The sequence below is a fragment of the Alloscardovia omnicolens DSM 21503 genome (assembly GCF_000420505.1).
GTDB lineage: Bacteria > Actinomycetota > Actinomycetes > Actinomycetales > Bifidobacteriaceae > Alloscardovia > Alloscardovia omnicolens.
In genome coordinates, this window is sequence record NZ_ATVB01000006.1 from 1 (window position 1) to 57671 (window position 57671).

A 57671-nucleotide genomic window follows, 5' to 3' on the forward strand; every position below is an offset into this window, starting at 1 on the left:
AAAATAGCATTACGAAAATCAGCTTGAATAAAACTGGAATGTAAACTGTTCGAGGTATCAAAATTACCCACCACTCCAAAGAAACGTTCAGCTGGTTGCCATTTAAAATTGGCTATACGTGATTGAAGAGAAGGGGAGTAGTCCTGATTGAGTAGGGACTCAATAATAAATGCTTCATCGCGTGTATCCCAAATACTTCGTGTAGCTGCAACTCGTCCGTAAATACGTGCTGCAGAAAAGGCTGCTTCGCGCGAAAAATACATAGCTGCTCGCACATATGCTGCTTCCTGGCCTGCAGGAGCAAATAATTCAATATGATCTTCGATAATATCTACAACAATGCGAATAGCATCAATCACGTTTTCTAAAGTAATCTCGAAGGTAGTTTCGAGCGGAGCTAAGTTAAATAAATTATCGGCAGAAATATGTTCGTGATGAGTTTTATCTAAAGCATGGGTGCGCGTGTATTCTACGTAATCAGTAACAGCAGTGAGCAGAATAATGCGTAAATATTCTGCTTCTTTTGCTCCTAGATTTCTGTACCAATCTGTCTGAGCATAACATACGTCAAGGCAGCTAATAACAATAAACTCAACGGCTTCGCGCGTTTGTGCATCGAGAGTATCGAACTGAGGTGAACCAGTCATAAAGATATGCTCCATTCTGCCTTGTTGTGGTAAGCGTGCGCTATAAGAACGCACGCTTACCATTCTATAAGAAAAAACACAGTGTTATTAATGCTTACGAGCAGAACTGATAAAACCGATGCCCAAGGTAACAACAATAGCAATCACAGCTTTAATAATATCGAAAGTAACAAAGCCGAGAGAAGCGGTCATCAAAGCTGTCCACGACATGCCGGTAACCACGGACTGCACAGAAACGCCAACGCTGTAGAGGAAAATCATGCAGCCAATAATTAAAGCAGCAAAATATCCGAGAGTGCGTAGAACAGAAGAAGAGATTAGCGAGCGGATTGCGCTAATCAGAGCGTGAGAAATAACAACAGCTGGCAGGAATCCCCAGATAAAGCCACTGCTTGGTCCAAGCAAAGCAGCAGTGCTCATACCGCCAGAGAAAACAGGGGCTCCCAAAGCGCCTACAGTAATATATGAGGCAACAACGCTCACAGCTTCTACCTGAGAAAGATTCAGTGCCACAAGCATGAGAACGAAGGTCTGCATAGTAATGCCAACCTGTGTGCCCGGAATAGATACCTTGCCAGCCAAGCCTGCAGCAATAAAGAGAAGAGTAAACAAAGCATACTTGGTAACAGAGAAGTTCTTAAAAGCCTTTGTAACGAAAGCATATAAATTTGAGGAAGTGAACAATTTTTATCCTTAAGACGAGGGGAAAGTCATAGGTGAATGACTTAGAGACATACTACAAAACATTAAAGACGAATTGCAAGTCGAAACGTGGAAAATGCTGGAAATAAGCCGATATTATCTATTCTATTTATGTATAAGAGGTGAAGAGAAAAAATGTATTTGTATATAATCTACAAAACACGCGCATGAAATTTTGTGATTTTATCCATAGGATAATTCAGTTTTTATTGGTAGTTTTATATAAAGTTGTGAAGGAGACTATGTGGACTTATGTGAACACATGAGTGCGGTTACTGTTTCATCGGTCAAACAGTGGCAACACTACCAAACCATAGATTCTACGAATCTAGCGGCTTTACGCTACCTGCGCAAAGCAGATGCATTGTATCTGAGCAGTGCGGGCGAGAAGCCAGAAATACATACGATAATCAGCGCGAACGAGCAAACTCGTGGGCGTGGTCGTATGGGAAGAAACTGGGTAAGTAAGCGCAATCAAGGACTGTATGCCAGTTATATCTGTGTGATGTCTCGCAATTTCTACGATCAGCATGGCGCATGGTTGTCTACGGTTGCAGGAATAGGCGCATTGGAAGCTCTTCGCGAACTCAGCGGTGTGCAGGTTCAATTGAAATGGCCTAATGACCTTTATATCACTGATAAAAAACTAGGCGGTATTTTGTGCGAAAGTATCGTCGATGAGCAGGCTGAGCTTGTGCATGTTGTTGTGGGTATAGGAATTAATCTTCAATCCACTCCTAATCTGGATGCTCACAGCGATGTTCCTTATGTTGCAACATCTTTGGCACAGTGGGCGAGTAAAGACATCGTCTGTGATGATTCCTTGACGCGCGCATTAATAGAACGCATTGCGTATTATCTCAATAATCATTTAGCTCAGTATGATGCTGCTGCAATGCATGAGCTAGCTAAAGAATACAGTGCAACTATAGGCCGCCATATTATTGTGCAGTCTGTAGATGGTAGTCAGTATGAGGCTCAGGCAATTGATATTGCTGCCGATGGTGCTTTGGAAGTTCTTCCCGTGTCTGCTGCTCATGGCGATATTCAAAAGAATTATGCGGCCAATTCAATCGGAGATAATCCACACTCAGTTTTTATTCACGTAGGCGATGTGCTCCATGCGCGTCTTGCTTCAGGCGAGAATCCTACACTGTCCATCAATCAGAACGAGTAGAAAAAGGAAATAAGAGGACATAATGAAAAAACTCTTAATTGCTAATCGCGGTGAAATTGCCCTGCGCGTTATTCGTACGGCGCGCGAAATGGGTATTGCCACTGTGGCAATCTATTCTGATCAAGATCGCAACGCTCCTTACGTGGACCGTGCAGATGAAGCTTTCCACTTGCCTGGCGATACATATAACGAAACATATTTGAATATGGATCGAATTGTGGACATATGTGAGCGCAGTGGCGCGGACGCAATTCATCCTGGATATGGATTTTTGTCGGAAAACTCTACTTTTGCTCAGAAAGTATTGGACGCAGACATTGTGTGGGTGGGACCTCGTCCAGAAGTTCTTGACGATTTGGGAGACAAAATTATTGCTCGCCGTTTTGCTGAACGTGCGCAGGTAACTCCTGTTCCTGGAATTTCTGATCCTGTAAGCGATGTGCATACGCTGATTTCTTTCTGCAATGAGCATGGTTACCCAGCAATGATGAAACGTGCTGATGGCGGTGGCGGCCGCGGTATTACTGTGGTGCGCACAGAAGACGATTTGCGTACCTTCTTTATGAGTCATGACTCTTTGCAAGGCGGCGACCTCGATAAGTATTTTATTGAGAAGTTCGTTAGCGAAGCTCGACACGTGGAAACACAGTGCGGACGTGATTCTTTCGGCACTTTTACTGTGTATTCTACACGTGACTGCTCGGTTCAGCGCCGCAATCAAAAGTTGATTGAAGAAGCTCCTGCACCGTTTTTGAGCGATGTAGTAGAAGAAAAACTGCGCGTTTTTTCGCAACGTTTGTTCGACACTGCTGGTTACGAGGGTTTAGGAACCTGTGAGTTTATGGTTACCCCTCATGATGACGTGTACTTCTTGGAAGTAAACCCTCGTTTGCAAGTGGAACATACCGTTTCGGAAGAAGTATGCGGTATTGATTTGGTTCGTGAGCAGCTGACGATTGCATCTGGCGGTTCTTTAACTGTTCCAGATAAAATGCGCGGACATAGCTTTGAATTGCGTATTACCAGCGAAGACCCTGAGAAAAACTTAACTCCAGGTTCGGGAGTTATTGAGAAGATTGCGCTGCCTTTAGGTCCTGGTATTCGCGTTGATTTTGGTGTGGCTCAGGGAGATACTATTTCTCCAAAATATGATTCCATGATGGGCAAGATTATTGTGACGGCAGCAACGCGCGATATGGCTATTGCTCGTGTGCATCGTGCGATTTCTGAGTTTGAGTTAGAAGGCGTGCCAACTCCGATTGCTTTGTATGACGAGATTTTTGCGCATGATGATTTTACGGCTAAAGGACGCTCCGCGCAGTTTAATGTGACCACCAAGTGGTTGGAAAACACCTTTATGAATGAGCACGCCAAGGCTACACGTGCAGGTCAGCCATATAGTGTGCTTGACCGTTCGGTCAATTCTGTGGAGCCAAGCGAACTTGGTTCTATGCGTGCAAATTCCCAGATTGGAAGTTCTCGCGATGTGCATAACACCACCTTTGTGGTGGAAGTAGATGACCGTCGCATGAAGATTTCCGTACCAGATTATGTGATTGCTGCTGTATCGACATCGCATAGGCCTATTGCAAACCGCAAGACACAGCCTTTGCGTGGTGCTGGTTTGAACATCACGGCATCGAGTAGTGAGAATACTCACGGTAGCTTAGTTGGTTCTAATGGTGAAATTAAAGCACCTATGCAGGCTGTGGTCACACGTGTGAATGTGGCTGTGAGCCAGCAAGTAGCTAAGGGCGATTTGCTTGTGGTTCTCGAATCTATGAAGATGGAAAACTACGTGTACTCTCCTATCGCCGGCACAATTTCAGAAATCTACGTGGGGCCAGCAGATGGCGTTGACGCGGGAGAATCTTTGCTCAAGGTCGATATGAATGCTGCGAACAAGAGTGCAGAGTCTGGCGACAATGAGAAGAGCAAAGATGGTGCGGTTGGAGAAGGCGCGAACTTAGGTGCAAGCTCAGTCGCAGTCTCAGGCGCAAGCTCAGTAGCGATCTCAGGCGCAAGCGACAAATCGGCAAACAAGGAGGAGAAGTAAATGGTTAATTCTGCAAGCTTAGATTCCTTGGCATGGGCATCGTCATCGATTATTGCCGGAGATTCGCATCAGCCATTGCGCACGGAAATTCGCCGTGCAGCACAATTGGCATACGATAGCGAAGACCATGCGCGCGCACGTCAGCATCCTAAAGGAAAATACACGGCTCGCGAGCGTCTCGACTTATTGTTTGACTCCAACACTTTTATGGAGGTTGGTCGATTCGCAGGCGGCAATATTAATAAGGGTGTGGCCGGCAGCGCGGTTGTGACTGGTTTTGGCATGATTCGCGGGCGTAAAGTGGGAGTTTATGCGCAAGATTTCTCTGTGCGCGGCGGCACCATGGGTGAGGCTGAGGGTGAGAAAATCTGCCACCTGCTGGATATGGCTATGGATATGAAGGTTCCTGTTATTGCTTTGATTGATTCGGGTGGAGCTCGAATTCAGGAAGGCGTAACTGCGCTTACCCAGTATGGCCGCATTTTCAAAAAGACGTGTGAGGCTTCGGGGTATATACCTCAGATTTCGCTGATTTTGGGGCCATGTGCGGGTGGGGCTGTGTATTGCCCTGCATTAACCGACATGATTGTGATGACCAAAGAAAACTCATATATGTTCGTTACCGGTCCAGAAGTTGTAAAAGAAGCTACCGGCGAGCGCATTTCTATGGATGATTTGGGTGGCGGTTATGTGCATAACGCGCAATCAGGCGTAGCACATTATTTAGGCGAAGATGAAGCCGATGCCATTGATTATGTGCGCACCGTTTTGGCATACTTACCAAATAGTTGTGATGAAAAACCTCCTGTGTACCCGTATTCTAACGGTCATGCAGAAGATGATGCAGCTAAACGTATCGGCACAATTGTGCCAGATAATGATCGTCAACCTTATGATGTGGTTGATGTTATTCACTGCCTCGTTGATTATGGTGAGTTCCTTGAAGTGCACGAACTATTCGCTCCGTCAGTAGTCGTTGGTTTCGCCTGTATTAAAGGACAAAGTGTAGGTATTGTGGCTAATCAGCCAGCAGTGCGCGCGGGCATTTTAGACGTTGATTCTTCAGAAAAATTAGCTCGCTTTGTGCGCTTATGCGATGCATTTAACTTGCCAGTTATCACTTTGGTCGATGTGCCAGGCTATAAGCCAGGAAGCGATCAAGAACATGCTGGAATTATTCGCCGTGGAGCTAAAGTTATTTACGCCTACGCGAATGCACAAGTGCCTTTGATTACCATTATTATGCGTAAAGCATTTGGTGGCGCGTATATTGTGATGGGTTCGAAATCAATGGGTGCAGATTTCAATTTTGCATGGCCAAACTCGCAAATTGCTGTGCTCGGCGCTCGAGGAGCAGTCAATATTATTCACCGTAAAGAGCTGCGTAAAGCGCGCGATAACGGGGACGATGTAGACGCTCTGCGTGCTCAACTGGTTGCGCAGTACGAGGACAGCACAGTCAACGCAAATCTATCGCTCGAAAAAGGGGAGATAGACGCCATGATTGATCCTGCTCAAACCCGAGACATGATTGAAAAATCTCTCGTTCTCCTGTCTGATAAAAAAACAGAACGTCCTCATCATCGCCGTCATGGTAATCAGCCTCTCTAAACAAAATTTACAGACTTTCATAACTCGAAAAAGATAGAAACAAAGGAATAATAATGTCTCAATCATGGATGAAGCGTGTAGAAACAGAAGCTTTTGCTCTGCTCTTTGGCGGACAATCTACACCATGGATCACAGCTTTACATGATTTATCTCAGAACGCTCATATCTTTGAACGTGTTGCGCGCGTGGTTGACGCTTCTCAAACGCTAATCAGCCCAGTAGCAGCAGACGCGCTCGCTATTGCAGGTCGTCGTATTGATGTGCTCAGTTATGCAAGCTCCTCTCCTGTACTCGGAGTAGCAGCTCAAGCTCAGGTTTCTGTGCCAGGTATTGCTGCCTCTCAACTTGGTGTTGTGCTCGATATGATGGATTTGGGTATTAATCTCAACTCAAAAACGCTTGTTTCTGTTCAGGGTCATTCTCAGGGTGTTATTGCTGTGGAGCTTGTGCGCGTACTTGCTGCCGCTCAAGCAGGAACGCTGAGCCAAGACGAGGCAGACGAGAAACTGGCTGCTTTGCTTGCTATTGCGCGTTTGATTGGTTTAGCAGCTGCACGTACAGCTCGTGACGCTCATATGAACAGTGCCAGCGAAGCCACTGAAATGCTTTCTGTGAAGGGCGCTACCCGTGAACAGATTGACGCGCTGATTGCTCGCGTAAAGAATGCTCGCGGTCCATTGTCTGTGGCCGTGAAGAACTCTGCTAGCCACTGGGTATTGTCTGGATATCCAAGCGATTTGCAGACCGTTTTCGAACAAGTACAGCGTGAACATAATCATCAGGACGCTTTGCGCTCGGCTAAAGTGCGCGGCGGTAGCGTTTTCAATCCTCAGATGGAATATTTGGAAGTATCTGTTCCATTCCATAGCCCATTAATGGCTGATGCTGTTGAGCAGGTCGTAACTTGGGCACAGGCGTGTGGTTTGGATGTGAACAGCGCTCGCACTTTGGCTCAGCAAGTATTAGTAGATCCAGTTGATTGGGCTGCAGATATTGACTCTATTGTGCGCTCTGAAGGCGTGGATGCTGCTCAGTTATGGCTCGTTGATATGGGTCCTGGCTCTACTATTGGTAAGCTGACTACTGCTCTTATTGATGGTACTGGTGCTGGCGTGATTAGCGCTGCTACAGCAGAAGATCGAGTAGCTCTTATTACTGAGGGCACTGAGTATGAGCGCACTACCAATTGGGCTGATTTTGCACCAGAAGTTATTGAAACCGGTCGCGGTAAGCAGGTGGTAACATCCTTTACTCGCTTAACAGGTCGCGCTCCTATTTTGTTGGCAGGTATGACGCCAACCACAGTAGATGCTGAACTGGTTGCAGCCGCAGCAAATGCTGGTTACTGGGCAGAAATGGCTGGCGGCGGTCAGGTAACTGAAGCTGTGTTCGACGCTCATATGGCTGATTTAGAGCAGCTTCTCGAAGAAGGTCGCACAATTGAATTTAACACCATGTTTATGGATCGTTATTTGTGGGGACTGCAGTTTGGTTCTCAACGTATTGTGTCGAAGAAGCGTGCTTCTGGCGCTCCTATTGATGGTGTGATTATTTCTGCAGGCATTCCTGAATTTGAGGAAGCCGTTGACTTAATCCACAACCTGCAGGCTGATGGCTTCCCATATGTGGGCTTTAAGCCAGGAACTGTGGGCCAGATTAAGCAGGTTATTCGCATTGCTCAGGCTGTTCCAGAAACCAAGATTCTTATGGAGGTTGAAGGCGGTATTGCAGGCGGCCATCATTCATGGGAAAGCTTGGATGATTTGCTGCTCAACACCTATGCTCGTGTGCGCGAAAATAACAATATTGTGCTTATTGTGGGTGGCGGTATTGGCACACCTGAGCGTGCTGCAGATTATATTTCGGGTAGCTGGTCTCATGCATACGATATGCCATCAATGCCAGTAGACGGTGTGCTTGTTGGCACTGCTGCTATGACAGCGAAGGAAGCACATACCAGCCCACAGGTGAAGGATTTCCTTGTTCAAACTCCTGGTATTACCGAGTTTGAGAAGAACGATGATCCTTTCGCTCCTCGCGGAGAAAGTTGGGTTCCAGCAGGCGGACATGTGGGTGGAGTTGCTTCTGGTCTGTCTCATTTGCATGCAGATATTTATGAGATTGAAAACTCTTCTGCTCAAGCAGGACGTTTGATTGCACACGTTGATAAGAACCCTGAAGAGCTTGTAATGCGCCGTGACGAGATTATTGAGGCTATTAATAAAACGTCTAAGCCATTCTTTGGTGAGGTAGAGGAGATGACCTACCTTGAGATGGTGCAGCGTTTTGCTGACTTGAGCTACCCATGGGCAGACTCAACCTATGTGGATCGTTTCTTGCATTTACTCCAGCGCGTAGAGGCACGAACTATTGATATGGATCATGGTGAGTTTGAGTCTATTTTTGCTGGCGTAGATGATGTGCGCGAACCAGCTGCAGCTATTGAGCGCTTGGTAGAAGCATACCCACAGGCAGCAGATATGAAGGTTAGCGCTACTGATGCTGCATGGCTTCCACGCTTGTGCCGTGAATATCCAAAGCCAATGCCATTCGTTCCAGTTATTGATGGTGATTTATTGCGCTGGTGGGGTCAAGATCAGCTGTGGCAGTCAGAAGACGCTCGATACAGCGCTGATTCTGTGCGTATTATTCCTGGACCAGTTTCTGTGGCAGGTATTACCACTAAAGATGAACCAATTGCTGATATTTTGGCTCGCTTTGAAAACGCATGCATTAACCGTGTTGCCGCTGAAAAGACGGATGATGTGCGCAACGCCTACTCAGGATTGGCTGATTCTGATAGCCCAGAAGACTTTATTCGCCAAGCTCCAACCATCTCGTGGGTAGGTCATGTGATGGATAACCCTGCCTACCAGTCTGTGGAAAGCGATGGTTACTACGAGATTAAGCCAGTAGGCAAGAAAGACGGTTGGCTCCAGTTTGACTTAGATATTCATCTCGATACTTTCTGGGATAACGATCCAGATGGCGGATTGAGCAAGCATGCAGTGCGCGATATTGTGGTGCCTTTGAATGTGAACCCATCGCAGCCTGGACGTATGCCAATTGTGGATGGTGAGCGTTTATCTCAGCATGTTTACACTATGCTTGCAGCCACTGCAGGTATTGGAAATACTGCTATTACAGGCGATAAGCTCGAAGCAATGCCTCAGATTGTGCCATCGAGTGAAGAACAGAAGGCTCAGCGTCCATTTGGAACAGCTCACAGCTCCTACACTCTGAGCGAAAATCTTGGTTTCGACCATCAAGCAGCCACAGGTGGTGCTTTGCCAAGTGACCTCGTCACCAGCGTTATTGCTCCAGATGCTCTGGTTGGTCCAGCATGGCCAGCAATTTATGCTGCTCTTGGCTCCGTATATATTGGCACAATGCCAATTATTGAAGGTCTGCTCAATGCAGTTCATTTGGATCATATGATGACATTGCGCGTAAGTGAAAGCGAACTGCTTTCTCATACCGGTGAAACTATTCACTTGACCAGTTGGGCAGAACAATACGCTGAATCGGCATCTGGACGTGTGGTGACCATTCACGTGCAGCACACCACAGAAGAAGGAATAGTGCTGGCAGACGAAGTTGAGCGTTTTGCAATTCGCGGACGCGCATACTCCAGCGCTTTGCCTGTAACCGTGCCAGCTTATGGTGGGGTAGAAGGAGAGGTAGAAGAAACTCCTCGCCGCCTATTGCGTCGCGTGAACGTAACAGCTCCAGACGATATGACCGCTTTTGCTCGCACTTCTGGTGACTTTAACCCAATTCACACATCCGTGCGAGGTGCTCGTGTGAGTGGTTTGACTGCTCCGCTTGTTCACGGCATGTGGTTGTCTGCAACAGCTCAGCATGCTGTGCAAAGCACTGACAGCAAGGGTGCTCATTGGGAGATTGAAGGCTGGACCTACACCATGTATGGCATGGTACAGCTCAATGATGAAGTAGAAATTTCTATTGAGCGCGTGGGCAAGGTGCGTCGCGGTGGCTTAGTTCTCGAAGTAACCAGCCGTGTGAACAAAGAAATTGTTTCTGTGGGAACGGCTATTGTGCGCACTCCAGAAAGCGCATATGTGTATCCTGGCCAGGGTGTGCAAAGCCAAGGCATGGTGCTTGATGAGCGTGCATCCTCACCAGCAGCTCGCGATGTGTGGGAACGTGCAGATAAAGTAACGCGCGACAAGCTTGGATTCTCCATTTTGGCTGTGGTACGCGATAACCCAACCGAATTGACGGCAAAGGGCGTAACATATCGTCATCCTGAAGGTTTGCTCAACTTGACGCAGTTTACGCAGGTGGCTTTGGCTACTGTAGCTTTTGCTCAGAGCGCTCGCATGCGCGAAGCAGGAGTAACCTTTGAGCCTGCATACTTCGCTGGACACTCCTTAGGTGAATACAATGCTTTGGGTGCTTTTGCCCAGATTATTCCTTTGGAAACTGTGGTAGAACTCGTCTTCCATCGCGGTTCGACTATGCATCACCTCATTGAACGTGATGCGAAGGGTCGTTCCAACTATCGCATGGGAGCGTTGCGACCAAACCAATTCGGCGTTACCGATGCGACGGTGAAGGATTACATTGCGGGTGTGGCAAAGGAGTCTGGTGAATTCTTGGAGATTGTGAACTACAATCTGGCTGGATCCCAGTACGCTATTGCTGGAACTATCGCCGGTTTGGAATACCTCAACCGCGATGCTTCAGCTCGTGCTCAGGCTGCAGGTGGTAAGCGTCCATTCATGTACGTTCCAGGAATTGATGTGCCATTCCATTCCTCAAAGTTACGTTCAGGCGTGCCAGAGTTCCGCGATAAGCTAGATGCTCTGCTGCCAGCACACATTAACTACTCCATTTTGGAAGGCCGCTATATTCCTAACCTTGTAGCTCGTCCATTCGAGATGACGAAGGACTTCGCTCGTTCAATTCTTGAGGTTGTGCCTTCTGAGCGTTTGCAGGCTGCTCTCGATGATGATGCTGTGTGGAACGAGTATGCTGCTGATGATCAAAAGCTCGGACGTTTGCTCTTAACTGAGCTGCTCAGCTGGCAGTTTGCTTCTCCTGTGCGTTGGATTGAAACTCAGGCTTTGCTCTTTACTCCTCGTGAGCTTGGCGGTTTGGGAGTAGACAATTATGTTGAAGTTGGCTTGGGTAACGCTCCAACTTTGGCGAATATGGGTGCGCGCACTTTGAAGCTGCCTCAGTTTGCTCACTTACAAACAACCGTATATAACGTAGGCCGCGATGAAGCTCGCGTATATCTGACTGATAACGACGCTGACTCCCTTATTAAGAGCGCTGCGCCTGTTGAGGAAGATGCTGTTTCAGCTGCTCCAGTAGAGGAAGCTCCTACTCCTGCTTCTGCTCCTTCCGCGCCTGTAGCTGCTGTGGGAGCCGCACCTGCAGAAGATATTACTTTCACAGCATCTGATGCTATCGCTACGCTGCTCGCATACAGTGCGAAACTGCGTCCAGAACAAATTGGAGACACAGATACAACCGACAGCTTAACGAACGGTGTATCATCCAAGCGCAATCAGCTGCTTATGGATATTAGCTCCGAACTGTCTGTAGCCAGCGTAGAAGGCGCGGCAGAAGCAACCGTCGGCTCGCTGTACGGTATTGTTAATGCAGCAGCTCCTCACTATAAGGCTTTCGGCCCAGTTTTGAGCGATGCTGTGCGTGAACGTTTGCACGCACTGTTCGGCGCTGCAGGCGTAAAACCAACACAGATTGCTAAGCGCGTTAACGGAGCATGGGGCTTAGGCGATGGCTGGGTATCTGCCGTTACAGCAGATATCGTGCTAAATACGCGCGAAGGTTCTAGCTCTCGCGGCGGTGATTTGGCTAGCTTACCAACCGAAGCTGTTTCTAATGCAGCCGGAGCAGACGCTCTGATTGACGCTGCTGTACAAGAAGTAGCAGCCTCTCGAGGCGTAACAGTAGCAATGGCTAGCGCAGGAGCAGGTTCTGCTGGAGCAGTAGTTGATTCTGCTGCTTTGAACGAGTTTGCTGACAAACTGACCGGCGAGAACGGCGTTTTGGCTCAAACTGCTCGCTTTGTTTTGCAGCAGATTGGCGCTACCCCCGAGCCAGCTGCACCTCACAGCGATGAAAACGCTGCTGTTATTGAAGCAGTAGAAACTGAGCTGGGTCGTAACTGGGTAAAGCAGGTAGAGCCTCGCTTTGACGCTCGTAAAGCTATGTTGATTGATGACCGCTGGGCAAGCGCTCGCGAAGATTTGGCACATATGTATGCTCAGGCAGATATGTCGTATGCTTCTCATGCATTCGAAGGTGCAGGTTCTGCTCTTGCTGCTCAAGCAGCATGGTATGCTCAGCGTGCTCAAGCAGATGGCAACGGTCAGCTGGCAGACGCATTCATGCAGATTGCTCAGCGTGCTAGCTCGGCTCCGGATGCTGCACATGCTCAGTTTGCATCGGATGTAGCAGTAGTAACGGGCGTGTCCGCTCACTCAATTGCAGGTGAAGTAGTGGCAGCTCTGCTCGCAGGTGGTGCAACAGTTATTGCAACCAGCTACAGCTTTAAGCCAAACGTTAAGCAGTGGGCGAAGGACGTATATCGTACGCATGCAGTTGCTGGCGCACAACTGTGGCTCGTACCAGCAAACTTGTCGAGCTTCCGCGATGTGGATGCTCTTGTACAGTGGGTGGGCACTGAGCAGAAGGAAACACATGGCGCAACTACAACTGTGGTGAAACCAGCGTTGAGCCCAACATTGTTCTTCCCATTCGCAGCTCCTCCAGTACACGGTACGTTGGCTGATTCGGGTGAGCTCTTCGAATCTCAAGCTCGTCTGATGCTGTGGGGTGTGGAGCGTGCTATTGCAGGATTTGCTCCACTGGGCACCGAAACAAATGTGGCTCATCGTTTGCACGTTGTTTTGCCAGGTTCTCCAAACCGCGGTATTTTCGGCGGTGACGGTGCATATGGTGAAGTGAAGTCTGCTTTCGACGCCATCGTAACGCGTGCACATGCAGAAACTGATTGGTCACAGCACGTAACCTTTGCTCATCCTCGTATTGGTTGGGTTCGTGGAACTGGTCTTATGGGTGGAAATGATCCACTCGTAGAAGTTGTTGAATCACGCGGAGTACGTACCTACACCACAGCTGAGATGGCAGAAGAACTTATCAATCTGTCCACTCCAGAAGCACGTCGTTTGGCAGCTCAGTCTCCACTGAGCGTGGACTTGACCGGTGGCTTAGGTAATGAGCCACTCAATATTACTGAACTGCGCGAAGAAGCTATGGCTCGTGCTGCTCAAGACGCTGCTCCTGAGACTGCGCAGAGCGCACAAGGTACTGTGATTAAGGCTCTGCCAACGCCAGAAATTCCAACTCAGACTGCTTCTCACGCTTCGGATTGGACGCAGGTAAGCGCTCGCCCTGAAGATGAAGTGGTGATTGTGAATATTGGTGAGTTGGGTCCTTGGGGCTTTGGCCGCACCCGTGTTCAAGCTGAATTGGGTATTCACTCCGATGGTTCTGTTGATTTGAATTCCACTGGTGTTCTTGAATTAGCATGGAATATGGGCTTGATTTCTTGGGCAGACGCTCCAGAACCAGGCTGGTACGATGTGGACGGCAATATTGTTCCAGAAGGAGATATTTACGAACGCTTCCATGACGAGGTTGTGGCTCGAAGCGGTATTCGACCATTCGATGACGGTATGGGCAATGATTTTGCTCACGGAACGAATGAAGATGCTGCTGAAGTCTTCCTCGACCACGACATTAGTTTCGCTGTGGCTGATGAGAAGACTGCGCGTGAATATGTGGATGCAGACGAAACACATACCAGCATTGTGTTTGATGAAGAAAATGGCGAGTGGATTGTTACCCGCATACAAGGTGCTTCCGTTCACGTTCCACGCCGCACAACCATGACACGCACAGTAGGTGGTCAGTTCCCAGAAGGCTTCGATCCAACTCGTTGGGGTATTCCAAGCTCCATGGTGGGAGATGTGGATCAGATTGCACTGTGGAATATTGTGACAGCTGTAGATGCCTTTATTTCTGCAGGCTTCACACCGGCAGAGATTTTGCAGTCGATTCACCCATCGCAGGTGGCCAGCACGCAGGGCACAGGCTTCGGTGGCATGTCTTCTATGCGTAAGCTCTACTTGGATCGCTACCTGAACAAGGATTATCCAAGCGATATTCTGCAGGAAGCTTTGCCAAATGTGGTTGCCGCTCATGTGATGCAGTCCTACATTGGCGGTTACGGCAACATGATTCAGCCAGTATCTGCATGCGCAACCGCAGCAGTATCTGTCGAAGAAGGCTTCGACAAGATTAAGCTGGGCAAGGCTGACTTCGTTGTTGCAGGCGCTATCGACGATATTGGTACCGAGTCTGTGAACGGCTTCGGCTACATGAACGCTACAGCAAACTCGCAGGAGATGTACGACAAGGGTATTGAAGCTCGCTTCTTCTCCCGTGCAAACGATCGTCGCCGCGGCGGCTTCGTGGAAGCACAGGGTGGTGGTACCGTTTTGATGACTCGCGGTGACATCGCGTTGAAGCTCGGCCTGCCAGTTGCTGGTGTGATTGCTTACGTTCGCTCCTTCGCAGACGGTGCTCACACCTCGATTCCAGCTCCAGGTTTGGGTGCTTTGGCGGCAGCTCAGGGTGGCGAGCATTCTCAGCTCGTACGCGACTTGGCTCAGTTGGGTGTGTCTGCAGACGACATCGCCGTGGTGTCTAAGCACGATACTTCCACCAACGCCAACGATCCAAACGAGTCTGAACTGCACAACACTGTGGCTCATGCCATTGGCCGTAGCGAGGGCAACCCTCTGTATGTAATTTCGCAGAAGAGTCTGACTGGTCACGCTAAGGGTGGTGCAGCTATCTTCCAGATGCACGGCTTAACCGACGTGTTCCGCACAGGTATTATTCCTGCGAACGCATCCTTGGACGTGGTTGATTCTGGTCTCGAACGCGATGATTACATGGTGTGGTTCACCAAGCCACTGCATATCGGTCATGAGCACGATATTAAGGCTGGTTTGGTTACGTCCTTGGGCTTCGGCCACGTGTCTGGTTTTGTTGCTGTTGTTCATCCGGGTGCTTTCGAAGCAGCAGTGCGCAACACTGCAGGCGAGGACACAGTAGAGCGGTGGAAGAGCCGTGCGAACGCTCGTTTGGCTGCTGGTCATCAGCACTTGGAGAAGGCTATGCGCGGTCAGGCAAGCCTGTTCGAGCAGATCGATAACCGTCGCTACCACGACGATAAGCGCGGATACAACGCGCACGAGGTAGAGAAGGCTATGTTGCTCGATCCTCAGGCTCGTTTGAGCCAGAGTGGTTACTTCGAGAAGTAAAATGATTTAAATTAGTTGCGTGTGGGGTCTAATCAGAATCTGGTTAGACCCCACATGTATATCGTGTTTATGTGAAAAAGTTGTTATCTTTTCTTACAACATTGTTTTTATATGATGTTTATTGCACAGTAAGAATGAAATTACATTAAGAAACAGCTAAAAGATACTCTATCGGCATGTTTTCAATGAGAGGAGAGTAGAACCAAGGGAACTCTTAACAACGAGGTTAAAAGTTACATGAAAGAATGATGTGATCCGTCATGAAAAGAATAAGTAATTATTTCAGATTGTTTGCTGCACTTATTGTTATTTTTATGTGCAGTTTTGTGCTTCCTCACAATGCATATGCTGTAACAGATGAAGTGGCATATAGGAATGACCTGAATAAGCTTTCTGTCATGCTCAATAATTTTTCGAGTCTTCAAGAGCTAGATGAACAAGTTAGAGAGGAGAGTGCTCGTACTGGCATAGATAAACAGGAGGTTCTCAGTGATACTATCGAGCGTGTTCAATTTGAGCAAGCAGCCATGGGAGAGCTTGTTGGAGGAGCAACTGATCGCTCGATTGGTATTTGGGATGGGCGACATAATAATCTAAGGGCTGCTACAGCACCTGGAGATTATTTTGTTTCTGCGGGAAATACAACTAATGGATTGCCTCATGGTCATGCGGGAATTTTTGTGAACAATGATCGCATTGTAGAGGCAGTTGGTAATGGAGGTACTGCCCGTGAAGTAGCTCGAAATAATACTCTTGCACAGGGTGTTCCCTTTATCTACCGAGTAAACACCAGTCAGATGAATAGAAATAAAGCAGTAAGTCGTGCAAGGTCATATATTGGTCGAGGGTATAATGGGAATCCTGTTTCGCCTAATCGAAATGATTGGGGGAGGTTTGAACTGTAGTCAGTTAGTGTGGGCTGCATATTATTATGGTGCGGGTATAGATCTTGCACCAAGGCATCCATTTATTGCACCTGTAACTCTTACTATGTCCCCAGTTGCATCTCGCTACGATACAATACAACCATAGCGTCATAGAATTGCTGCAAGGAGGTAGAGCTATGGAATATAAGCTAAATAGCACTAGGAGTAGTACTATCATAGTCTGCTTCCTTGCTTTGTTACGATGATACTTTGGTCTTTCACCTGAAATAGGGTAAGGGGATTATTGGTTTGTCTTGCTGGTTGAGAAAGTCTCAGGAATTTTGCGCTACATCACAAATACTTGGCTCTTTCTTATCATGTAACCTATAATGATGTAGCTTATACACTTGATTTAAGTGTATATGGAGTTAGTGAACACTGAATTCGATGTCTCGCGCATATTAGATATGTAAAACTCGACAATATCTAGTTGAAGACAGAATTTAGTCGAATATGGATACTCTTGATGCTGAGATTAACATTCTCGTTGTAGGTTATTCTACAATTGAGAACGTAGGTATAGCATCCCGTATTATTCTTCACTACGAATAGTGATTCTGATGATTCAAGAGGTTTTCTGTTCACTTCGCTCTATATTTGAAGGATTATGTATAAGTTTTCTCTTTGTAAGGAAACTATTCATCTTGATAAAATTGCTATCTTATCGTGAATGGATCAAAATCCAACGGGTTTTACCCAGTAATAAATCCTGATGATTGTATGAATTAAATCGTCCTTAGTAACACCATCTATCAAAAAAAGGAGAAGGAAAATGAAAGAACACATAACAACTATTATGCGAGGAGTAGCAATCATTGTTGCTTGCCTTCTCGTTATCCCATTGTCTGCGTGTGCACCGAAAACTCATTCAGCGCTCAAGGAGATTGAAATAGGTAAGTACATAGCAGCTGTACCTATTTACGATGCTGCCAAAATTCCAGGAAAACACAGCTATCTTGCATTGATAACCGCGGATGGGCACTCTAAAATTATTCGCTTGAATACGATGTTTTACAATCAGCCTGTATGGACTCATGCAGGTGTGCAGTTTATCGATAATAAAAGCAATTATTTTATTGCAAAAAATAGCACGCAAACACGCATGACGAATCATAATAAAACGGATTTCCAATACGGAAGTACATTTTATGATGATAACACCATGATTACAGTACTTAACCGCGGTTTAGAGCATAAAAAAGACGGTATTATTGGGGTTTCTAAAACAAACGGACAATTTAAAGAATTTGCATACAGCACTGCTCAAGCACATAGTTTGAGTAATCTTGCCACTTGTCAGCAATCAACCTATACCATTGATTTGAGTCGAGACATAGAGAATCCTGAACTGGTTATCTCGAAGATATTTGATGGAAAATCTCCCCAATTTACTATTGAAGATAAAGTGCGACCGAATGTAAACACTTTTGATGGAGAGCTACTAACTCTTTTTGAGAATCATCCAACAGCCAATAATCAATCAAATATTGGTACGGCTTTCTGTCAAAACGGCAAGCTGTCTACTTTTGTTACTGTAACGGCTAATCAAACGGAGCAGAGACTCGGAAGTGTTATGTTATTCCAATGGGATACGAACACGAAACAGTCACGCTTTATACCGCTAAAAGATGAGAAAACTGGTGATTATTTAACCACAAGTCAAGCAACTATTTGGGGCAAGTATTCAACTGATGAGTATGCAGCTTCTAAAACAGAAACTTTGGTTATGAGTGGTTTGTCGGGCGAGATTCTGGCTGTGAATACAGAAACGGGTATTGCGCAGCAATTTACATCGCCCATTATTAAATATAATGATCAGTTTGAAACAGATTTTTATGGTCGTCTTGTAATGCGTACAACGACGGATTATGTGTATGCTTTTGCTTTGTATGAGAACGATAAGACGGGTACAAAGTCCTTTATTAACGTCTACTCGCGCGACGATGGTTCTCTTATAAAAACTATTCATCTGGACTCCGCATTGAACAAAAAAGTGTACAACACGAATTTCCGTTTGGGCTATCCTGCTGTTTCGCCTGATTACACGTGGAGATAATATCCGCATAACGAGTTATGGCATTTGATAAAGGCTCTGTAGTATGGTAATAGTTTCTGACCATAGAACAGAGCCTTAGTCAGTGATAGGAATAGAAGTATTATTACTATCTATTTGCCCTGAGTTTACTTGTTCGAGTTCATTATCATATTTATTGATTGCTTCAATAATGTCTGTTTGTAAGGGTTGTTTATCTATCTGATTTTCCATTATCAGTCGTTGAATAGTGATTTTGTATCGCAGTAGGCGTGAGCATAATAGAAGCTTCTAGCAGTGGTGCCATATAATATAGACAGCTTTTACTCAGCTAATGGGCGGGGTGAAAATACGCAGCTAGGGAGGCTAGCTTAGTCGGCTCAAAAAAGAAAAAGTATAAGACAATTGGGATAAGTGTTTTTGTAGTTATCGTTATTAGTATTTGTATACTTATATGACCTTTTCATCCGACTTTTGTATGGAAAGCGTCCGCATCGAAGAATTTCAATCAGTATCAACCGTTTAGCCTTCAAATGGCACAACGGGCTGAATGGTTTCTTACTCCTGGCGCCTATGAACGTGTAGAGGTATCTTACGATGAACATGATACTCAGGATTATGTTTCATTTATAATTGGCGCAGTAGAATGCAAGTCTAACGGAGATACGTGTGGTGTAGGGGATTCTATTTATAGTGCAATCAAAAAGTATGGTAGAAAAAATTTCGCATTCGTTCATGTAAAACTAACCGCCCATGGAAGCGGTTATGAAACATGGGGATATTGCTATGCGTGGAATCATGTGAGATGGGTTCTTATATCTAGAGAATAAAAGATAATCCTCTAAGATAATTAAAGTCCTTGTGCTGTGAGCAAAAAAATCAGTTCACGACAGCCATGTAATACTCGGCTTACTGCGTCTATCTCTTGTGAGGCTTGTGATGTTGTAGCTTTAATGCTTGGGCTCACGTGTAAAGCTTGTAACGAAATAAGCGTGTTTTTAAGCCCTCTTTCAGCTTTAGTTCTTTACGCATCAGCGTAGACGTAAAACTTAGCAGGTGATTAGCGGGAGTTTGTTCTATCATCAAGCTTTAGTTTTCACGCGCTGACCCATGCGTAAGACTAAAACGCGACAACCCTGAGCGTCAACGAAATAAAAGCCTAGATGAGAGTAGTCAATCAAGCACGCCAAAAGCCATAGAGCTATCTTATTTCAATAAGTCTTTGCACAAACCAGTGGAATCGCGCACAACTAGCTCAGGATCATAGGGAATAACACGCTGAATAGACAATAAGCTACTGTCGTTCATCATCGGGTGGCGGGTGGCGAGAGATGAGATAGATGCAAATTCTTTAGGTCATCAGTGCTACATTTACTCCTATGACGTGTTTAGACGGTGTGGAGAGTATGGCTTGTATTGCGGGTATGGGGCATGACATTGTTGATTGTGTAGCATTTAGTGAGCAAGTGCAGCAGCCGGGAACACGTTTTGAACAGCTTTTTTCTTCACGTGAGCGTTTGCAATGTCGCATGCGTGGCGGTAGTAAAGATGATTACGCACGTCATCTGGCTGTGCGTTGGGCTGGAAAAGAAGCTTTTCTTAAAGCATGGTCGCATGCACTAAGTCCTGAACTAATAATGCCGTATACTATTGAGGACTTCCCCTGGGCATCTGTTGAAATTGTTAGCGATTCGCTTCGCAGACCTTCTGTATATATAACAGGCGACGTGCAGGAGAAATTGTATGCGAGTTTGAGAAATCGCGGCCTTGTAAGTGCTGAGCAAAGTGTGCGATGCCATATATCTGCCAGTCATGACGGCTCTATGGCAAGTGCAGTTGTTCTTCTGGAAATTATGAGTGCGGCGGCTATGAGTACGGCAGTCCATCATACATAGTTATTACAATAAAGAAGTGAGAAAATGAAGTTCGAAGGAGATTTATGCGTGCATTAATTATTGTGGATGTGCAACCAACATTTTGCGAAGGTGGGGAACTGCCTGTACAAGGCGGGAATGCGGTAGCTGAGCGTATTGCTCAGTATGTGCGCGCGCATCGAGAGGACTATACATTCCTCGCTACCACTCAGGATTGGCATATTGAGCCGGGCAATCATTTTAGTAAAACACCTGATTTTATTGATACGTGGCCTCCTCATGGAGTAGCAGGTAGTGATCATGCAGCGCTGCATCAAGATATTCAATATCTCGGAATTACTCGCCATTTTAAGAAGGGGCAGTATAGCGCAGCATATTCGGGTTTCGAAGGTATAGAAGATAATAATAATGCCGTAGAAAGTCGCGAAGCAGTCGAGGCTGCTGAATCTGCTGGACGCACCCTAGAAAATGCTTTACGCGCTGCATCTATTTCTGAGGTTGATGTGTGTGGATTAGCATTGTCTCACTGTGTGAAGGAAACAGCTCTTGATGCTCGTCGTTTAGGCTTTGAAACCCGTGTATTAACGAATTTAAGTGAGCCAGTAAGTCCAGAACAGGGCATTGCCGCCTGCGATATATTACGCGAAAATGGCGTAGAGCTCGTCGAAGTAGAGATTTAATTCACGGTAAGTGGGGTAGACATGGTCAGAGTTTCACCGGAACAAGCATATGTAACGGTGTCAGCGCAGATGAGGGAGCAGGTAGAAAGCAGTCATAGCGGTCAAGATGCTGCGAGCCATGCGCGCGCATGGCTAATTACTGGTGCGCCTCGAAGCGGTAAAACGAGCTTGGCTCTCGATCTAACTGCCCATGCTATTGAACTGTATGGTTCCGATAAAGTGAGCCATATTGTTACTAATCGTTTAGTTGCAGACGATGCAAACCGCGCTTTAATTACACGTCTGACCGTTCTGGGACAGCGCCGTTTAGCTACGACGTTAAGCGCTTTAGCTTTCCGCATTATTGAGGAGCGTCAGCTTCTTGCCGGAGGTTCTGCTCCTAAGCTGCTGAACGGAGCTGAACAAACTGCTTCACTTCGCTCTGTTTTGGATGCTCATATTGAACATGCTCGGTTGGGTGAATTATGTTCAACCTGCATGTTGTTACGCTCGTATTTTTTGGGAGATTCAGCTGCTCATGGCAGTGAAGAAAGTAATCATACGGTTGCAACGCGCGATACGGTCAGCCTTTTTGAAAGCTATATAACCCCTACATTCCTGCTGCAATTGCGCGATATGTTCGCCCGCATGAATGAGCTGGGAGCTTCGCACACAATGGAAGACAAAATCCTCCAAGCTCTATCTTCTACCTCAACTGAAGTGATGTCTGCCAGTGCTCTCAGCCATGCTCACACACAAATTGAGCTATCATATGCTTTGCGTAAGGAATACGCTCAGCTGGTTCAAGAACAATATTCAGACCAGTTGCGTTTTGACTCTTCGAGATTGTTGCGCGAAGCGGCATTAACAGTTCGCAATCATGATGGTTCAGAGAACTTGCATTATCCGCGATTTATAGTGGTGGACGATGCTCAAGAGCTTACTTTGGCTGCTATGTTCCTTCTGCAGGAACTGTATAAGGCGGGAGCAAGTATTATTTTCTTGGGAAATCCAGATGAATCCGTGCTGGGTTTCCGTGGCGCTTTTGGAGAGTTTTTCTTCAATCGTGTGTGTGAAACGCAAGTGGATAATGAGGAATCAGAGCAAGCACATCTGTTCTTAGCACCTGATTTCGCTTGTTTCCAGGCTCAGCGCATTGATTTGCTTAGCAGTGTGCCAAGCGTAGAAGACATGGACTATAAAACACGTATTGCTTCGCGTGTTGCTTTGAATATTCCTGCCACATACTCCACAGATATTCCTTTGACTCAGCGTGTGCATAAGTTCCCTGATTCCATAAATCGCTTGAGCGATATTTTTGACGAAAATGCTCAGAGTGCACAAGATTCTTCGGTGCACACGCATATTTTCCGATCACCACGCGATGAGATGAGTTATATTCTCAAACAGATTATGCGTGAACGAATGCGCACTCCGAAGCCTTCGTGGAACTCTATGGCAATTATTGTGCACGATAATGCTACGGCTCGCGCTTTTGGCCGACGTCTGCAAGATGAGGGCATTCCTGTGCGATTTTCCTCTATTACGAAGCCGCTTGGAGAAGATCCGGTTACTGTGGGCTTGTTCGCTGCTATCGAGTTAGCTCGCTTGTCTGTTGATTCTGTTGATTTGGCTGATTCGGCTGGGGTTGCTGGATCTGCTGGGGTTGTTGCGGTTGCTGAATCTGCTGGTTCTGTTGATATGCTTAATCGTCGCGTTGGACAGTTGATGCGTCAGTTTGCTTCTAGTCCGTTTGCTGTTGGCAACGATAATAAACCGATGAATCTTTCGCATGTGAACGCTTTACTTGAGGCAGTGAGCACGCTGATTCATGCAGCCTCGACTGCGCAAGTGCAGGTGGACTATGATTTTTCGGCTGTACGTGAAGCATGGGATAGTGTGTGTGCGCATGATGGGCGGGGGCGGAGCGAAGAATTGCATGCTTCGGCATTAGGGACTTTGATTGTGACGGATGCGCATGGTGTGCGTGCCGAGATTCTCAGTCTTCTCGAAGCTATGGATTCGCAGTATTCCAATGATATGAAGTGCGTGAAACGCTTGATACGCATGATAGATGCTGTGCGTGAGGCAGTAGAGAGTGCGAGCGTTTACGATATTATTGCGATTTTGTGGGCAGCATGGGATGCTGCTGATGTCTCTGACCAGTGGCAGATAAAAGCTCTTGATTTTTCGGACTTCTCCCAACGATTACGCTATAACGAGTGGTTGGATGGAGCCATGCGCTTGTTTGATTATGCGAATCAGAAAGCTTCATCAGTCGGTATAGATGCGTTTATAGAGCGCGTGCGTAATTTAGATATTTCTGCGGATTCTTTGGCTCATTTAGCACCGCTAGATGAAGCAGTTACGGTAACTACGCCGGCGTCTACTGCGGGTGCTCAGTGGGAACAGGTGTGGATGCCGAGCATTCAAGCTGGAGTATGGCCAAATCTTACTTTGCGTAATACCATGCTCGGAGCAGATAATTTAGCAGAAATTATTATGACGGGACGGCTGCATCAATCTCCTCATGACCGCATGATTGAAGTGTTGCACACCGAGAAACGCAGTTTCTTAGTATCTCTTACGCGCGCTCAGTCTGTTGTTCATATGAGTGCAGTATGGAATGATGAAACCTCTCCATCTGATTTTCTCTATACCTATGCTCCTGAACGTTTCCCTCGCGTTGATGCTTTAGATAAAGCAAACTTTACAGACGTTCCTCTCGTCCAGCTTGCTACCAGCGGTTCGGAAAATCACGATACTCTGGTTAGCACAACCATGACGGATGTTATTCGTCAAGCTCGCGTTATTCTGAGCGAAGAGCTTGCAGATAATCCCGAAGGTTTAAGCGAGCGCGGACGTGATGCTTTAGATACTCTTAGTTATGCGCGTAATAAGGGGTATCGCAGTGCTGTTCCTGAACAATGGGCTTTTACTGATGCTGAAGAAGCAGTTGAGCTACCAAACTTTAGTAAGGGCGAAACCGTTAATTTATCTCCGTCAAGCGTAGAAAAACTGTGGGGATGCCCTATTTGTTATCGCTTGGAGAACCGTTTTGGAGGTCCAACGGCTTCCACAGCGGCCTCGTCTTTCGGTACTCTTATTCATACCATCGCCCAGTGGGCGAGCGAAGAACAGCAGTGTGATAGTAAGGAGTTCTACGCTCGAAAGTTGAAGGAGCTTGGCTCAGATGAAGCAGTTATAGACGCTATAACTAGCATCATGATGGAGCAGTATACGCGGCTGAAAACAGAGCCTAATATTGATAACGTTGCAGATGCTTATCTGAAGGAAATCAATAACGATAAACTAGCTGAGTCAATCCTAAATAATATTGCTACGTATTTTGTGCATGCGCATACAGAAGGTTTAGCAGGGTTGGCAAGCAAAACAGAATTCCATCCACCGTATATGCCTATTGAACATGCAGAAGCAGAGAAGGCTTTCTGTGCGGATATTACATTGGAAGATATACGTTTTGCTTATAATGCTATTCCTGACCGTCCGCATATAAATCGAGAAGAGTTCGAAGAACTTATACGTATGCTGGTCGGCGGCATGCCTGAAGGTTTTGATTATGACACGACTGTGCGATTAAAAGGTGTTATTGATCGTGTGGAATGGCATGGTCAAGATAATGGGCGAGACCTTATGTACCTTGTGGATTATAAAACAGTTGCGAAGCCTCATAATATTACACAGCAGTTTAGTAATCTGCAGTTAGCATGTTATCAGCTTGGCATACTTTTTGACCAGCAGGAGCACACGACTGACGAGCAGCGAGCGCAGATTTTCGACAAGGCTCCCAATATTGCCATGTCTGTTCTTTTTGATGTGAAGCATGAAAATTCTCCAGCTGTAACTCGCCACGAAGCTTTTGGAAAGTATCAGCCCGCATTATTTGTCAATGGACATCTGGGCTATGAGGTTGCAACACGTTCTTATAATACAAGTCATTGGGGCATGATGAGCGATACGTCAAGTATTCTGGTTGATCCTGATGCTATGGATGTATGGCGTGCGGAAGTAAAAGAGCGCGTAGAAAAAGAAATGGAAGAGAAAGCTGTAGATCGCACTCTTATCTCGCTGAGCTTGGTGGCACGTATTTTTTATGCTGCCGCGGTTTTGCAATCTAATGTTGTTCTTTTAGATGGTCCGCGATCAATACACAAGGTACAGTACTGCAACTTTAAGCATGTATGTTCGGCGTGTGCAGGAGGAGATATTTCGGTTATGGAGGAGTGGCTAGCATGACAGAGATTACATATACTCCTGAGCAGAATGCTGTTATTTCGGCAGATACTTACGCCAGTATGCTGATTGTGGCAGGAGCTGGATCGGGAAAAACTTTTACCATGACCCAGCGTATTATTGCGCTGATTAAGCAGGGCGTATCTCCTGAGAAAATTTTAGGTTTAACATTTACGAAGGCTGCTGCAACAGAACTGCTCACGCGCGTATCTTCCCAGGTTTATGCTCACCGCGCTCATACACGCCAAGATGAGGAAACTGATGCAGATTCTGCATTTCTTAAGCCCGAAGTCTATACGTACGATGCATTTTTCCAGTCGATTGTGCGTCAATTCGGTTTGCTTGTGGGAATGGATCCTCAGACTGTTCCGCTGAGTGAAGCTGGAACATATCAGCTTATCGATAGCGTTATTCAGGAACATATTCGTGAGGCGTTAACGGCTATAGAAGATGCAGAAACCACTGATTTAGACGATGACACTGAAGATATAGGGTCATACGGGACATTTGTTTCTGAAGTTTTGAGTTTATCGGATGCTATTAGCACGAGCATGATTGATTCTGATTGCACGAGTATTGATGAGGCTGTTGAACGTGTAGAGAGCTGGGATAGTGCGTTTATTGAGCACATCAATGGGATTATTGATAACGAGTACCCCGCGGAAAAAGATCTTCCTAATTTCGGTGAGAAGGTCAAATTATCTGGAGCGAAAACTGAAAGAGGTTTTCAAAAGTGGATTGATGAGAAGAGCCGTGATTATCTTGCGTACCTTCTCGTAGATTTACGAAAAAATACAAGTAGACGCTCACTATTGCTCAAATATGTGAAACTGTTTCACCAGAAAAAACAAGAATTACATGTGGCACAGTTCGCAGATTTTACGATTGCAGCTATGCAATTAGTGGAACGTTTCCCTTGGATTGGGCAGTATTATCGCTCCCGATTTACTCACGTCTTTCTTGACGAATATCAGGATTCTTCTACTGTTCAAGCCAACCTCATAGCCCGCCTTTTCGCACCACAAGGTGTTCACGCACCATCTGCGAGTGCTCTCACTGCAGTAGGAGACCCGTATCAGGCCATCTATGCATGGCGTGGCGCAGCCCCAGGCGCTTTCGTGAACTTCCTACGAGCCACACAAGCCCCATCGCCATTGTCTTTAAGTGCCAGTATGCGCAATCCTCTCATTGTGCTCGATATGGCGAATATGCTCACCAATCCGCTACGTATCGGTCATAAAGATGTGTATAACCGTGAAGGCAGCATCGCTTTGCATGAGGTGGACGTCAAAAAGCTATCCGTTTTCACGCCGCAGAGCGCAAAATCCGCTGAACCTTCTAGTATGGAAACTGCTGAACCGTACAGCGCAAAATCCGCTGAGACGCGCGCCGAAAGCCAGGAATCGCAGCGCGCCGAAAGCCAAGCATCACACAGCGCAACCCAAACCCCACAGCACACGAAAAACGTAGATTCAGAGAGAAGGCAAACCTCCGAACACCAAGGCAGCTTCGCCGCCCTCATATACCATACGAAACGTCAAGAAATAGACGGGGTAGTGCGCTATGCAAAGGCTGCAATCGAACGCAGTAAAAGCGAAAATAATCAGCGCATTGCTCGCGGTCAGAAGGCTCAAGCGGGTCCTTATGTTGCTGTTCTGATGCGCGCTAAAACTCATATGGCGCAATATGCGCAAGCGCTTACTGAAGCTGGTTTAACCGTGCAGGTCGATGGCATCAACAGTGTTCTTGACCGTCCAGATGCACAAGACATGCTGTATGTGCTTAACTGTGTGAGCAATCATGCAGAATCTACAGCTTTAGTCAATCTGCTTGCTAGCACTCGCTATGCGTTGACAACCGAGGATTTGCAGTCCCTTTCGCGTGCTGCATCCGCCTATAATACGTCTATTTCTGAGCGTTTAGCCGCACACGTTGGCTTGCATCAGCAGGAAGTATCTTCTCGCAATCACGATACGCCAGTAATCATGACTTTGGTAGATGTGTTGTTAAGCGATAATCTCTCATGGATTCTCGACACCCATTTCCACGGCAGTGAGCGCGCTCGAACTCGCGTTAGTCAATGTGCTGCCATGTTGCGTAAGGTAGAAGCTGCCCAGAATATGGGGGTGGAGAAGTGCATACGAGTTGCTGGCGAAGAACTAGGATTAGATATTGATATTGCAGTAGCATATGCAACGTCTCGAGCGAAAAAACTGACTAAGGAAGCTGCTGCACTCTCCAGCATCGACACTTTAGTAGACTTAGCGCATACCTATGCTGACGAGCTGATAGATGGGCAAAGTGAAAGTCTGTCGGGTTTTCTCGCATGGCTTCATAATCAGAAGGGCTCTGCTTTACCAAAGAATCCAACAATTATTGGTTCAGATAATGCAGACGTTATTGTATGTACTATTCACCACGCCAAAGGTTTGGAATGGGATAGTGTGATTATTCCTTCAATGGAACAAAACAGTTTCCCCTCTAGCCAAGGCAGTGGCCTCAAAATAGAGCAGGCATTGCCTGAAGGTCCTGTTCCTTTCGGTCAATATGATACGTCCGCGAAAACGTGGTTCTCTGATCCTTCTGCAGTGCCAAATCCTGTGCGCAGCGATAAAGATGCTGTCTCTCGTTTTGCAGATGCTACAGAATTTAATCAGTTCATTCCAAACGCAGCCGTTTTAGAAAAACTTGTTTATAATCAGATTCGTCTACCAAAGCGCGAAAAGCTGAGCGAAAAGATGAGTATTCGTGAGGAAAGCGCTCAAACTGTGTTGGAAGATGAACGTCGTTTAGCATACGTTGCCCTCACGCGCGCTAAACGAGATGCCATTATGCTCGGGTATGTAGAGAAGGAGTCAGACGCGCTCGATGCGTTTGCACCTGTCCGTTTTACTCCGCAAGGTCAGGGCGATCCGAAAACCCAGCAAAATATTGAAAATATGAACGGTATTTCTATCTTCCTTGCAGAATGCCATGAGTATCTCGCTTCCGAAACTTTAGGCGATGAACAGTGGAGAGATACGAAGATAGAAGCGAGCAGCTTAGCTCAGAACTTTGAATTTGATAATACTCCATACGGTTTTTTCGTGGGGGATTTAGCAGATTATTATGCGCATGAAACTGTTTACAATGCTTTGGAAGCCGCTTGCTCTGCACAGCAGCGCACGGAGGGCGAGCTTTACATGCATCCTCGCATGCTGAATAGTGCAATAGGACAGACTCTGGAACGTACAAAACAAGCTGTTGAGCAGCATACACATACGCGCTCGCTGGACGATGCTGGTGAGCAGACGAACGCACACGCCGAGCAGCACAAGAGTGCGACGAGTCTGCTCGATACAGCCGTGCGTGTGCATGAAACTATCAGCACTTTAGGATATGTGCACAGCGCTCAGGTTGAAGCAACTGGCAATCAACAGAACGCGCACAATAAGCCAAGTTCAGACGATCAACTTATTGCTCAAGCCAAGCGTATTCAGTTATCACGCAATACCTCAGTTACCGCAGTACAGCGCGAGCTGGGAGAACAGAGTAATACATCGTCTGCGTTCCAACAGCTTCAACGCGCTCGCGCTATTATGAGACCTGTGCCATCACGCGCAGTTTATGAGAGTAATGCTCAGCTGTCGCCCGCTACTTTAGGTACTGTTTTCCATGCTTTTGCTCAACGATACTTTACTCCTGAGCGGGAGAGGGATGATGATTTTGCGCAGCTACGTGCTTCTATGTGTGAAGAGGTAGCGACTGAGCAGCCAGACAGCGCTTTAGATAAACAGATGCATGACTGGAAACAGCGGTTAATCAGCAGTGCTTTTGATCCGCAAGACTGTGTGGGAACAGAAGTTCCATTTGCTTATGCAGTGCGTTCTACAGGGCAGGCCGTTGTTGGCGTTATCGATGCTGTTTTTGTAGGACAAGTGCTGGACGATTCACCAATTTCTCAACATGCGCGCGAGAATAACACAACAATTTCCTACACGATTATTGACTGGAAAACAGGGCATAAGCCTTTAACTGCTCAAGAACGCGATGAGAAGTTGTTGCAAATAGATATGTATCGTGAAATTTGGGCTACATTGCGAGGCATAAGTGTAGACCAAGTGGACGCTGCCTTGTATTATGTAAGTGAAGCTGATGAGAGTAACAGAGTGCTTTATGCTCACTATAAGAGTGCACAGCAGATAGAAGAGCTTTTCCAAACACAAGTAGACAATAAAGCGGACAATAAAACTGTTTCACAATACGATTAATGTTGTTCGTTATGCGAAAGTGCAGATGGAAATGCATCAAGGGGTATTCCTGATTCTTGTGAGGGTTTACCCTTAAATTTTTATTCATTTCAATAAAGATTTTGATAACCCGTCGCTATGCGAGTATTGTGTGGTGAGTTTGAACGATATATAGAGGCACGAATGAATAACTGGTTTTTGAATATTTATATTGACAGAGGGTGGGTGATGTGGACGGCTGTTGCCATCACAACAGCCCTTGTTCTTCTCCTTCTTCCTGTCGGACATAAGCAGGTAGTTCTCGCGCATCAGCATGAGCAAGCAAATAACGCACAAGAAGCTCATGCGCGTCAATCAGGATGGTGGCAGCGCCATTGGTATACAACTATTGCTGCGCAAGTCTTTTGGACAGTTCTTATGGGTGTGCTTGGCTGGATTATTGTGTATCTACTGTCCAATGTTTTTGTTGTTTTTGGCGTAGGTCTGGGAGACAAAGTCTTTATGCGTGTGGCATGCGGATTTGCAGGTGTGGGCTACGCTATCAGTTCCGCAGTTATGTATCGAGGATGGCGCAGAACAATAGCTTTTTGTTTAATCCCAGCAGCAATTGTCTTAAGTGCTCTGCAAGTCAATGCAGCGTATGGTCAATACTCGACTGTTCGTGATGTGCTTGGCATGCCACATTTTACTGAAGCACACAGCTTTCCTCGCGCTACCACAGGTGTTGATGATTATCTGGAAAAAGTAAAAGCAGGTAGCATTGAAGTTCCCAAGTATGGTCGCATTCATAGTGTAGTTATTCCAGCTACTGAATCACATTTCAAAGCCCGCCATGCAACAGTATATATTCCTCCAGCGGCATTAACGAAGGATGTTCCGTTCCTACCTGTTCTTATGCTTTTGCCAGGTCAGCCAGGAAATCCAAGCACGTTTTTCACGGCAGGACATATGGGGGAGATTGCTGACGCTTATGCATCCAAACATCATGGTTTAGCGCCGGTTATTATTTCACCTGATCAGCTGGGCAACCGCTTCCATAACACTTTGTGCGCAGACACTATTAAATACGGGAAAGCACAAACGTACCTCATGAAAGACGTGGTTAATTGGATGGAAAAGAAACTTCCAGTCACCACAAATCATAAGCAGTGGGGAATTGGAGGATTTTCTCAAGGAGGCACTTGCTCAGTAGAGTTAGGTCCAGCATATCCGCATCTTTTCCATTACGTTATTGATGTTGCCGGCGAAGATGGGCCTCATGCAGGCTCCGCTCAAAACATGATTGAGAACTATTTCGGCGGTAATAAAGCTGCTTACAAGCGTCATCTGCCAAAAAATACCTTCTCTTCTCATCCATATCAAGGTCAGCGCATTATTTTCGGCGCAGGACAGCTCGATACTTTAGGTCAGGCAAACTGCCGTAATGTCAGTCAATACGCTCGGCAAAACGGGTGGTCTATTCAATCCGTTATGTCGTATGGTTCAGCACATGATTGGACGACTGTTCGCGCAGTTACGGCATATGCTCTTGCTGATTTTGGGTATATGAACGGTTTGGGCGATAAACTTGATTTCAGTTCATTCAAGGGCATAACGCATATTGCAGGTATTGAACCGACCGCGCATCATGCGCATACATCACGCAATACTCAACACTGATACTCGATACTTAGGAGTAAAGAATGACGGACACAGTAGAGAAAAAAGAACAGGTCGCCCGCAGTAATCACGATAGTCGTAATAATAACGATAAAAAGAAGCGTAAAAGCCGCGGTATTGCTCAATCGGTGGGCACAATCCTTTTGGACGTAATTAAGTTTCTTACCGACCGCCCACTGACTTTGTGTATGACGGGTCTGTTTGTGCTTGTTAATATCGCTATGCGTATTGCATGGGATGCCAGTATTATCGGGCCGAAATACGATTCCGTTATTAGCCCGTTCTCGAAAGTGAATAAATTCCCGGGAGAATTCTTTAACGTAACTTTGCGTGATTTGCATGGTTATGGGTGGGCACGCAGTTTAGGCACAATATTTATTGTGAACACGGTGACCGGTCTTGTTGTAGGCGTTTTCGTGATTATTGCCTTGTTTGGTGTAGCAGAATCCAAATTGGGGTGGCTTAAAGCTCTTACTGTGTCTGTGGTGAGCACAACTATCGGCTTATCCTCAGCATTTGGTTTATATTTTGCCGCGTATTCAGGCACTCATCGTTGGGCAGCGCTGAGCAGATTCCCGTTAAATTATGGTATTACTGTGTTGGTTATTGGCGCTTTTATGGCTGCTTCATCAACGATGAATGCTCTGTGGCAGCGTCGTATTTCTATTGTGATTTATGCCGTCATGATCACACTGATTTTATATCGTGGAGCATTTATTGATTACGCTATTATTTTGAGCGCTTTTATTGGCCATATGCTCGGCTATATGATTTCGAGCAATAATTTATCGCAGGTTGTGTCTGCATACCGCTATATCGGTGTGGTTGAACGTCGCCGTATTTTAGCTGTTGTGTATACGGTTTTTGCCACTGGTCCGCTGGTAGCAGCTTTCTCCCGCGTGCACGCTGGACCGCTCTCATCCTTAGGTATGCTTTTGAGCGCTGATTCCGTTAGTGCATCGCATCATATTACGTGTGAGAATAATTCTTTGGGAGCAGACTGTCTTATTTTCCATCGTGCTTTGGGCGCTGACCGCGTTTTGAGCATGACCTTAAGTATTATGCTACTTCTCGTTATGCTTACTATTGCTTGGGGATTATTGCGAGGATTAAGAGTAGCAGCCTGGTCTGCGATTGTTTTGAACGCTATGATTGCGTTGACAACATCAGGTTTTTATATTTTCTTACCTCTGACGCGAGATACTGCTGTAGATGTGTCCTTCGCTGAACGCATCAAGTTTGTTGTATCTAATGGAGGTCTTTTTAACCTCGCACTTATGGCAATTATGACTATTGGTTTTATTATTGCCATTGTTGTGAACTTTGAATCTTTCCCTTATACCACTAACCGTTCACGCCTCATAAATGGCGGCGGTATTATTGGTTTTTCGGCTGTCACTCTTATTGGCTTGTGCATTATGCTTTCGAGTGATTCTGTGAAATGGTCAACAAGTTTCGGCCGTATTGTGTTCGACTGTATTGCTTTGTGCCTCAATATTTTGTTGCATTTCTTCCCTATGGGCTTCTTGCGTCAAACTTGGGGAATGGAACATGGTGTGCTCAATTCCTCTACCGGTATTTGGATGATTCAGCTGAGCGGTTTAATCTTCTGGCTGATCGTTGAAGGCGTTTTCCTGCGATGGTTTAGCGCTGTAACAGCAAGTAAGAACGAACAGAGCGCTCACGTGGATGCAGTATTGCGTAAGGGCGGTGAATCCATGTCGTTTATGGCAACATGGGATGGAAACCGTTACTGGTACAGCAAAGACGGAAACACAGCTATTGCTTACCGCGTATACCTCAATATTGCTATTGCTGTAACAGGCGCTTTCGGTACTCCAAGCGCATACGAGCAGGCTCTTAAAGAGTTTACTCAGTTCTGTGAAGAACACGGTTGGACTCCTGTTATGTACAGTGTGCATAATAATCAGCGAGAAATCCTCGAAAACTGGGGATGGAACTCTCTAGACGTGGGTACGGAAATGATTATTAATCCGCGTGAATGGAAAACCACAGGAAAGAAGTGGCAAGATATTCGCACGGCTATTAATAAAGCAAAACGTGAAGGTATTACTGACGTTCTATCTACTTTTAAAGCTGAACCGATCGAAATCCGTCAGCAAATCATGGATATTTCTGAGGAATGGACGGAAGAAAAGGCTCTGCCGGAAATGAAGTTTACGCTCGGCGGTGTAGAAGAACTGATGGATGAGCGCGTAAAAATTCTCTATGCTATCGATGAACAAGGAGTAGTGCAGGCCGTAACCAGTTGGATGCCAACTTACCGTGACGGAGTTATTGTGGGATGGACGCTTGATTTCATGCGTCACCGCGATAACAGCATGAAGGGTATTATGGAGTACCTGATTGCACGTATGGCAGAACGGCTGCATGACGACGAGAACAGCACTGTTGAATTCCTGAGCTTGTCGGCTGCTCCGTTATCGGGGATGGCTGTGCATGATGGGCAATCTGAACTTCTGTCGCATACCTTGGAATTAGTGGGTAAATTGCTTGAACCAGCTTACGGTTTCAGCTCCTTATTCTTCTTTAAGAAGAAATTCCAGCCACAAGAAGATCATGTATTTATTGTGTATCCTGATTCTGCGAAACTATTACAGGTATCGTTAGCAATTAGTCATGCGTATTTGCCACAGATATCGGCAAGTGATTTGATTACATTGTTAAAAACAATGCGAGGATGAGGATAGTGCGATTTATGAAAGATAGCGTTCATCTGCGTGCAGTACGTTCGAGTGATATTGCACAGTTAGCTACCATCATGTTTGACACGTGGTATGCGCAGGATAGTCAAGAGGCAACTGTGCAGCAGCGAGAACTGTTACATTCCATGGCACTATTCGACGTTGCACACTACTGCGAAACATCTACGCACGCCATGGTTGCTGTAGATGATGACCCGCATATTCCTGATATGGATATTCTCGGTGTAGCTATGTGGCGCAACGATACTGACTGGGAGCAGGGGATTAATCAAAAAGACGTAGTGAGCAATGACCTCAATGCTATTGCGAAGTTGCGTTCTTCGTCTGCACAGTTCAACCTGATGATGGAAGAATTTGAAGCAGATGCGGCACGTACACTAGAGCTTGCTGAGGCAGCCGCTCAATCCAGTGGCGCAGAACTGCGCTTATTTATGATTGCTCAACACGCTCGAGGGCTCGGAGTTGGGAAGCGTTTGCTCGGCAGCGCTGAAAGTTCCATGCGTCTAAGTGGCGCTCAGCGCTATTATCTGTATACTGATAGTGAATGTGACTACAGCTTCTACGATCATCGTGGAATGACTCGAGCCACACAAGCTCTTCAGGTTCCAGGACCTGGAGGAAAAATTGTAGATAAATATATTTATATGCAAAACTTGTAGCCCGACTTGAGGCGCATGTAACACGGTATGTTTTCATACGCGCAGACTCATCGGTGACACAAAGAGTGAAAGCTAGGACAAGAAGTGTATAAAAAGATCTTCTCTATTCCTGGCGCCGCCGCTTTCTGCGTCTCCGCAGGAATGGCGCGCGTTACAATGTCAACTATTGGGTTAAGCATGATTTTGTGCTTAAACAATATTTATAACGAGTGGACCTCTGCCGGCATTATGAGTGCTGTGTATGTTATTTCTGCAGCAGTGGTTACTCCTCTTTACGCAAAACTTTTCGATACCTTTGGGCAAAAACGTGTGGGATTAATCGTTGCACCTGTGCAGTTTGCTACTCTGCTCACCTTTGCAGTCGCAGCGTATATGCGTGCACCTTTAGCCCTGCTCTTCGGACTTGCTGTAGTAGTGGGACTGAGCATGTATTCGGTGGGAGCAGTGGTGCGAACACGCTGGGCATGGGTTTTGCGTGATAAACCAGAAGCATATTTGAACACTGCTTATGCTTTAGAATCTGCTGTGGACGAACTGATTTTTATTATCGGTCCTATTGTGGCTGCGTCCATCGCAACAAGCTTCCCGCCAGTATCTACCGTTATTCCGTTTATACTTTTCGGCGGCATCAGCTTTATTGGTTCGCTCATTTTCTACAACCTCAAATCTTCAACGCCTCCAGCTGTGAAGACCATGCGTAATGTGGATGTGAATAATGTTGAACCAGCATCGGCTCATATGTCTGCTGTGCTGCGCGATCGCAATATTCTGTTCTATCCAGGCGTACTCATGCTCACCATTGCAATTGTGCTGTTCAATTCCACTTTCTCAGCATTTGACGTAACGATGACTGCTGTTATGAAGAGCGTGGGACTATACCACTACACTGGATTTATGCTTGCAACCATTGCTATTGGTTCGCTTATTGGCGCGCTTATTTTCGGTTCGCGCTCGCATACACACAATCCGTGGATGCGCATGATTGGTTTCATGATCTTGCTCGCTGCCGGCATTTCGGGCGTGGCATTTAGTGTGCAATGGTTGTTTGTTGCAGCCCTGTGGGGAGTATTCGCAGGACTTTTCGTAGCACCAACCTATGCCTCTGCCAATATGATTGTTCGAGAAATTGCTCCAGCTAATAAGCTGACCGAAGGATTAAGCTGGGTATCTACAGGTGGAACAGTAGGCGCTTCTTTAGGCTCGGCAGTGAGCGGTATTTTCCTCGACAATTTGGGAAATAATGCCACCTTACACACTTTGTGGTTATGTGCTGTTTTGGCTATACCATTCTTCTTCCTCGGATACCTCCAAGTGCGTTCTTTCGAAAAGAAGCACGGCGCTCTAGCTGCGGGTGCAGAAGATAGGTTAGAGTAGCTGGGATGGCTGGAACAGTTGCTCAAGTTGTTGTTGTGCGTGGGTTTGCTGCTATATAAGCGGCAAACCCACCTTTTATGTGCGCGCTCTTGGAGGCTGGGTGGTGTCATATGCGGTTTTCTGTTCCAATCCGCTTTTACCAGGACTGATGTAGTTGATCATCCGATAATCAACTTAGCCGATTAATACACCTACTGTGCCAGTTTTGACGCACAAAAATGGCTTCAAAACTGGCATAACGGTTGCGCATATCGCCTGCACACTCCACCAGCACACGCTCCCGCACCCGCGCCCACGCTACGCCACCCACATCCACCGCCATGTGTCGCACTTCAATTGCATAATGCAATCAGAAGAGAAGCGAGCAAAACTGAGCAAAAGCAAGGAGATAAAATGATTCATGTTTCTGTTATTGGCGCTCAAGGTCGTATGGGTAGTCATGTAGTCGCAGCAGTGAATGCTGCGCAAGACATGCAATTGGTTCATGCTCTCGACCGCGACGATGATTTGAACATCATCAGCACAGATAATACAGACGTCGTTGTGGAGTTTTCTGTTCCAGATGCTAGTTTGAAAAATGTACTTGCCATGGTTAACAAGAATGTGAATGTTGTGGTGGGTACTACGGGTTGGATCGAAGAGAAAATGGATACTGTGCGCGAAGCACTCGAAGAGCATCCAAATATCAGCGTATTTATTGCTCCTAACTTTGCTATCTCCACAGTGCTTGCCGAGCATTTCGCCGCACAAGTAGCCAAGTATTTCGAGTCAGCGGAAATTATTGAACTGCATCATCCAGATAAAGTTGATGCGCCAAGCGGAACAGCTTTGCACACAGCTCACAAAGTAGCTGCAGCACGTAAGGCTGCGAATATGCCTGAAATCCCAGATAATACACAGACAGATGGCGGTTCACGCGGTCAAGTCGTTGAAGGTATTCATGTGCATGCTGTGCGTTTGCGCGGTCTGAACGCTCATGAAGAAGTTCTGTTTGGGAATGCGGGAGAGCAGTTAGTTATTCGTGCTGACTCCTTCGACCGTACGTCCTTTATGCCGGGCGTTTTGCTGGCTGTACGTCATGCAGGCGAAAAGCCGGGGCTGAGCGTCGGCTTGGATAACTACTTAGATTTATAAACGTAGAGAAGAAACTATTGCGCTAAGTCAAAGCCAAAGGGTACTTTGTAAATTATGACTACCGAGATGCATCTGTTAGAAAGTGCGCCATTCGGGCGAGTAATTCCAGCTATGGTTACTCCTATGAAGGCGGATGGAACTGTTGATTACGAAGCTGCTCAAGTATTGGCTAAGCACCTCGTTGAAGATGGGGCAGATGGCATCCTACTTAATGGAACTACAGGAGAATCTCCAACCACGCACCTTGAAGAGAAGATTGACCTTGTGCGTGCGGTAAAAGAAGTAGTGGAGGTTCCTATCCTCACCGGAGCAGGATCAAATGATACCGCTCACTCCGTGCGCATGGCTGAACATATTCAGGAAGCTGGGGCAGACGCTCTGCTCATTGTTGCGCCATACTACTCTCGTCCTTCCCAAGAAGGCATTTATCAGCACTACAAGGCTGTAAATGACTCCTCGGACGTGCCAGTAGTTATTTATGATGTGCCAGGACGTACCGGCGTGCGTATTTCCACGGAAACTTATGTACGTTTGGCAGGATTATCGCAAGTTAAAGCTGTAAAGGACGCGACTGGCGATTTGGCTGCTGCAGTGGTCAAGAAAATGGAAACAGGCTTAGCTTGGTATTCTGGTGATGATGGCGTCTATCTGCCATTTCTCTCTATTGGTGCTGTGGGTATTATTTCTGTGATTGCTCACGTAGCATCAGGACCATTGCGCGATTTAACAAACGCTTTTAACGAGGGGCACATTCTAGAAGCTCAGCGTATTGCTGTGCAATTAGCTCCTCTTGTTGGCGCTTTGAACGGTGACGGTTTCCAAGCAGTTATGGCTAAAGCTGCTTGCCATGTACAAGGATATATGGATAGCACTGCTATGCGTTTGCCAAATGTGGGTCCTCATCAGGCACAGTTGGAGAAGGCATGCGAAGGAATGCGTGCAGCAGGAGTTCTCAAAGCATAGCGCTCAAGCATAGCTCGCCATAGTAGCGGCTACAAGCTACCCAGTATGTAAATCTAAAAGGGTAACCAGAGCCGTACACAAGAACATTAAGTAGTTTGAGGTAGTGGATTAGGCTTACAACGAGTTCGGCGAGACGAACTCACCATAAAACGAAAGGTTCATAATGCCTTCCACTCAAGGAAAACAAGGAACACAAGAAAAGAAGACGCAACGTAAAAACTCACGTTCAGCGTCTACAACAGCAAAAAAGAAAACGTCTACGCGCGCTCAAGCTAAATCAACGGCGAAGAGCACGCGCCTACGCACTAACCGCAAGAACAACGGTTCAGTGCGTTCTGTTAATGCGCAAGCAAATCCTCATACCACGTCGGACGGCAAGCCATTAATTGCTCCTCCTAAGTATCGCAAGGGCTCTATGCGCATTGTTCCGCTCGGCGGTTTGGGAGAAATCGGTCGTAATATGAATGTAATCGAATATAACGGTCATATTCTTCTTATTGACTGCGGTGTGCTGTTCCCTGAAGAAGAGCAGCCAGGTGTTGATTTAATTTTGCCTGATTTCAACTACATTAAAGATCGTCTCGATAAAGTTGAGGCTTTGGTTCTTACCCATGGTCATGAAGATCATATTGGCGGTGTGCCATATTTGCTGCGTTTACGTAAAGATATTCCTCTTATCGGTTCTCAGCTTACCTTGGCTTTGGTTGAAGCAAAGTGCAATGAGCATCGCATTAACCCAATCTTAAAGCCTGTTCAGGGGCGAGATAAGATGAAGGTGGGTGCTTTTAACCTTGAATTTATTACGGTTACGCATTCTATTCCAGATGCCTTAGCGGTTTCTGTGAAAACCCCTGCAGGTCATATTATTGATACGGGCGATATGAAGCTCGATCAGCTGCCTTTAGATCATAAGATTACTGATTTACGTCAGTTCGCTAAGTTGGGTGAGCAGGGCGTTGATTTGCTCATGTCTGACTCGACGAACGCAGAAGTTCCAGGTTTCGTGAAGCCAGAAACCACGATTGGTCCAGCATTGGATCGTGCTTTTGCTGAAGCAAGCCGCAAGATTATTGTGGCAAGTTTCTCTTCGCATGTTCATCGCGTACAGCAGGTTGTTGATGCTGCTCATAAGCATGGGCGCAAGGTTGTTTTCGTGGGACGCTCGATGGTACGTAATATGGGTATTGCTGCCGACTTGGGCTATCTGCATTTGCCAGAAGATACCGTTGTAGATCTCAAGAAAGCACATGATATTCAAGACGATAAGATTGTATACATGTGTACAGGTTCTCAAGGTGAGCCAATGGCAGCTTTGGGACGTATTGCTGATGGCAATCATCCAGATATTTCCGTGGGAGAATTCGACACTGTTATTTTGGCAAGCTCCCTGATTCCAGGTAACGAACACGGAGTGTATAAGGTTATTAACAAGCTCACACGCTTAGGTGCTCGCGTAGTTAACAAGGATAACGCTGCTATTCACGTGTCTGGTCACTGCGATGAAGGCGAATTGCTGTACTTCTACAATATCGTGCAGCCAAAGTCAGCAATGCCTATTCACGGTGAGCATCGTCACTTGGTGGCTAACGGTTTAATCGCTGTGAAAACAGGTGTGGATCCTCATAACGTCGTTCTTGCAGAAGACGGTGACGTGGTCGATCTGTATAAAGGTCATGCTGCTGTTGTGGGTTCTGTGCCTTGCGGATACGTATATGTAGATGGTCAATCAGTCGGCGAGATCGGCGAAGAAGAACTCGAAAAGCGTCGTATTCTCTCAGAAGAGGGCTTCGTATCATCTTTCCTCGTTGTCGATACAGATACACAAGAAGTTATTAGCGGTCCAAAAATTTATCTGAATGCTGTAGCAGAAGATGAAAGCGATTTCGAGGAAGTGCGCTCACGCATCGTTACAGATGTAGAAGATGCTTTAATCCGCGGAACGCGCGATACCCACCAGTTGCAGCAAATCATGCGTCGCACTTTGGGAGGCTGGATTGCCCGCAAGTTCAAGCGCCGTCGTCCAATGATTGTGCCTGTCGTTGCAGACGTGGCACAAGATGTGCAGCCAAAACAGTAAGTAATGAAGTAAAGGAGAAAAATGCCAGGAGCAAATCTCACCCGCGTAGAAGCGGAAGAACGCGCAGGAATCGTGACGAATGTGCGCTACAACGTGCATTTAGATGTAACTGGATCAGATACTGATTTCCGCTCTATTAGCACTATAGAGTTTGATGCTACTGAAGGTGCGTCAACCTTCCTCGATTTAATCGCTAACACGGTTAATTCCGTTGAACTGAACGGTCAAAAGCTCGATCCTGCTACAGTTTTTGTGGATAACCGTATTGAATTGAGCAATCTGGCTGCGCATAATACAGTTACCGTGGATGCTCTTGTACAGTATTCACGCACAGGTGAGGGTATGCATCGTTCTGTTGACCCAACTGACGGCAATGTCTATTTGTACACACAGTTTGAGGTTCCTGATGCACGCCGCGTTTATGCAGTGTTTGATCAGCCAGATATTAAAGCAGAGTTTGATTTTAGCGTTGATGCCCCACAGGGTTGGGAAGTTATTTCCATTATGCCAGCCAACGAGCCAGAGCAGATTGCTGATGGTGTGAACCGTTGGACGTATCCAACCACGCCAAAGATGAGCTCTTATTTAACTGCTTTCGTAGCTGGTCCTTACGCGAGCTGGCATACGTCGCATAAGCTGTCTGATGGTCGCGAAGTTCCTATGGCTATTTATGCTCGTCAGGCTTTGAAAGAAGCTATGGCAAAAGACGTTGATTACTTATTCGACGTGACTAAGGCGGGTATGGACTTCTACGATAAGACGTGGGGTGTTCCATATCCATACGCAAAGTACGATCAGCTTTTCGTGCCAGAATATAATGCTGGTGCTATGGAAAACATTGGAACTGTAACTATTCGCGATTCTTATGTTTTCGAATCCAAGGTAACTGACGCTATGGCTGAACGTCGCGATGTAACGGTTTTGCATGAACTGGCACACATGTGGTTCGGCGATTTGGTGACTATGAAGTGGTGGAATGATTTGTGGCTCAATGAGTCTTTCGCTGAATTCACCTCCACCTTGGCGACTGCTGAAACCACCCAGTGGCATGATGCTTGGGCAACCTTTGCTTCGGGCGAGAAAAGCTGGGGACAAGCTCAGGATGAAATGCCATCTACCCATCCAATCGTGGCTCCAATTAATGATCTGCACGATACCGAAGTCAACTTTGACGGTATTACCTATGCTAAGGGCGCTTCCGTGCTTAAGCAGCTCGTAGCATATGTGGGACGCAAGGAATTCTTCGAAGGTATTCATAACTATTTGCGCAAGCATCAGTATGCTAATGCAACGTTGGCAGATCTGCTCGCCGAGTTGGAAGCAACTTCTGGTCGCGATTTAAAGAGCTGGTCTGAGCAGTGGCTGGAACACGCTGGCATTAATACTATTACCTCCGAAGTGCGCACTGCTACTGATGGCACGATTGAAGAGATGGCTTTGGTGCAGACAGCATCTGAAGAGTATCCAGTTTTGCGCGACCATCGTTTGGCAGTAGCATTCTACGATGAAAATGCTGATGGCAAGATTGTGCTCACGCAGCGTTTCGACCTTGATGTTACGGGAGAGCGCACGGTTGTAGAGGCTGTGAAGGGCAAGAAACGTCCAGCTTTCATTATGGTGAATGAAGATGATTTAACATACACCAAATTGCGTTTTGATGAACAGTCTTTGGATTTTGCTCAGAAGAACTTGTATAAGTTCGACAGCGCTTTAACTCGTGCAGTAGTATGGCTCAGCTTGTGGGATATGACTCGTGATGCTCAGCTTCCAGCTGTTGATTTTATTAACACATCCTTGAAGGCATTGAGCACTGAGAAGGAATCCACAACCTTCCGTTATGCTTTGGGACAGATTGCTACCACAGCTGCACATTATGTGCCTGCTGCGCGTCGCGATGAGATTAAGCAGCATATTGGATTAGAATTCTTCCGCTTGGCAGGTGAAGCAGTAGCTGGTTCCGATGAACAGTTCCAGCTTGTTACTGCATACCTTAACAACGGTACCGACCCTGAGTTTGCTGCACGTTCTTCCGCTCTGTTAGACGGCTCGCTTGTTTTTGATGGCTTAGAGATTGACAACAATATGCGTTGGACTATTCTCGTAGCTCAGGCAGCAGCAGGCGTTATTGATAATGAGCGTATTGATGCAGAGCTTGCTGCTCGCGATACGAAGGAAAATCGTCAGTTCGCTGTTATGGCTAAGGCTGCAATTCCAACTGCTGAAGCTAAGGCATGGGCTTGGGATCAGGCATTGCATAACAATGAGTTGACCAATTCTCAGCTGGAAAACGTGGCTGGTGGCTTCTCTATGAATTCTGACCCAGCTTTGTACGAAAAATACGTAGACAAGTATGCTCAGATTATTGACTGGGTATGGGAGAATAAGACCTTCCACATGTCTGAAGCATTATTGCAAGGAACAACACGTGGATCAGGCTTGTATCCAAGTGCTTCTGATGCTGCGCGCTTGGTTGAAGTAGGCGAAAACTGGTTGAACAGTCATGCTGATGCGCCTGCAGCTTTGCGTCGTATTGTCATAGAAAATCTCGATAGTTCACAGCGTGTTCTGCGCGTTCAGCGTTACAACGAGAGCTTGTAGAACATCTGCGTATTACACGCCATCTACACTTAACCTGCCGTGCTACTACAATGGGAAGCCGGCAGGTTTTCTATAACAAAGGAGAGACAATGCCTCGTCTTTTTGGAACTGATGGTGTGCGCGGTTTAGCAAATGGTTTGCTCACTGCTGACCTTGCATTGAAAATGGGTGACGCAGCTGTGCGCGTTTTTGGAGCAGATGCCGCTCATGGACGTCAACGTGCTTTAATCGGTCGAGATACTCGCGTATCCGGTGATTTCCTGGCTTCAGCTTTAGCTGCGGGTATGAGCGCTGGCGGTTTCGATGTTATTGACGTAGGTATTTTGCCAACCCCAGGTTTGGCATATCTCACTTCTATTTTGAACGTAGAAATGGGAGCTGTTATTTCTGCTTCCCACAATGCTATGCCAGATAATGGTATTAAGTTCTTTGCCCGGGGAGGTTTCAAACTTCCAGATGCGAAGGAAGATGAGATTGAAGAAATTCTTGGCACAGATTGGGATCGACCAACGGGTGCAGGAGTGGGTCGCATTTCTCACGATAATGTTACGGCAAGCAACCTCTATATTGATCATTTGGTCAGCTCCATTGCTCCTGTGGGTAAAGATAAGATTCAGCCACAGCCTTTGAAGGGACTGCGTATTGTGGTTGATTGCGCTAATGGTGCAACATCAGCAGTTGCGCCTGAAGCTTTACGCCGCGCAGGAGCCGACGTGATTGTGATTAATGCTTCTCCAGACGGCTACAATATTAATGATCATGCAGGTTCAACGCATCCTGAACAGTTGCAGGCGATGGTTAAAGCCAGCGATGCTACTATGGGCGTAGCTTTTGACGGTGATGCCGACCGCTGCTTAGCTGTGGACGAAGATGGCGTTATGGTTAATGGCGACCAAATTATGGGTATTTTAGCTCGTGCCTATAAGCGTGAAGGAAAGCTCAAAGACGATACTCTTGTTATTACCGTTATGAGTAATTTGGGCTTGATTTTAGCGTTGAAGGACATGGGTATTAAAACCGTGCAGACCTCTGTGGGCGATCGCTATGTTCTTGAAGCCATGCTTCAGGGCGGATATACGCTTGGCGGTGAACAGTCAGGACATGTGATTAATAGGGAATTTGCTACCACAGGTGATGGCACATTAACTGCGTTGTGCTTAGCTAATGAAGTGATGAAGTCCGGTAAGAGCTTGAAAGAGTTGGCTGCAGACTTCCCTCAGCTTCCTCAACAGCTTGTTAACGTGCCGAATGTCGATAAACTTGCTGCTTACACGAACCCTGCTGTACAGGAAGCAGTACGCGCAGAAGAAGCAGTGTTGGGAGAAACCGGGCGCGTTCTTTTGCGTCCTTCAGGAACAGAGCCTTTAGTGCGTGTGATGGCAGAAGCTGCAACACAAGAACAGGCAGATGAAGTCTGCGAACGTTTAGCAGCTGTTGTAGCTCGTGAGCTTGCATTATAGAGGGAGAATACTATGGCGTGGAATAGCGCACATATAGACAAAGAGTTTGACCGTGAAGTGCGTGCTCTACTCGCAGATACTGATGAAGATGGTAATTTGCCTATTGTGCAGCTGGGTGAACCAGTTTTGCGCATGCAAACCGAGCAGTATGATGGTCAGTTAAGCCAGAAAACATTAGTAAAACTGATTGAGTTGATGCGTTCAACCATGCTTGCCGCTCCAGGAGTAGGTTTAGCAGGGCCTCAGATTGGTTTAGGACTAGCTATTGCTGTGCTCGAAGACCACGTGCGCGATGATGCTGATGATCCGCGCGGTATAGGAGAACTTCCTTTTACCACGATTATTAATCCGCATTATGAGCCAGTTGACGATCAAACAGCAAGCTTCTATGAAGGTTGCCTAAGTTTTGATGGTTACCAAGCTGTGCGTAAACGCTACGTGCATATTAAGGCTACGTGGATGGATGAATTTGGCAATAAGCATGAAGAACTTATGCATTACTGGCCGGCACGTATTTTCCAACATGAAACTGATCATTTGAATGGGGAAGTGTACATTGATAAAGCTGAAACTCGCAGCTTAACTACCTACGATAATCTTGAAGATTATTGGGCATTCGAAGCAGTTCCTCAAGAAGCATCCAAAACCTTAGGTTTCGAGCTTTAATTGCTGGGGGGGTGGCGTATTACAATACGCCACCCCCCCCATAGGTTACAGGTTTTTTTCTAAACGAATCATAAGCGCAGAAAAAATCAAAGCCATAATTACAATAATTGCCGTTGTTATAATCAAGGCATCTGAATAATGCTGTTTCTCAATAAGCGCGTATCCTGCATAAGCAAAAGGAATAAAACCAAAACTTACAGCATAATCAAGAGAACTGATACGTCCCAAATATTTTTCAGGTGAACGTTGCTGCAGAGCAGAACCCCATGTTACTCCTCCCAGCTCAAACCCAATACCTGCAATATATCCTATGGAAAGAGCGGCAGAAACATACGACCATGTGATTTTTGATGATAACGGGATGACATACAGAGGCAAAATAACATCTCCAGCACCGCTATCTATGGCAAGAGTAATAGCCCAGAAAATCACACCGATAAGAAGTCAGCGATATTCCTTAAAGAGGTGAGGAGCTGTTTTGAGTGCGTCTACAAGAGATTGCTGTTGATCCTCGTTTTTCGTGTCGTCAAAGCTTTTCAGAACATGAACAAGAGCCAAAAGAATAATCGTGACAATACCGCTCAAACTGGCAATAGCAAAAAGGACTTGAGCAGAAAAGTGGGCGGCAATAAGTCCTGCTAAAACAGGAGCACCCACATAAGCAATATTGCGTAATGTGCGCACAAAACCATTGGCTTGAACTAAATAATCATGCTCAACAACCGCCGGTAGCAGTGAATAGAGGGCAGGCGAGCCCAGAGCAGAGATAAAAGCAGTAAGTAAAGAGAAAAGCTGAACTTGCCAAGCTAAACCATAGCGCCACGTGAGCACAGCAAAGCCGCTATACGTTACAACCGATATTGCGGCAGCGATTACAGAAAATACGTTTCTTACTAAAACGGTCAGCCAGAGCACCGCCAATAAACGCGCAGATAAGTGTGGGCAGAGTGCGGGTGAGTAAAGTGAGAGCCAGACCTGCGGCATCGTTATTTTGGGTATTGGTGAAAACAAGTCCCATAGAAAACATGACGCCAGCTAGCCCTTGAAGTGATTGAGTAAGAGCTAGCTTGACAACAGATGCATTCAGCCATGTGGGATGAGAAATATGATGCATGATGAACCTTTTCGAATGCGTGAATATGGATGTTTTATGAGCAAACAGAAAAGGATCGTCGATACTGTGCGGAGATTTTTACCGTGACTATCTTCTTTTATTCTCTGGAAAGATGTAAACAGTTATGGTAGTCTCATTTTTTGATTTCTTTGTAAGTTTTGAATCATGGACAGAGCTGCTAGATGATCCAGCCCAGTCTAAGGAATGTAACTGGGCGTCTAGAAGCAGTATTGAACCTTATATACTGTCCCGAGTGAAGCGCGTGCCCCGTTTACGTTTGTGTCTTCGTGACCATTAAATTTGACTAACTGAGTGCCTTGATTATTCCATGCCGACCATGTTGCTGCCTGAGAATCAACTGTAACAACAGCATCATCAACAAACTGAGCATTGCCGTAGAGAGGGGAGTAAGGGGTGCTCATAGACGATGTGAGTGTGTACGTATTATCTTGTGTATTAACTGCATATGTGTATACATATGACCGAGCTTCAGAATTAGTAGCTTGTATGCGTTGAGATGCTGTTGGTAATGCATTACTCCAGTTGAAAGTAGGATTGCTAGGAGAATACGCATAATTATTATTGAATAAGGTTAAGGTATAACCTGTTGCGTTCACATTGCTTACTCGAATATCATTTTGACCGGCAAAATCTGCAAAGTTCCCGTTCTTCTTCATAACAAGATACGAGTATTTTGGGTCATTCCATAGGTTTGCCGGGCCAATAATAGAGGTAATAGATGGCGAATCATTCACATCCAGAGTAATAACAGAGGAGGCTTCACGCGAGGAGAGTAAATAGCGATTATCGTCAAGAGCACTAATCGAATCTAAATCTAGCCAATTCCACGCACCATCGGACGAACCTCCATCTGCCGTCAACGCGCGCGCCACCGTGGTAGTGCGATACGAATTAAGCAACCTTGCAAGATTAGCCAAAACCGTCATCTTACCGTTCAAAATATTGATGCGCACCACATACGTGCCTACTTCTTTCGTTTTATCGAAAGCGTTACCGTTGGTTGCAATAGCAGTAATATTACCGTTTGAATCTGTGGTGTAATCGCTGAATAAAGAGTAGCGTTCATCAAAATTAAAGAAGTTTTTCACAGCGCCCAACTTGTCTACACACGCAAACTGGGTAGTGCTCACCGCATAACACGTCTGCTGACCAATAGTAATAAATCGCGTTCCCTTCACATTTTTCAAAGGAATTTCCCCACGCAAAATGCCGCTGCTGTCATACAAAAAAGCAAAATGTGTGGAGCTTCCCTCAGCAGCCTCAGGCATAACCGCATAGAGACCATTGGTCAGTTTAGTGCTGTTATCGGCAAAAAACGTAGCGTTCACGCGCACAGGCTCATTGCCTAATACGTCACCCATGGTGTATGTGTATTGGCGTGTAATAGTATGTTCGTCCACATCGGTGAGGGTGAAAGTAACCACATTCTTCGTGCTAGGAATCAGCCCTGTAACCTGGAATTCATGGGTGCGACCACGCTGAGCTTGAGTGGTAACAACCCGTGTGAAATCAGGGAAATTCGTTTCCGGAGCACTAACCGTGTACGACACACTCATGAGCTGATCAGTGACAAAAAATACGTAGAGAGACGTGGTATTCGTACCGAAGGGGTTCGCCTCAACAAGCATATGATCAACCGTGTAATTGCCTGTTTTCTTTTTCTTCTCAAGAGTAGCGCTAGCTCGTTTTTGGTATCCGATTGTATAAATACGCTCAACAGTATGCGCCAAAACGCTTGATGGCGAGTTTCTACGCGCATTGTAATAGGTGAGTGCGCTCCACGCTGTTAACGCAACAACAACAAGCATGGCAACAATAATGCTGGCTCGGCGAAGCTGTTCACGCCATGTAGGTTTTGCGCTATCATCTTCCGTTTTGCGCTGAGGAGGAACAGAACGATAATCCGAACTTTTGGTGCGCGTTCCAGTAGCATGATGCACGAGTTCAGGTGTTGCCATACGTTCTCCCCACGATTTTTTGAGCTGACACAATTATACGAAAGTCACGCAATCTTTCTCCATTGAATTTTCTCGGTTACTTTTCTGGAACGTTTCCGGTTGCGTTTCTGTTACGTTTTCTCACGACTTCGTTGCTTCGTTCGTTCTCCCGTTTTTCTGGCTCTTGTGATTTTAGCGGGGTTTAGAGGAGAGCGTTGCCCAGTAGGTTCCAGTTGATTCCTCGGGATGTTATGTGTTAAGACATCGCTTCGGTGTGAATGTGGTTTAGCTTCATAAGTGAAGTCGATACGCGCAACCGATATGACAGTTTTGAAGCCATTTTTGCGCATCAAAACTGTCATAACAGGTGTATTAATCGGTTAAGCAGCAGGGTCGATAGTAACAGATCTTCGGATTTAACGTAGTGTGAAGCCTGATTGTCCGGAACAGCTGCTAGTCATGCACGTGCAGACTCCAAAACCCCACTAAAATCTTATGAACAGTTTTCTGATTGCCTTATCATCAGCAGTCTCGCGTGCTCATGAACGTGAGCTGGATCACATCTTTCTGGGTCTACGCGCTCGCCCTGCCAATCGCTGTTTTCTTCTACTTCCAGGTGCCAGAAATTCGCGTTGAGAAGCAGTTTCAGACTGCGAAAGAGAAGATGAATCCGGCTGTGTACGCGCTTGTCCTTTTCGCGATTTTGCTCGTGATGAACAGCATCGTTATTTTCGTGCGCTTCTCCTCGATTGCAACAGAACTGATGGATGAAAGCTTTAATGCCAGCAATTATTTGGCGCTGATGCCTCTGCTGGGCATCGCCGCCGGTTTTGCCTTCGGTTTCGTGAACAAGCTGTGCGGCAAGTTTACGCTCTACTTGGGCATTGTCTGCTTTATCGCGTCGAACTTGCTGATTGCTATGAGTGGTTCCAGCTTCTGGTTGCTGGTCTGTTCTTATCGAGTATCCCTGGTTCGTGGTGCTTCCCATACATCTTTAGCAACCTCGATACCTTGACCACGAAGAACACCGTAACTTTGGCCACCTCGCTCATCTTTATCGGCTGCAATATTGGCAACTTTATTGCGCCGCTTGCCATGAGCGCTATTCAGTTGATGACCGGTAGTTCCGCTCTGACCGCTCCGTTCTACATTTTCGCCGGCGTCCTCGTGGCTGTGCTGATTGTGTTGGTCGCGGTGAACCGTAAAGCTACCGCTTAGCTAGCGCTTTCTTGTTCCTTTCTCTGCGCGCAAACCCTTCTTTCTCGTGATTGCTGTTCTTGGTAATGCGGGGGAGGAGGGTTTGCTGTTGTGGTGAGCAACTTCTGACTGGCGCGTTGCTCAGCAAAACACGGAATAGTAGATTTCGAAGGAGAATCCAGCTGTGGCGAGCAATTCGTTACCTATAAGTTGCTCACCACAACAGTTTGTAATGGTGTGCGGTAACCGAAATCTGAATACTCACACAGATGCAGCCGCTGTGACTATTGCTGTGACTATTTCGTTTTTTCTAGGTAAAGAAAGGTTGTAGGGGGGGGGAGTTCGTCGCCTATAAACGTTGAAAATAAAGGCTTTCTGTTTTGTGCCTCGGATGCGATTCGAACGCACGACACCCGCTTTAGGAGAGCGGTGCTCTATCCCCTGAGCTACCGAGGCAAATAGGAGTACCTGCATTAAAGGCGCAGTACCCGTAAAAAGTGTACACGGTTTTACGCAATTGCGCACACAAGCGTTTTATCGTGTGCGTGCGCAAGAATACACAGAACTTACGTAAACTTACTCGTTTCCCTGCGTTCCTGCATTAGCTTGGAACTGGGCTTGAGATTCCTGAACCTCATTAAGTTTTTTAGCTACTTCATCGAGCAGAGATTGCGCGTGCTTAGCGAGTGCTTCACCCAACTCCCATTGATACATGGAATCGTTAAGTTCCAAGCCGCCCGCTTCCAACTTCTGCACAACCTGAACAAGCTGATCTCGAGCTTGTTCATACGTCATATTTTCTATTGCTGAGAGCTGTTCGTCAGTTAAATGTGTATTGTTTGCCATGTTAGTCCTCCATTATTGTTTCGTTTACGGTAGCGTTGAGTTTGCCGCTCTTAAGCGTTACGCTTATGCCCTCGCCAGCTGTCAATGCGTTTGCAACATCAATAACCGTTCCATCTGCTTTTTGCACAACAGCATAGCCGCGGTTCAATGTGGACTGAGGAGATAGAGCGGTAAGTGTAGCGTGTAGTTTATCGATAGTCGATGTGGCTTCAGCCGTCATAAAGTTCATTGCAGTATTCAGTCGCGTGCGAGCTTCCTTAACAAACTGCTGAGGTTTATCGAGAATAGACTGAGGATGCGTCAGGCTTGGACGTTGCGTGTAGGCAGATAAACGTTGCTGTTCAGTAGAAACCTTATTGTGCAGAGCGCCAAATATACGGGTTCGTGCTTCAGAAACAAGCGATAATTCCTCGCGCACATCCGGAACAATCCTTTTAGCTGCATCTGTTGGGGTAGAAGCGCGCAAATCAGCAGCCAAATCAATCAAGGTCCAGTCATCTTCGTGTCCGATAGCTGATACTAAAGGTGTAACGCAGTCTGCAGCCGCACGAACAACGCCTTCGTCCGAAAAACCAATCAAATCCTCAAAAGCACCGCCTCCGCGCGCAACAATAATAACATCCACAGAAGGGTCAGCATCTAACTGAGCTATCGCAGTAATCACTTCACTCGGACAGGACGGACCTTGCACATGCACATGCTGCACAGAAAACTCAATACTTGGCCAGCGCAAACGAGCGTTAGTAATAACATCGCCTTCAGCGCGCGCTCCAGGAGCACAAATCAAACCAATGCGTTGCGGAAAAGCAGGGAGAGGAACCTTGCGGTCATCGTCAAACAGTCCTTCACCTTTGAGTTTCTTGCGTAACTGTTCAATCTGCTCCATGAGACCGCCCTTGCCCACATGGTGAATCTCGTCAGCGCGAAAACTAAGCGAGGTGCGAGGCTGATACATATTCGCTTTGCCGTGAATAACAACTAAATCGCCTTGGGTAAATTTAGCTGCTTCATAGGCAGGGGCACCGAAGAAAACCACGTCCATCTGCGTTGTGGTTTGATTATCGCGCAAAGTCATATACACCTGACCTGCGCGGCGTGCATTAATCTGATGCACCTGACCAGTAATCCAAGCAGCAGGCCAACGATCCACAGCATCGGCAAACTTACTGCTGATAAGCGAAACTGGCCACGGATTATCTTTCGTAGTATCTCGTGCCATAGCAGGCAAGGGCTGCTGAGGCGATGAGCTGTGCGGATCTAACTGCTCGTAACTGTTCATCATGCTTCTAGGATATTAGAGCAAGCTGACACGATGGCAAGGTTTATGAACGGTTGAGAAGCGCTCAAAGATCATGAAAAGAGATGCGCGTGTTTCGTGAGCATTGCGTGCAGTAGAATCAACAAACAGAAAATTGTATGAATGTTTAAGAAAGAACGCATATGAGCGAATTAACACAGCCGAGCCAGAACCTCATCTTACGACCAACCGAGCGTGGAGATGTGCCTGCAATCATGGTTATGGTCAACGCGGCTAAAGCTATGCTTAAAGCCGATAATAGCTCGCAATGGCAGAGCGGGTATCCCAACGAATACTCATTTTATGCAGATATTGATGCTGGGTCGAGCTTTGTTTTATGTGAAGAAAATGCTGGACAAGTGGTTGCTACAGCAAGTATTTCTTTTGGTGAGGAAGCCGGTTACAGTGCGCTGATTAGCGGAGAATGGGCATATCCTGAGGAAGAGTATGGTGATTATGCTGTGGTTCATCGCGTGGCAGTACATCCTGATTATTGTGGACAGCACGTGGCAGATCAACTATTTTTAGCGCTTTTTGAGGTTATTATTCAGCAAGGTATTCGCACAGTGCGTGTAGATACACACCGCAAAAATCAGCGGATGCAAAACGTACTGGCTCGTTTAGGCTTTAGCGTGAGCGGCGAAATAACAGTAGATCATGATCCGCTCGACCCGAAACGCTTGTGCTGCGAGAAATTACTGCGGTAGGTGTTTTTATATGAAGCGCGCTGAGAGAGCGTTCTGAGAGAGAGCGTGCTGATAGCTTATAGTAAGTGCGCGCGAAAGTTCCGGAGAAAAGTTTCAAAGAAAAACGCGCAGTATCTTAAAATCGCTCGGCTTTGCTATCATATGCAACCAGAAGTTAGTTCTGCTAAGTAAAACGCTCGGCAGAAGAGACAGCTAACGACCATGATCCGTTATCAGCGGGGAGTCATCGGAAGAAAAACCGTGCTTGTGCGGCTTAACGAACAGAACAAAGCGATATGCTTGAACAGTTCGTTGCTCAAAGCTTCAAAAGCGGTTGATTAGACCCGACGGAGCAGACCGGATTCTGTGAAGAGGTACTGTGCAGTCTCGGCGCAGTGCAACCGAGGTGGTACCGCGGGGTGTAAAAGTTGAAGCTGGCATAAGCAGAAGCTTTCGCACATCGTCCTCACGTGAATACAGGTAGCGAAATTTCGCACCACATATGAAGTGAACAAACATGAGTTTTCACGAGAGGCGAGGCGCATGAGTAATCGCGTTTATCCTAAGGCAGTGACTGATAGGGAATTTGAAACTATCACTCCTAGCCCTCATTTCCCAGCTATGGAAGAGTCTGTTCTCAAGTATTGGGATGTAGACGATACTTTCCGTCGTTCTATTGCACAGCGAGACAGCGGCAATGCTAACGATGAATTCGTCTTCTTTGATGGTCCTCCATTTGCTAATGGTCTGCCACATTATGGTCATTTGCTCACCGGCTATGCTAAGGACGTTATTCCTCGTTTCCACACTATGTTGGGCAAGAAAGTTAACCGTGTTTTCGGTTGGGATACTCACGGTTTGCCTGCAGAGTTGGAAGCTGAAAAGGAATTAGGTATTACCGATAAATCTCAGATTGATGAGATGGGTATTAAAGCTTTTAACGAGGCTTGCCGTCGTTCCGTGCTGAAGTATACGCAGGAATGGAAGGATTACATTCATCGTCAGGCTCGCTGGGTTGATTTTGATCACGGCTATAAGACGCTGAACGTGTCGTATATGGAGTCTGTGATTTGGGCTTTTAAGCAGCTTTATGATCGCGATCTCGCTTATCAGGGCTTCCGCGTTCTGCCTTACTGCTGGAAAGATGAAACACCTCTGTCTGCGCATGAGTTGCGTATGGATGCAGATGTGTATCAAGACCGTACCGATAACACGCTGTCTGTGGCTATGAAGCTGCGCGACGAAGATGCCTATGTTGTTATTTGGACAACAACTGCATGGACTATTCCTAACAACTTAGCTATTGTTGTGGGTAAAGACATCGATTATGTGCTGGTAGAGCCTGTTGAGGGCGCTTTTGCTGGTAAGAAGATGTATTTTGCTAAGGATTTGGTAGCTAACTTCGCCAAGGAACTGGGCGAAGACTACAAGGTTGTGAAGGAACTTAAAGGTTCGGAGCTTGTGGGTCGCCGCTATTATCCTGCTTTTGATTACTTCTTGGATGGTTCCTTAACTGATCCTGAAGGTAAAGCTAACGAAGATGAAAATGCCTTTACTATTTATGCTGCTGATTACGTGGCAACAACAGAAGGTACCGGTTTAGTTCATCAGGCTGTATATGGTGAGGACGATATTAATACATTGAACGCTCACCATGTGCGCACATACGATTACTTGGATGAGCACGCTCAGTTCTTGGATGTTATTCCTGATTACGCAGGTATGCATGTTTTCGACGCTAATAAGCCAATTACGCGCGATTTGCGTGCTGGCTCTGGTCCGCTTGAGCGCGTGCCAGAAGAGCGTCGTGCTTTTATTGTTCAGGAAAAGTCACACGTTCACAGCTATCCTCACTGCTGGCGTTGCGGTAATCCTTTGATTTACAAGCCTGTATCGTCTTGGTTCGTTTCTGTGACCAAGATTAAAGAGCGTCTGCTCGAACTCAATCAGGATGTTAACTGGATCCCGGATAACGTGAAAGACGGTCAGTTCGGTAAGTGGCTCGAGAATGCGCGCGACTGGTCCATTTCTCGTAACCGTTACTGGGGTAGCCCAATTCCTGTGTGGGTTTCGGACGATCCGAAGTATCCTCATGTAGATGTTTATGGTTCTTTGGAAGAACTTAAGCGTGACTTTGGTAAGTATCCAACTGATGACGAGGGCAATATTAACTTGCATCGTCCGTGGATTGATGAGCTGACCCGTCCAAACCCTGCAGATCCAACCGGTAAGTCGCACATGCGCCGTATTGAGGATGTGTTGGACTGCTGGTTCGAATCTGGTTCTATGCCATTTGCTCAGTTCCATTATCCTTTCGAAAATAAGGATTACTTCGAAGAGCATATGCCGTCCGACTTCGTCGTAGAGTATATTGGTCAGACCCGCGGCTGGTTCTACGTAATGCTTATTATGAACGGCGCTTTGTTCGATAAGGCTCCATTCAAGAACGTAATGTGCCACGGTATTGTGCTTGGTGATGATGGTCAGAAGATGTCGAAGCATTTGCGCAACTACCCAGACGTAAACGGCGTATTTAACGAGTATGGTTCGGACGCTATGCGCTGGTTCCTGATGAGCTCGCCAATTCTGCGCGGCGGAAACCTAATTGTTACTGCAGACGGCATTCGCGATACTGTTCGTCAAATTATGTTGCCTTTGTGGTCCACATATTATTTCTTCAGTTTGTATGCCAATGCTGCGAACAGTGGCGAAGGTTTCGATGCGCGACAGGTGTGCGCCGACGAAGTGCATGACTTGCCTCATATGGATCGTTATCTGTTGGCTCGTACCCGAACTCTCGTAGAGAGTACGCAAAAGCACTTGCAAGATTACGGCGTTGCCGATGCTTGCGCGGACGTGGCTGATTATATTGATATTTTGACCAATTGGTATGTGCGTAACACTCGTGACCGCTTCTGGAATGAAGATGAGAACGCTTTCAATACGTTGTATACCGCTTTGGAAGTTCTCGCTCGTGTGATGGCTCCACTTGCCCCGATGGAAGCAGAAACAGTATGGCGTGGCCTGACCGGTGGTGAATCCGTACATTTGGCTGACTGGCCATTCTTGACGGATGAAGAAAGCGAGAAGTCAACAGAATTGGGCGATGCGCTCAAGGCTGATGACGACCTCGTACGCACCATGGATAAGGTACGCGAAGTAGTATCCAGCACACTCAGCTTGCGTAAGGCTCAGAAGATTCGCGTTCGCCAGCCATTGGCACAGCTGACCGTTGTGGCAGACAATGTTGACGCAGTACGCGAATATGAAGAGCTGCTCGAATCTGAGCTGAACGTAAAGCAGATCCAGTACACCACCCTCGAAAATGCTGGTGACCACGGTTTGCGCGTAGTCAACGAATTGCGCGTGAACGCACGTGCTGCAGGACCTCGATTGGGTAAGAATGTTCAGTTTGCTATTCGCGCTTCTAAGTCGGGTGCATGGCATGTGAACGAAGAAGGTATGCCAGTTGTTGACGCTCAAGGTGTTGACGGCGGTATTGCTTTGGTAGAAGGTGAATACGAGCTGATTTCTCGCGTAGAAGCTGCAGAAGGCGGAGCTGACGAAGCAAGCTCTGTGTCCGCATCTTTGCCAACAGGCGGTTTCGTACTTCTCGACACCACTTTAACCGATGACTTGCTGGCAGAAGGTTACGCTCGCGATGCAATTCGCAGTGTTCAAGACGCACGAAAAGCTGCAGATCTTGATATTTCTGACCGCATTAGCTTGGTTCTTACCGCTCCAGCTGCAGACGCAGACAAGCTCAAGCAGTTCGAAGAGCTGATTTCCACTGAAACTCTCGCAACCAGCTTCAGCGTGAATGTTGCTGATGTACAAGAGCTTGAGGTGAAAGTGGAGAAGGCTTAGGTATTAGCTTTATAGCAAGTTAGGCAAGCCTCGCGCTCGCTGTTCTCTCCTGTGTCTGACTGGGGAGGGCAGCGGCGCGGGCTTCGTTGTTGCGAATTTGAGTTGTCAATTTGGGAAACGCGGGAGATATGTTCTCCCGAGAGTGATATACTAAAAGAGCTAATTCACAGTAAGGGCGGACTCGTTAGCCGCCTTGAATGCTAAGCAGGAAACTGCAGGGGAGGCTTTGCCTCCCCGTTTTTCTGATATGCCCCAATTAGGGTTATTCGCCATTTCGTGTGTCTGTGGGAGTGGTGTGTGTTGCTTCGTTTTTGTTAGATTGTTTGGTTTGGGTAGCGTGTGGGAGTGTGGAATTCGTCCCAGTCGATGCCTGTGCCATACGTTTGTGGTATGCCGTATATATCGTGTCTGACATCACTTTGGCATTACCATGCGTGCTGGTATAACTTGTCGAGCTAGTCAGTGGTTATAGCGTGGTAAACAAGCCATTGGTCGTTCTGGGGATACTGGGTGCGTTGATGACAATACCAGCACACAGCGGTGATTCGTTTGAATAAACTCAACCCTCTATGATCATGTAACATTTGGCGTATACCCGCGTTAAATGAATCGTTTCTATTATTCGTTGATGGAGCATAATCAAATTGAAGGAACGTGAATAATTGTTGTTCTTTGATTCTACGGTCAAGTATTCTGCGTGCCTTAATCAGTCTTTCGTGATAATCGTGCCATGACCCGTCCTGGTACCTGCTTTTGACCTATAGCCCTGTTTTCCCGCTCGAGGTTATACCGTTCTTCTTCATAAGCGTGTGCCATAAATCGCATAATGGTCGTTGCATACCCCCTTTATACAACCCAGAGCATGAAAACACTGACAAGCCAACAAAATCAGCACGTCCCAGCATATTACAGACACGCATTATGGCTAAGTGTCATGGTCAATCATGCAACCATGAACACCTCTCAAACACACACAAAAACAAGACCTAAGACAACAAAACAGACACACAAAATGGTGTATAACCCGTTACATTTTTCTTTTTGGCACAGAAATTCAACGAGCACTTGTATAAGTGAGTCGGTGGGCTGAACTGCACCCCCTTCGTTAGGATAAAAGAATAGAGGGAGAGTTTCTCGACTGCAACGTTTAGGAACTCATGAGAAGAAGGTAGAGTTATGACTCATCAACAATTATCGACGCTAAAAGCATTGCGCATGATATGTGTCCGTCTAGCTACGGTGCTTTTCGTTTTCTCGTCTTCGGCTTATGCGCACCTCATGTTGCCTTTGCGGCTAATGAAGTGAATAAAGTTGAAGATGGAGCATACGAGAATAGCTATGATGCACAGATAGAAACACAGAACCCGTTTCCACAGATTATTAGTGACGATGAAGTAAATGCTCATATTGAAGCAATCAAGGCATATGAAGGCAAAGATGCTTATAATTTTGAACGGTACCGATTAGACAAATTTTTGATTACGTATCTTGATAATTCTACTGAATTATTAGACCATACTGAGTATCGCACTCGTTTGAATAATAGACAGTTCGATGTGACAACCATTCGTTCAGTCGATTACTATACGATTTTTGTTCCTTATGCTGACGACAATCACGATATGGTTCATAAGAAATTTATTTTTGGTGGATGGACATATAACCGTCGTGCAGTTCGTGGCAATGATGGGGAATGATCATCGACAAATTCGTTGGTTAAGAAGAAAACGGCAGCGGAGGAAGCGATGAATCTCTCAGCGTCGAGTGGAACGGTAATAAACTCAATAGCACCTATAAAAACCATCAAGATGGTACAGGTAATATTGTCAGCGTAAATCTCATATATCAGCGTGGGTATAAAACTGTTATG

The 57671-nt window shown here is 46.4% G+C and carries 34 protein-coding genes, 1 tRNA gene and 1 pseudogene (1 of these 36 running past the window's edge); 27 read left to right on the forward strand and 9 right to left on the reverse strand.

Annotation, left to right across the window (positions count from 1 at the left end; all coding sequences use genetic code 11):
- Together G464_RS08750 and G464_RS0103560 are read right to left on the reverse strand one after the other, a co-directional pair.
- A pseudogene (locus G464_RS08750) lies at nt 1-647 on the reverse strand (hypothetical protein); the annotation flags it as partial.
- Between the two features lie 87 nt (nt 648-734).
- On the reverse strand, nt 735-1331 hold the full coding sequence (locus G464_RS0103560) for a biotin transporter BioY (protein WP_022856764.1): 597 nt from the start codon (nt 1329-1331) through the stop codon (nt 735-737).
- A 262-nt stretch (nt 1332-1593) separates the two neighbouring features.
- On the opposite strand from G464_RS0103560, the gene G464_RS09650 reads away from it, so the two are divergent.
- The 21 genes from G464_RS09650 (at nt 1594) to G464_RS0103665 (ending at nt 44836) form a co-directional block, all read left to right on the forward strand.
- Entirely contained in the window at nt 1594-2526 is a 933-nt protein-coding gene (locus G464_RS09650) for a biotin--[acetyl-CoA-carboxylase] ligase (protein ID WP_143739568.1), read from the forward strand.
- 22 nt (nt 2527-2548) lie between these two features.
- Nucleotides 2549-4582: an acetyl/propionyl/methylcrotonyl-CoA carboxylase subunit alpha gene (locus G464_RS08760; RefSeq protein WP_022856766.1), complete on the forward strand. Its 2034-nt coding sequence runs from the start codon at nt 2549-2551 to the stop codon at nt 4580-4582.
- A complete protein-coding gene (locus tag G464_RS0103575; RefSeq protein WP_022856767.1) occupies nt 4583-6193 on the forward strand; it encodes an acyl-CoA carboxylase subunit beta in 1611 nt (536 codons plus the stop codon). It begins immediately after the preceding gene.
- Between the two features lie 53 nt (nt 6194-6246).
- Entirely contained in the window at nt 6247-15546 is a 9300-nt protein-coding gene (locus G464_RS0103580) for a type I polyketide synthase (RefSeq protein ID WP_022856768.1), read from the forward strand.
- Nucleotides 15547-15806: 260 nt separating this feature from the next.
- Complete coding sequence (locus tag G464_RS08765) at nt 15807-16451, forward strand: hypothetical protein (protein WP_021618573.1); 645 nt, start codon at nt 15807-15809, stop codon at nt 16449-16451.
- A 793-nt stretch (nt 16452-17244) separates the two neighbouring features.
- A complete protein-coding gene (locus G464_RS0103595; RefSeq protein WP_021618572.1) occupies nt 17245-18528 on the forward strand; it encodes a hypothetical protein in 1284 nt (427 codons plus the stop codon).
- 509 nt (nt 18529-19037) lie between these two features.
- Nucleotides 19038-19334: a hypothetical protein gene (locus G464_RS08770; protein ID WP_021618570.1), complete on the forward strand. Its 297-nt coding sequence runs from the start codon at nt 19038-19040 to the stop codon at nt 19332-19334.
- 549 nt (nt 19335-19883) lie between these two features.
- On the forward strand, nt 19884-20399 hold the full coding sequence (locus G464_RS08775) for a holo-ACP synthase (RefSeq protein ID WP_021618568.1): 516 nt from the start codon (nt 19884-19886) through the stop codon (nt 20397-20399).
- A gap of 44 nt (nt 20400-20443) precedes the next feature.
- Complete coding sequence (locus tag G464_RS0103605) at nt 20444-21058, forward strand: isochorismatase family protein (protein WP_022856771.1); 615 nt, start codon at nt 20444-20446, stop codon at nt 21056-21058.
- Nucleotides 21059-21079: 21 nt separating this feature from the next.
- Nucleotides 21080-25294, forward strand: a complete 4215-nt coding sequence (locus G464_RS0103610; RefSeq protein WP_080651138.1) for a PD-(D/E)XK nuclease family protein — start codon at nt 21080-21082, stop codon at nt 25292-25294.
- Nucleotides 25291-29541 carry a UvrD-helicase domain-containing protein gene (locus G464_RS10045; protein ID WP_022856773.1) on the forward strand — a complete coding sequence of 1417 codons (4251 nt, stop codon included), beginning with the start codon at nt 25291-25293 and terminating at the stop codon, nt 29539-29541. Before G464_RS0103610 ends, G464_RS10045 begins: the two co-directional genes overlap by 4 nt.
- Before the next feature lie 162 nt (nt 29542-29703).
- On the forward strand, nt 29704-31179 hold the full coding sequence (locus G464_RS08785; protein WP_022856774.1) for an alpha/beta hydrolase: 1476 nt from the start codon (nt 29704-29706) through the stop codon (nt 31177-31179).
- A gap of 23 nt (nt 31180-31202) precedes the next feature.
- A complete protein-coding gene (locus G464_RS08790) occupies nt 31203-33884 on the forward strand; it encodes a phosphatidylglycerol lysyltransferase domain-containing protein (RefSeq protein ID WP_022856775.1) in 2682 nt (893 codons plus the stop codon).
- Between the two features lie 14 nt (nt 33885-33898).
- A complete protein-coding gene (locus tag G464_RS0103630) occupies nt 33899-34564 on the forward strand; it encodes a GNAT family N-acetyltransferase (protein WP_022856776.1) in 666 nt (221 codons plus the stop codon).
- An 84-nt stretch (nt 34565-34648) separates the two neighbouring features.
- Complete coding sequence (locus G464_RS08795; protein ID WP_021618561.1) at nt 34649-35938, forward strand: MFS transporter; 1290 nt, start codon at nt 34649-34651, stop codon at nt 35936-35938.
- Nucleotides 35939-36331: 393 nt separating this feature from the next.
- Nucleotides 36332-37072, forward strand: coding sequence for a 4-hydroxy-tetrahydrodipicolinate reductase (gene dapB, locus G464_RS0103640; protein ID WP_022856777.1), 741 nt, complete (start codon nt 36332-36334; stop codon nt 37070-37072).
- A 66-nt stretch (nt 37073-37138) separates the two neighbouring features.
- Nucleotides 37139-38035, forward strand: coding sequence for a 4-hydroxy-tetrahydrodipicolinate synthase (gene dapA / locus G464_RS0103645; RefSeq protein ID WP_026472587.1), 897 nt, complete (start codon nt 37139-37141; stop codon nt 38033-38035).
- Between the two features lie 163 nt (nt 38036-38198).
- Complete coding sequence (locus G464_RS0103650) at nt 38199-40112, forward strand: ribonuclease J (protein ID WP_022856779.1); 1914 nt, start codon at nt 38199-38201, stop codon at nt 40110-40112.
- A 21-nt stretch (nt 40113-40133) separates the two neighbouring features.
- Nucleotides 40134-42710 carry an aminopeptidase N gene (gene pepN, locus G464_RS0103655; protein ID WP_022856780.1) on the forward strand — a complete coding sequence of 859 codons (2577 nt, stop codon included), beginning with the start codon at nt 40134-40136 and terminating at the stop codon, nt 42708-42710.
- 89 nt (nt 42711-42799) lie between these two features.
- Entirely contained in the window at nt 42800-44170 is a 1371-nt protein-coding gene (gene glmM, locus G464_RS0103660; RefSeq protein ID WP_022856781.1) for a phosphoglucosamine mutase, read from the forward strand.
- Nucleotides 44171-44182: 12 nt separating this feature from the next.
- Nucleotides 44183-44836: a peptide deformylase gene (locus G464_RS0103665; RefSeq protein WP_021618554.1), complete on the forward strand. Its 654-nt coding sequence runs from the start codon at nt 44183-44185 to the stop codon at nt 44834-44836.
- A 45-nt stretch (nt 44837-44881) separates the two neighbouring features.
- Here the strand turns inward: G464_RS0103665 and G464_RS0103670 are convergent, their stop codons facing one another.
- From G464_RS0103670 to G464_RS0103685, 4 genes are all read right to left on the reverse strand, one after another.
- A complete protein-coding gene (locus G464_RS0103670; protein ID WP_022856782.1) occupies nt 44882-45268 on the reverse strand; it encodes an MFS transporter in 387 nt (128 codons plus the stop codon).
- Between the two features lie 12 nt (nt 45269-45280).
- Nucleotides 45281-45667: an MFS transporter gene (locus tag G464_RS0103675; RefSeq protein ID WP_022856783.1), complete on the reverse strand. Its 387-nt coding sequence runs from the start codon at nt 45665-45667 to the stop codon at nt 45281-45283.
- A gap of 10 nt (nt 45668-45677) precedes the next feature.
- The gene (locus tag G464_RS10295; protein ID WP_022856784.1) at nt 45678-45950 is read right to left on the reverse strand and encodes a hypothetical protein; all 273 of its coding nucleotides are present in this window, start codon (nt 45948-45950) and stop codon (nt 45678-45680) included.
- 218 nt (nt 45951-46168) lie between these two features.
- On the reverse strand, nt 46169-47929 hold the full coding sequence (locus G464_RS0103685; RefSeq protein WP_022856785.1) for an aryl-sulfate sulfotransferase: 1761 nt from the start codon (nt 47927-47929) through the stop codon (nt 46169-46171).
- Nucleotides 47930-48419: 490 nt separating this feature from the next.
- On the opposite strand from G464_RS0103685, the gene G464_RS08800 reads away from it, so the two are divergent.
- Together G464_RS08800 and G464_RS09660 are read left to right on the forward strand one after the other, a co-directional pair.
- Complete coding sequence (locus tag G464_RS08800; RefSeq protein ID WP_051126681.1) at nt 48420-48923, forward strand: MFS transporter; 504 nt, start codon at nt 48420-48422, stop codon at nt 48921-48923.
- Complete coding sequence (locus G464_RS09660) at nt 48920-49126, forward strand: hypothetical protein (RefSeq protein ID WP_051126682.1); 207 nt, start codon at nt 48920-48922, stop codon at nt 49124-49126. The genes G464_RS08800 and G464_RS09660 overlap by 4 nt, the downstream gene beginning before the upstream one ends.
- Before the next feature lie 362 nt (nt 49127-49488).
- Here the strand turns inward: G464_RS09660 and G464_RS0103695 are convergent.
- The 3 genes from G464_RS0103695 to xseA form a co-directional block, all read right to left on the reverse strand.
- Nucleotides 49489-49561: transfer RNA gene (locus G464_RS0103695), tRNA-Arg, on the reverse strand.
- 120 nt (nt 49562-49681) lie between these two features.
- Nucleotides 49682-49951: an exodeoxyribonuclease VII small subunit gene (locus G464_RS0103700; protein ID WP_021618548.1), complete on the reverse strand. Its 270-nt coding sequence runs from the start codon at nt 49949-49951 to the stop codon at nt 49682-49684.
- A gap of 1 nt (nt 49952) precedes the next feature.
- Complete coding sequence (gene xseA, locus G464_RS0103705) at nt 49953-51233, reverse strand: exodeoxyribonuclease VII large subunit (RefSeq protein ID WP_026472588.1); 1281 nt, start codon at nt 51231-51233, stop codon at nt 49953-49955.
- A gap of 158 nt (nt 51234-51391) precedes the next feature.
- Between xseA and G464_RS0103710 the strand changes: the two genes are divergently transcribed.
- From G464_RS0103710 to G464_RS0103725, 4 genes are all read left to right on the forward strand, one after another.
- On the forward strand, nt 51392-51955 hold the full coding sequence (locus G464_RS0103710) for a GNAT family N-acetyltransferase (RefSeq protein WP_022856787.1): 564 nt from the start codon (nt 51392-51394) through the stop codon (nt 51953-51955).
- Between the two features lie 522 nt (nt 51956-52477).
- Nucleotides 52478-55801, forward strand: coding sequence for an isoleucine--tRNA ligase (ileS, locus tag G464_RS0103715; RefSeq protein WP_022856788.1), 3324 nt, complete (start codon nt 52478-52480; stop codon nt 55799-55801).
- A gap of 1220 nt (nt 55802-57021) precedes the next feature.
- Complete coding sequence (locus G464_RS0103720) at nt 57022-57498, forward strand: hypothetical protein (RefSeq protein ID WP_022856789.1); 477 nt, start codon at nt 57022-57024, stop codon at nt 57496-57498.
- A gap of 170 nt (nt 57499-57668) precedes the next feature.
- Nucleotides 57669-57671, forward strand: the beginning of a protein-coding gene (locus G464_RS0103725; RefSeq protein WP_143739566.1) for a hypothetical protein. The gene runs 807 nt beyond the window's last position; only the first 3 of its 810 coding nucleotides appear in the window; it begins with the start codon at nt 57669-57671; its stop codon lies beyond the right edge, outside the window.

Excerpts from the sequence above, each read along its gene's own strand:
- G464_RS0103665 (WP_021618554.1), top strand. The coding sequence starts at position 44,183 with ATGGCGTGGAATAGCGCACATATAGACAAAGAGTTTGACCGTGAAGTG.
- G464_RS0103700 (WP_021618548.1), bottom strand. The coding sequence starts at position 49,951 with ATGGCAAACAATACACATTTAACTGACGAACAGCTCTCAGCAATAGAA.
- G464_RS08790 (WP_022856775.1), top strand. The coding sequence starts at position 31,203 with ATGACGGACACAGTAGAGAAAAAAGAACAGGTCGCCCGCAGTAATCAC.
- pepN (WP_022856780.1), top strand. The coding sequence starts at position 40,134 with ATGCCAGGAGCAAATCTCACCCGCGTAGAAGCGGAAGAACGCGCAGGA.
- G464_RS08775 (WP_021618568.1), top strand. The coding sequence starts at position 19,884 with ATGACGTGTTTAGACGGTGTGGAGAGTATGGCTTGTATTGCGGGTATG.
- glmM (WP_022856781.1), top strand. The coding sequence starts at position 42,800 with ATGCCTCGTCTTTTTGGAACTGATGGTGTGCGCGGTTTAGCAAATGGT.
- G464_RS0103630 (WP_022856776.1), top strand. The coding sequence starts at position 33,899 with ATGAAAGATAGCGTTCATCTGCGTGCAGTACGTTCGAGTGATATTGCA.
- G464_RS08770 (WP_021618570.1), top strand. The coding sequence starts at position 19,038 with ATGGCACAACGGGCTGAATGGTTTCTTACTCCTGGCGCCTATGAACGT.
- G464_RS10295 (WP_022856784.1), bottom strand. The coding sequence starts at position 45,950 with ATGCATCATATTTCTCATCCCACATGGCTGAATGCATCTGTTGTCAAG.
- G464_RS0103720 (WP_022856789.1), top strand. The coding sequence starts at position 57,022 with ATGTGTCCGTCTAGCTACGGTGCTTTTCGTTTTCTCGTCTTCGGCTTA.
- G464_RS0103650 (WP_022856779.1), top strand. The coding sequence starts at position 38,199 with ATGCCTTCCACTCAAGGAAAACAAGGAACACAAGAAAAGAAGACGCAA.
- G464_RS0103580 (WP_022856768.1), top strand. The coding sequence starts at position 6,247 with ATGTCTCAATCATGGATGAAGCGTGTAGAAACAGAAGCTTTTGCTCTG.
- G464_RS08785 (WP_022856774.1), top strand. The coding sequence starts at position 29,704 with ATGAATAACTGGTTTTTGAATATTTATATTGACAGAGGGTGGGTGATG.
- dapB (WP_022856777.1), top strand. The coding sequence starts at position 36,332 with ATGATTCATGTTTCTGTTATTGGCGCTCAAGGTCGTATGGGTAGTCAT.
- G464_RS0103595 (WP_021618572.1), top strand. The coding sequence starts at position 17,245 with ATGAAAGAACACATAACAACTATTATGCGAGGAGTAGCAATCATTGTT.
- dapA (WP_026472587.1), top strand. The coding sequence starts at position 37,139 with ATGCATCTGTTAGAAAGTGCGCCATTCGGGCGAGTAATTCCAGCTATG.
- G464_RS0103605 (WP_022856771.1), top strand. The coding sequence starts at position 20,444 with ATGCGTGCATTAATTATTGTGGATGTGCAACCAACATTTTGCGAAGGT.
- G464_RS08765 (WP_021618573.1), top strand. The coding sequence starts at position 15,807 with ATGAAAAGAATAAGTAATTATTTCAGATTGTTTGCTGCACTTATTGTT.
- G464_RS0103710 (WP_022856787.1), top strand. The coding sequence starts at position 51,392 with ATGAGCGAATTAACACAGCCGAGCCAGAACCTCATCTTACGACCAACC.
- G464_RS08760 (WP_022856766.1), top strand. The coding sequence starts at position 2,549 with ATGAAAAAACTCTTAATTGCTAATCGCGGTGAAATTGCCCTGCGCGTT.
- ileS (WP_022856788.1), top strand. The coding sequence starts at position 52,478 with ATGAGTAATCGCGTTTATCCTAAGGCAGTGACTGATAGGGAATTTGAA.
- G464_RS0103610 (WP_080651138.1), top strand. The coding sequence starts at position 21,080 with ATGGTCAGAGTTTCACCGGAACAAGCATATGTAACGGTGTCAGCGCAG.
- G464_RS0103575 (WP_022856767.1), top strand. The coding sequence starts at position 4,583 with ATGGTTAATTCTGCAAGCTTAGATTCCTTGGCATGGGCATCGTCATCG.
- G464_RS10045 (WP_022856773.1), top strand. The coding sequence starts at position 25,291 with ATGACAGAGATTACATATACTCCTGAGCAGAATGCTGTTATTTCGGCA.
- xseA (WP_026472588.1), bottom strand. The coding sequence starts at position 51,233 with ATGATGAACAGTTACGAGCAGTTAGATCCGCACAGCTCATCGCCTCAG.
- G464_RS0103685 (WP_022856785.1), bottom strand. The coding sequence starts at position 47,929 with ATGGCAACACCTGAACTCGTGCATCATGCTACTGGAACGCGCACCAAA.